The organism is Croceitalea rosinachiae (genome assembly GCF_031846445.1).
In the GTDB taxonomy this organism is placed as follows: Bacteria; Bacteroidota; Bacteroidia; order Flavobacteriales; family Flavobacteriaceae; genus Croceitalea; species Croceitalea rosinachiae.
The window spans coordinates 461,370-519,040 of sequence record NZ_JAVRHR010000002.1 but is presented as its reverse complement, the minus strand read 5'-3'; the positions used below and the strand labels follow the sequence as shown (position 1 = coordinate 519,040).

The window sequence follows — 57,671 nt, the reverse complement described above, 5'->3', positions numbered from 1 at the left end:
TTTATCTATTCGTTACGGGCAGCTCGTTTAGCTTCTCGTCTTTCTTTCCACATTTCAAGTAAATTTCCACCTAACCAATAAGGCACGACAAAAGTCAACAAGAAAATCATTAACCAAAATCCTATGGTCAGGATGGTTAAAAATGCTAAAAATCCGAGATATTGGTCAAATTCTACCATGATAATCTATTTATAATACAAAGATACCCTGAAAAGAATCAAAATTGCAAATCGATTTCAAAAAAATATCAGAAACCAACAAAAATCAGGAATTTATAAAAGCTCGAAACTTTACCTTTGTGGGCAGAAAACTAGCATTATGGATTATAGAATAGAAAAGGACACCATGGGCGAGGTAAAAGTACCTGCCGACAAATATTGGGGAGCGCAAACCGAACGTTCACGAAATAACTTCAAAATAGGGTCATCTGCTTCTATGCCTCTTGAAGTTGTCTATGGTTTTGCTTATCTAAAGAAGGCTGCAGCCTATACCAATCATGAGCTTGGTGTATTAACCATTGAAAAAAGAGATTTAATTGCTTCGGTATGTGATGAAATATTGACAGGCAAGCACGATGACCAATTTCCCTTGGTTATTTGGCAAACTGGTTCTGGAACACAAAGTAATATGAACGTTAATGAAGTGGTTGCGAATAGAGCACATGAACTTGCAGGCAAAACTATCGGAGAAGGTGAAAAAACCATACAACCCAATGATGATGTGAACAAATCACAGTCTTCCAATGATACCTTTCCAACGGGAATGCATATAGCAGCATACAAAAAGATTATTGATGTCACCATACCTGGTGTGGAACAATTACGAGATACGCTTCAAAAGAAATCGGATGAGTTTAATAAGGTGGTCAAAATTGGACGTACCCATTTAATGGATGCCACTCCTTTAACCTTAGGGCAAGAATTCTCGGGCTATGTGGCGCAATTGAACCACGGGTTAAAAGCGTTAAAGAACACCCTATCACATTTGAGCGAATTAGCACTTGGTGGCACAGCCGTAGGCACAGGTCTCAATACTCCTAAAGGGTATGATGTTTTAGTTGCTAAGTATATAGCTGAATTTACTGGGCTGCCATTTGTAACTGCTAAAAATAAGTTTGAAGCACTTGCTGCTCATGATGCTATTGTTGAAAGCCATGGTGCTTTAAAGCAATTGGCTGTTTCTCTAAACAAAATAGCAAACGATATTCGTATGATGGCATCTGGTCCGCGTTCGGGTATTGGCGAGATTATTATTCCTGCGAATGAACCTGGAAGTTCTATCATGCCCGGAAAGGTGAATCCAACACAATGTGAAGCCATGACCATGGTTTGTGCCCAAGTGATTGGAAACGACGTTGCAATAAGTGTTGGTGGCACCCAAGGGCATTATGAACTGAATGTTTTTAAACCCATGATGGCAGCAAACATTTTGCAATCCGCTCAATTACTAGGTGATGCCTGTATAAGTTTTGATGTGAATTGTGCTGCAGGAATTGAACCAAATCATGATACTATCAAAACTCTTTTAAATAACTCACTAATGTTGGTTACCGCCTTGAACACCAAAATAGGTTATTACAAAGCGGCAGAAATTGCTAATACAGCTCATAAAAATGGCACCACTCTAAAAGAAGAAGCTATCAATTTAGGTCATGTTACTTCGAAAGAATATGATGAATGGGTAAAACCAGAGGATATGGTCGGTGGTCTAAAATAAAACATCGTTTAAATGATATGATGACAATAAAAAGGGCAATCTGTTTAGATTGCCCTTTTTCGTTATGATAGTGTGTGGATAGTGTTTTAGCTTACTTTAAAGTGAACTTTGAAGTACCTAATAATTTTAGACCATCGTCATAAACGTTTACCATATAATTCCCTTTTTGGAAATCACCAGCTGGCTTGTTAATATAATCACAAACATCTAAGGAACTGTTCTCATAATAAAAACTTGTTCCTTTTGTGTAAGAGATTGAACCTCCATTTTCATTGGTAGTGGTCATACCTTCACCAAGAGTATTTCCTTGAGGGTCTAAAACCTCAATAAAAAATTCTCTGTCACCTGCTTCAGCAATAACATTATCAGCTACAGTAAAACAAACTTTAAATTTATCCGTTGCTTTCGCTCTTGAAGTAGAAACCAATTTTCCACTAGATCTTTCTTTAACCGCATCAATACTTTGGTTTGAAAGGTTAAGAGCAGCACCTCTTTCTACAGCATCCGCCAATTGCGTATTTGAAACAACCAAAGAATCATTAAAAACTGTTTGCTTTTCTAACTCTGTGAAGGTACTGTCACGTTGCATCGCTAACATACTATTAGATTGTGTCAATGAGTCAACTTGTTTTAACAACTCTTCTCTTTCAGCTTTAAGAACACTAACTTGTCTTCTATATCTTGACAAAGAAGCAATATCAGCTTTCATCACTTGAACCGAATCAAGGTATTTTGCAATGTTGTCTCTTGCCGCAACCAACTCTTCGTTAGTAGCATTACTTTCTAAAATTGCCTTGTCATATTCAGATTTAAGGCTATTTAAATCTTCAACAACCAATTCTTTTTCTTGTGTAAGTGCATCGGTAGTTTTCTTCTTGTCTTGGTAAAGACTTACAGTATAGATAATAGTACCTAAAAGGATAACTCCCAATAGTCCTGCTATTACTTTCAATCCGTTGTTACTTTTTGTCTCAGTCATAATCTTAAAATTTAATATACTTTATTTCAAGTATTTTACAGTGTTTGGTATATCTACGTTTATATTTTAACTTTTAGATGTTTTTAAACTTTTCAATATTAACTAAATCCTTATAAACTCAATAAATATGTACTTTTAGGGGTAAAATTATTTTTCTATGAGACACTACTTTTTTGTGATTTTCACATCATTCGCTATTTTGATGGGATGTATAGATAAGAAAAAAACAGCCTCAAAAACCACTTCTCAAATTACTAAGGAAATAATAAAGTTTGAAAAAGAGCTGGTTATTATCCCAATAGCGCATGCTACTGCGGTCTTAAATTGGGGTGATATTACTATATATATCGATCCCGTAGGTGGCTTAGCGGCCTTTGAAGGTCAAAAACAACCAGATTTAATATTAATCACAGATATTCACGGAGATCATTTTAGTTTGGAAACCTTGGAAGAATTGAATACTGAAAAGGCAAAGATTATAGTCCCGCAAGCAGTAGCTGACAAAATACCGGAAAAATTCACACCACAAATAGATGTTCTGAACAACGGTGATAATAAAGAACGTTTTGAAATTAATATTGAGGCGATACCAATGTACAATCTAAGGGAAGAGGCCTTAAAATTCCATACTAAAGGCCGGGGCAATGGTTATGTGCTAACCATAGGTGAAGAAAGAATTTATTTTTCAGGGGATACTGAGGATATCCTTGAGATAAGGGCACTACAAAACATTGACAAGGCCTTTATCTGTATGAACTTGCCTTATACCATGACCGAAGAAAGTGCCGCCAGTGCAACTTTAGAGTTCAAACCGAAACAAGTATATCCATACCATTATCGTGGCAGACCTGATATAAGTGATGTGGTGAAATTTAAAAAGTTGGTAAATGAATCTAATCCCAATATTGAGGTAGTTCAATTGGATTGGTACCCCAATGAAGATTATTGAAATTTATCTAATCAACTTTTTATATTTGATACGTTTTGGCATAATATCCCCTCCTAAACGTTTCTTTTTATTCTCTTCATAATCAGAAAAAGAGCCTTCAAAAAAATACACTTGAGAATCACCTTCAAATGCCAAAATATGAGTACAAATACGATCTAAGAACCACCTATCGTGAGAAATAATTACAGCGCAGCCAGCAAAATTTTCTAATCCTTCTTCCAACGCACGCAGGGTATTTACATCCAAATCATTGGTCGGCTCATCTAAGAGTAAGACATTGCCCTCTTCTTTTAGGGTCATAGCCAAATGCAGGCGGTTACGTTCACCCCCAGAAAGCATATTAACCTTTTTATTCTGTTCACTGCCAGAGAAATTAAAACGACTTAAATACGCTCGGGAGTTTACTTGTTTACCACCCATCATTACAAGCTCTTGACCATCACTAAAGTTTTCCCAAATAGACTTATCAACATCGATATTTGAATGGCTTTGGTCTACATAAGCTAGTTTTGCAGAGTCACCAACAGCAAATTCTCCCTTATCAGGAGTTTCTTCACCCATGATCATTCTAAAAATAGTGGTCTTACCAGCACCATTGGGTCCAATAATACCGACGATACCAGCTTGCGGTAGATTAAAATTCAAATCTTCATATAATAACTTATCACCATAAGCTTTACTCACTCCTTTAGACTCGATTACATTGGTCCCTAAACGTGGTCCGTTTGGAATGTATATTTCTAGTTTTTCTTCTAACTGTTTTTGATCTTGACTCATCAACTTATCATAGTTCTTAAGTCGTGCCTTTTGTTTGGTTTGGCGACCTTTAGCTCCTTGACGGACCCATTCTAATTCACGCTCTAAAGTTTTTTGACGTTTTGACGCCTGTTTGCTTTCTTGAGCTAGGCGTTTTGATTTTTGATCTAACCATCCAGAATAGTTTCCTTTCCAGGGAATACCTTCTCCCCTATCCAATTCTAAAATCCATCCTGCTACATTATCTAAAAAATACCTGTCATGGGTAACCGCAATTACAGTTCCCTTGTATTGCGCCAAATGATGTTCTAACCAATGGACAGATTCTGCATCTAAATGGTTTGTAGGCTCATCTAACAATAGAACTTCTGGTTCTTGTAGCAATAAACGACATAGCGCTACCCGTCTGCGTTCACCCCCGGAGAGTACTCCAATCTTTTTATCAGAATCTGGAGTTCTTAAAGCATCCATAGCTATCTCTAATTTGGTATCCAATTCCCACGCGTTTGACGCATCTATTTGGTCTTGTAATACGGCTTGCTTGTCCATAAGTTTTTGCATCTTATCAGCATCTTCATAGACCTCAGGCAAGCCAAACATATCATTGATTTTATTGTATTCATCAAGAATTGCAACAGTGTCTGCCACACCCTCTTTTACAATTTCAAGAACTGTTTTTTCTTCATCTAATTGTGGTTCTTGCTCTAAATATCCAACAGAATATCCCGGTGAAAAAACTACATCACCCTGAAAATTCTTGTCCACTCCAGCAATAATTTTAAGCAACGTGGATTTACCGGAACCATTTAACCCTAAGATTCCAATCTTAGCACCATAAAAAAAGCTTAGGTAGATATTCTTTAAAACTGGAGTATTGGCATTTTTATAGCTTTTAGTCACTCCGGCCATTGAAAAAATGACTTTTTTATCGTCTGACATGTTTTAGATAATTAGATTTGGATTGATTAGATTAAAGGATAATCAATTTATACTCGCCCTTTTAAAGCATTAAAGACCCATGCTACAGCCAAAAAACCGATACCAACAGAAGCAAAGCCCCAACCCGCAACCTCATCATATTTAAAAGCCCCAAGGGCAATCATCCCTATTCCGACAGCAATCATAATAAATGTGGCCCAAGCAAGTACAGTGTTCTTATTCATTCCCATAGGTTTCGTTTTATCCGTAAAATCAAATATCGTAAAAAATGAACAACCAAGAACTATGTTTTAGTTCTCAAAAGGAAAACGAACACCAGTTTTATGACGAATAGCATCTAAAAGAGAAATCAGCGCAATACTATCTTGATGTGACCATAATGAACTTTCCATTCTATTTTCCCTGATACAGTCATTCACCTCTTCAATTTCGTAGGTATATCCTTTACCAATAGTGGGTAACTTTACTCTTTCACTTTCTCCGCCAACATTCAATGTATATCCTTGAGTCTCATGGAACCTTGGTTCTAGAACGATACTGCCTTTAGTCCCCCCTAACCCAGCTGGCATAGCAGAATCATTGGCAAAACTGCTATTAAGTGTTGCCTGAGCTCCATCATAATTAAAAATCATGGAAGTCTGTATTTCTGTACCAATACTATTAAAATTAGAAACTGCTTCTATTTGTTTTGGCTTCCCCAGAAAAAGATATGCAAGAAAAATAGGATAGATTCCTATATCTAATAGGGTCCCACCTGCCAATTCAAGATTAAAAAGTCTTGATTCCATTGGTCTATCTAAAGCGTAAAAAGCAAAGTCGGCATTTACATAATTTAACTCTCCAAGTACGCCATCATCCACTAATTGCTTAACTTTTTTTATGGTAGGATTAAAACGAGACCACAAGGCTTCCATTAAAAAAACCTTGTTTTCTTTAGCCACAGCGATCATTTCAATAACCTCTTTAGAATTAACACCCATTGGTTTTTCACAGAGCACATGTTTGCCGGCTTTCATTGCCCTTATCGCTAAATCTTTATGAAAAGTATGTGGTGTCGCAATATAGAGTACATCTGCAGTATCACTTTCAAATAATGAATCGTAGTCATCAAAGACATGAGGTATTTGATAGGTGCTTGCAAAATCTTGAGCACGTTGTTGATTACGCGAAGCAACTGCTGTTAGTTCCGCATCATCTACCAACAGCAAATCATTGGCAAAGTTCTGTGCAATTTTTCCAGGTCCAACAATTCCCCATCGTGTTTTACTTTTCATACTTCCTTTATTAATGACATTAGTGCTTATCTTTAACCTTTAAATAGTTCAAATAAAGCATTCCATTTATGGATCTAAAGTTCAATAAAAACGAAGATCAAAACAAACTAAAAGTATCAGAACTTAAAAATCGATTTGCGCAAGTAAAATTAGGAGGTGGTAAAAGCCGAATTGAAAAGCATCACGCCAAAGGTAAAATGACAGCCCGAGAACGTATCGCTTATTTGTTGGATGAGGATAAGGATAGTATTGAAATTGGCGGGTTTGCTGGAGAAGGTATGTATGAAGAACATGGCGGATGTCCTTCAGCCGGCGTGGTAATAAAAATAGGCTATGTTCAAGGTAAACAATGTATAGTAGTTGCTAACGATGCTACTGTCAAAGCAGGCGCATGGTTTCCGATAACTGGAAAAAAGAACCTAAGAGCCCAAGAAATTTCTATAGAGAACAAGCTTCCTATTATCTATTTGGTGGATAGCGCAGGGGTTTATTTACCCATGCAAGATGAAATCTTCCCCGATAAAGAACACTTTGGACGTATTTTCCGAAACAATGCGGTAATGAGCAGTATGGGAATCACCCAGGTTTCTGCTGTTATGGGAAGCTGCGTCGCTGGTGGTGCGTATTTGCCTATCATGAGTGATGAAGCCCTAATAGTAGATAAAACAGGCAGTATTTTTTTGGCGGGAAGTTATCTGGTTAAGGCCGCTATTGGTGAAAGTATTGATAACGAAACTCTTGGTGGGGCAACCACACATTGTGAAGTAAGCGGTGTTACCGATTATAAAGCCAAAGATGATAAGGATGCCTTAGATACTATCAAAAATATAATGGGCAAGATTGGGGACTATGACAAAGCAGGATTCAATAGAATCAAAGCCCTAAAACCAAAAGAAAAAGAGGAAGATATTTATGGAATTCTTCCAGCATCAAGGGCCGATCAATATGATATGTTGGAAGTTATCAAACGATTGGTAGATTATTCCGAATTTGAACAATACAAAGAAGGTTACGGTAAATCGATATTGACTGGCTATGCACGAATTGATGGATGGGCGGTTGGTATTGTTGCCAATCAGCGTAAGGTGGTTAAAAACGGGAAAGGAGAAATGCAGTTCGGAGGAGTAATTTATTCAGATTCTGCTGATAAGGCAACCCGTTTTATTGCCAACTGCAACCAAAAGAAAATTCCTTTAGTATTCTTACAAGATGTTACCGGTTTTATGGTCGGAAGCAAAAGCGAACATGGCGGAATTATTAAAGACGGTGCTAAAATGGTAAATGCTGTTAGTAATTCAGTCGTACCAAAGTTTACAATAATAATAGGTAACAGCTACGGTGCTGGCAATTACGCTATGTGCGGAAAAGCTTATGATCCAAGATTAATTGTTGCTTGGCCAAGTGCAGAGTTGGCGGTCATGAGTGGCAATTCGGCTGCAAAAGTACTTTTACAAATAGAGAAGGCATCCCTAGAGAAAAAAGGAGAGAAAATCACACCTGAAAAAGAAAAAGCATTGTTTGACAAAATTAAGAGCCGTTATGACAATCAGGTTTCTCCCTATTATGCCGCTGCAAGACTATGGACGGATGCTATTATTGACCCTTTAGACACCAGAAAATGGATTTCAATGGGCATCGATGCTGCAAATCATTCGCCTATTGAAAAACAATTCAATTTAGGGGTATTGCAGGTTTGATTAATTTAAAATTCTTTTCATCCTTACATTGACAGTTGTTTTATTAGAAGTTTTGTGCACGACATTTTCCACTCCTTTCTTTGAAAATACAAGCACATCACCTTTTTTCGCATGTAACCTATAGCGTCCAAGGGTATCGGAAACAACTGTCTTAGAGGTTCTTAAATTTTTTACTTCTACGTTTGGTATCATTTTACCATTTATAACTATAAATCCAGATATATAACTTTGCTTTTGTGTCTTTTTGACTAAAATTCCCTTAAATTTTTCAGCTAATCGTCTAGAAACTAAAAGGGATGTTTCAAGTTGATAAGCCAAATTGAAATTTGAAAACTTTTCCCACTTATCTTGACTAGTATATTTTCGATATGACCCAAAACTCTGATAAGTAGCATCTATTGCAAACTCGGGTTCTGAATTTCCATAATAATTTACTAATTCGAGTGACACTATAAAGTCATCTTCCACAAATAGCTCAAAAGGGTTTAAATCAATTTGAACAACTTCACTATAATTATAAACCTTACAAAAAATGTTTTTACCAGATTTATTGAGATTTGTGTCCGGTAACCTATTAACTCCTCCGTCATCATCATAGATATTAATTCTTAATAAAACACTGTCCGCGGGAGCTTGTTTTATCTTAAAAGATAGTTTGTGTAATTGCCTTAGGCCATCTTTTGCGGTGATTCTTGTGGCCAATTCACCGCCTAAGGCAATATCATCTTTCCAATAACCAAAAATAATTTCCCCATAATTTTCGTAACCTATATTATCAGGGATAAATTCTTGACCATCATTGAACAAAACAACTTCATTCAACTCCACAACGGAAGGTTTTAAAGCAACATCTGGATACTCATTATAAACCAACTTTAGATCAGAAATAGGAAAATAAAGCGTCTCATAACCCAAGGCCGAGAACAGAATGCTCGTATCCAGTTCTAAGTTTTGTGGTTTTAAATACATATGAAAAAGCCCTTCTTCATCACTAACAGTGCCGACACCAGCCTCTTTAATACCAATATTTACATAGGGTATGGGTTCCTTAGTATTGGCATCAATCACACGACCTTTATAGTCTTTTTGAGCAACACTATATAAAGTGCCGATACTATTCAATAAAAAGAAAAGAACGATTTTTTTTACCACAGAAAACTTACTTTAGTTAATATGTAACATAATTGTTTTGTAGAGCGTTGTTTTCAAATGAGTTAGGCGCGACTTTAAAAACTAAATAATATATCGGGCCCTTCATGCCATCAAATCTTGAATTCAAAAAAGAACTGTCTGTCACTTTTCTCGGTCAATCGCAGTTCGTATTCTTCGTAACGACTGTTAGGAAAACCAAAATTATAGTCTAACCTGCACTTGATAAAAGTAGGTACCCCATTTTCGGTTTCGGTGCGCTTACCTTTGTACGAAATATTTACAATCCATTTTCCTTGAAGCCCATCGCCCGTCAATACAAACTGTTCAGAAGAGTAACCATTTCTCAGTTCATCCCTAATTCTATCTTTGTTCCCAAAATCTGTGTGCTCCCATTCGAAAAAACGTTTTTGGGGATTCACAAACTGAAGGTCAAATTCCGTATTCTCGTCGTTCCAATCAAAAACCAAACGCGCATTAAAGGTGGTACTTTCGAGATATGCAGGTGGAACTTGCGATAGGTCCAAATCTTTTTTGTGCTTGCTAATCAAATCCTTTAATTCAGCCCTGACCCTTTTGTGAAGCCCATCAAATGTCAGCTCTCTATTGGCCGAACCATCCATTATTGACAGGAATATATCCATAGCAGGCTGATATTCGCTCGAGTTTATATGGGCCAGGGCCATATCATAATACGATTGGGTCTTCCCCGGAAAGTCCTCCAATAGTTTTGAGGCAACCAAATACTGTAACTTGCTATCTTTATTTTTGCTGGCCTTCAAGAACAGACCCCGTAACTGCCCGTAGTCTGTTTTGTCACGTTCCATGATATTTGATGCTATTCTCATGGCGGACATGCCGTTCCTGGGTTTAAAAAAATCATATACATCCAAATAGTAAGAGTCAAGCTTGTCATATTTTTGTCGCTGTAGCAAATAGATAGCATAGGCATCTTCAAAATTTGGAGAAGAACTTAGTTCCTCAATATAGTTTATACTGGTATTGCCTTTAATGTTCAATTTTCCGTCAAAAATATTGTTCCTCAAACGTGCCGAGTCATAATTCTTTTCCCCTTTCTTAGCAGCCACTGCTGCCTTAGTTGTAATCATGAGAACGCCATTGGCTCCCAGACTTCCAAATCTATTCGTCGCTGCCAAGCCCTTAAGGACGGTAATGTCGGCAATATTGTCGGGGTTTAGATAGCTTGTGTCAACAATTTCTTGGGTAGACGAATTGGACTGGCGCAGAGGTACGTTATCCACCACTATGAGCGCATAATTATTAGAGGTGAGGCTGCTGCTACCGTTTCGTATTAATACTTGACTCAAATCTTCGTTCTGTCCGTGTCGAACACCTGCAAATTTGCCTTGTACGGCCGAGGACACGGTGGTATTGATCAATGTAATATCTTCATCACCAATGGACTGTACGTCATATCCCAATCGGTCCTTGTCAACTTTGCCCAAGCCTGTAGTGGCCAATTTCTTTGTACGTTCCTCAACTAGGGTTACCTCCTCTAAAGTATATATATTGGGTTCCAAGAAAACCTTTGTGTTTTCTTTGGAGGATATCCTCAAATTTTTATAGGTATTGTTCGCAACACTGCTCACTAAAATACTGTCCCCGATTTGGGCGTTGATGGCGAAATTGCCGTCCACGTCCGTCATTACCACATCTTCCTTACCCTTGATGGTTATCCTTACGCCGGGCACAGGTCGATTGTCTATGTAAACGCTACCCTTTATTGTTTCACTTTTAGAGACGGATTCTGTGCTTATACGGTTCTTTGGCAAATTCGAGGCAAAGTCCATGAGCCTGCTCTTGGTCAAGAGGACTGTTCGGTTCAAAAAATCAATATTTCTGTCCCCACTACTGTTAACGATAAAGCTTTTAGGTTTGAGAGGAAGGGCGTCCTGCATTAAAATGCTCTTGCCATCGGTAAAGACATAGACATTTTCATGCTTTATTCTATTTTCAAGTTTTGCATAGACCGTTCCGCCATCGTATACCATATTGGAGAGATCATTTTTCAATTGCTGCCAATCCCCGTCCACGATGCGGTATCCCTTTTCGGTAACCTCAATATTAAAGAGCAGCAACTGAACTTCTTGGTTCGGGTCTTTCCGAAAAATGTGTTCCAGAACAGAAAAATCTTTCTCCAGGTCTCTGTCAGTCATGGATAAAGAACTGTCCCAGCATAGGGTTGTTTGTCCCCATAGGGATGACCCAGATGCTAAGAATATAACAAACAAGACGATAACGCTTTTAGTCCATTTCATACCTGCTATTTTTAAATTATTCGAAAAATGTGCCTTATATAAAGTTGAATTAATCTTAAAGACTTTATTCTAAATTATATTTTTTTGTCGAAAATGAGGTTAATTACAGCCATTTTCCTATTATCTTGGACAGAACACAAATTATTACTCCCCTTTCATAATAATATTGGCCGTTGGCCTATCACCAACCGTCAGTACCATCAGTTTATATCCCTGCTTTTTAAAAAGAATTTCATCCCTTTTATCCGCAGCAATGGTATAACGTCCATCCTCATCTGTAAATACCGTTTCTTTGGTTCTAGTATTAGTCACTTCAACCCCGGGAACCATACGACCCTTTCTCAAGGCAAAACCAGAAATTGTTCTAATTTTTTTCTTTTTTCTGGCTTCTTTTTTTTCAAAACGCTGTGCTACTTTTTCAGAAACCATAAACTGGGTCTCCAAATAATAGGCCATACTCTCGTCAGCCATACGCTCCCATTTATCTTGACTGGCATATTTTCGATACGAGCCGTATTTATCGAAAGCCGCAGCTAAGACCAATCCAAGTTCTTTTTCTCCATATACCTTTAAAAGCTCTAGGGAAACCAGAAAATCATCTTTAACGTAAATGTCGTAAGGCTTCAAATCTACCCAAACAATTTTATCCGTTTTCTTTAGAGTGACCAAAACATTTTTACCTGATTTGTTTAAGTTGGTTTTTGGGCTTCCGATAGGACCGTCATCTTCATAAATATTAACCCTAAGCAATAGACTATCCGACGGATTGTGAAACACTTCAAATTGGAATTGGTCTAATCGACGCAGTCCACTTTTTACAACAATTCTTGTAGCCAATTCGCCTCCTAAGGCAATTTGATCTTTCCAATAGCCATAGGTTTGTTCCCCACGATTTTTGTACCCCACAAAGTCTGTGACAAATCGTTCTCCTTTATTGGATACCACCACTTCGTTCAATGCTATTCTTTCAGGTTTCATTTTGAAGACCGGATATTCATTATAAACCAAGGGCATTTTGGACAAAGGAATATTCAAGGGTGCATAGCCCAGGGCCGAGAATAGAAGAATTTCTGTTGGTTTTACTTGATTTTCTTCAAAGTACAAATGGAACAAACCCTCTTCATCACTCACTGTTCCAATACCCTGTTCTACAATACCTATATTGACGAATGGTATTGCTTCACCTGTTTTCGAATCTATAATCTTGCCCTTATAATCTCTTTGGGCAACACTGTACGTAGTTATCGTACAACCCAATATGAAGGAAAGAATTATTTTTTTTATCATAGAAAATATACTTTTAGCTTATGCCCGAATTAAAAAAACTATACGTTAGCTAACTACAATAAAAGCACGTAACGAAATTGAAAAGGATACATACTACTTTTGCTTTAGTAAACTTCCGTCGATGACTACGCCCCGACCTCCGACAAATTCATGCAACATTGAAGGATTTAACCAAAAAGGGATTTGCCTAAACTGCCTCGAAATCATGACATCATGTCTATCTTTTAAGTTTAATTCTTTATCATTCGTTTCAGAAAGTTGTACAACTTTGTTCAGGGTAGCAGCAGTCATAGTCAGGTCGGTTTTGAGAACAACCCCTCTTATTAATCGGTAAGGTGATTCTACTTTTTGATTTTTTGTCAAATCTTGTGCATAAGTTAACCCAATGCATGATAAAAACAATACAACACTAATCTTAATTTCTTTCATAGTTTTATTTTTAAATATTAATAATTTACTGACGCGTCAATGTGCGACCGCTAGACGCTATAGTGAACAATTCTTGATTGACGTTCTTTAAATCGAGCTTAAAGACCTTAGTTTCCTTACGCTGCGTATCTAAGCCATAATCATAGTATACAGTAGCCTTAAGATAGGTCGGTGTTAGGCTCTTGTTGCCCAAGTAGTTTATGTTTATCTTCCATGTACCACCTAATGAACCGTCCATTAAGTATTCCTTTACGTTATATCCAAAGTCTTTCTCCCTTCTTATCTCATCAGTATTGTCTGCTATGCCGTGTTTCCATGTGTAGTAGTCGTTCTCGCGATTTACATGCTGCAACTCAAATTCAGCCTCATTGTCATTCCATTCGAACACTAAACGTGTTCCCTTAAAATCCTTTTCTGAAACCGCAGGTATTTTGGACTTACTTATATCAAAAACCGCACCTTTCTCAAGTGTCAATAGGTTGTTGAACTCTCGATTTATTATCGGACTAAAACCCATTATGTCCTCTTCTAAAAAACCTTCCTCTATAAGATAATTATATCGAGCGTATATGGCAGCAGCGTGACTTGGATCTTTTAGGTTTCTATAGCTGTTTGCCATATCCATATAACTCTGCACGTAGTTGGGCCTAAGGATAAAGATTTCCTTGTAAATATCGTTCGCCTTCTCAAAGCGCTGTTGCGACTCATAAGTATAGGCCAAAGCCTTCATAAGCACGGGGTTATTGGCGTAAGGGGTAAAATGCTCCTTGATGATACTATCTGCGAAAGCTACTTCGTTGTATTTTTCTACAAAAAATTCATAGGCATCCAATAGAAAGTAGGGAGAATTCGAATAGGTCAAATGGTACTTTTCAAAAACCGCTTTTGAGTCTACAAGCGAACTGCTAGCTCTTAGCTCCTTTAAGTACGTAGGAGCGTTCTTGGCCACTTTTTCGCGACTTAAAGCATTAACAACGGAATTCGTTTTTCTTAGTGGCTGCTGTTCTCGGTTGATTAACTGCTCTTTTGTGGGGGAAAAATTAGCGGATTTTGTATTGATTACAAAAACGCCTCCTGCTCCAAGGGAACCATACTTAACCGTACCTGCTAGGCCAGCAATAAGAGCAACCCGTTCAATGTCCATAACATTTAAAAAAAGTGGAGGATCGGTATATAACATCCCATCAACCTCATAAGCAGCTGCTATGGGAAGAAGTATAGATTTTGCTCTTAAGTAAATAACTGCTGCAGGGTCATCTGGAGAAGTTCCTAGCTCTGGATATCCTTCGGGACTTATCTTGACAGAAGCGAACATGCTCTGTAAAACTCCCAAAATATTAGTTGCAGCGTAATTAATTTTATTACCGTCGCGGATCTGTACAGAATAACCAGCAGTTTTTTTATTCAAATACCCAAATTTTGTTCTTATGATATCCTGATCAAAGTTATAGGAATCATTCAACTCCTTTTGTGATTTTCCTTCAAATCTAATATCTGAATTCTTAGATTTACCTTCTAAGGTAACCCCTTCCAATTGTTCAATTTTTGGAACCATCTTGATATTTAAAGTTCTTGTCACATCTTCTACTAAAATGGTTACAGTACGCATACCCACATAAGAAAATTGTAACCTATCCCCTTCAGCTACTTCAATTCTATACTTACCGGCCGCATCCGTAACAGTAGAGATATTCTTATCCGCAATGGAAACGTTAACACTTTCCATCGCCTTGATACCATCACTTACTAGTCCAGAAACTGTTTTTATCTGTTGTGACATAGCCAAGTTACTTAAGAATAGCAACCCACATAAAAGAGAGAGATTTTTCATAAAAATGCTTTTTTTTAGATTGTTTTGAGTTATTTTCCAAATTATGATGCTTCCACTTCTTACCTTGAGACCATCTTGCTTCCTACGGTCAAAGGGAACAGTTCTTGATTAACATCTTTAAGGCTGAGCTTAAACACTTTAACCTCTTTGCGCTGCGATACCTGACCGTAATCATAATATACAGTTGCTTTGAGATATGTCGGGGTAAGGCTCTTATTGCCATGGTATTTTACATTGATCTGCCAGGTACCCGGTAGCGAATTGTCTATCAACTCTTCCTTTATATTATAACCAAAATTCTTTTCCATTGCAATCTGTTCCGCATTGTCGGCCAAACTGTGTTTCCATAGACTATATCGCTTGTCTGGACTTACGAATTGAAGGTCAAACTCAGCCTCCCCATCATTCCATTCGAATAAAAGTCGAGTACCCTTAAATTCTTCTTTTGCCAAATACAACTTCTTTTTGGAGTTAGCCATCTCCATTACAGCTCTACGTTCCAATGCTAATAAATTGTTGAACTCACGGTTCATCATGGGCATGAGGCCAATGGTATCAAGCTCCATAAAACCCACCTCCACCAAATAGTTATACCGAGCGAAAATGGTAGCTGCCTGCTTGGCCCTTCCAATATCGCGATAGCTTTTTGCGATATCAATATAACTCTGGCCGTAATTTGGACGTAGAATAAAAATATCCTTATACAGTTGATTGGCCATATCATAATTGCCCTGTGCTTCATATTGGTAGGCCAATGCTTTCAAAAGGACAGGGTTAAAATCAAAAAGATGAAAATTTTCTGATATGATCTTATCGGCAAAATCGCTATCGCCATTTTTGACAAAGTATGACTGGGCATCTAGAATAAAGTATGGGGCGTTTGAATAGGTTTTTGAATACTTGTTGTAAATCGTTTTGGCATCCTCGCTATCCTTACTTGTATAAAGATCTTTTTTATAGACAGGCCAATTATTGCTGACCTTTTCACGTATTAGCGCATCATTCTTGTAGAAATTATTACGTAAACGTGCGTGGTCTATAAATTCTTCGTTTTTTAAGTTAGCGCCTACGGTATTGACAACTACAACACCCGAGGCACCCAAACCACCATAAAGTGTAGTGGTAGCCAAATTACCAAATATAGCCACACGTTTGACATTGTTGATATCCAACCACCAAGGGAAATCAGTAAATATTTGTCCATCTATATCGTATATAGCAGCAATAGAATTATTGATTGAATGTGCGCCCCTAATAAGAATAGCACCACCCGTAATACCAATACCATTGCAATTACCGACCACAGATACACCTGGAAATTTACCTCTTACCAAATCTAAAAGACATAAATTAGCTGGATTGATTTGGTCTTCCGTCAAAATTTGAACACGACCGGCCGCCCTATCTGTATTTAAAAAACCCCAGGCGGTCTTAATAATTCTTTTGTTCGCTGGGTAGTCTTCTGCCAAATCCTTCTGTGAAAGCCTTTTTCTGAGAGTTAACTCGACCTCGTCCAATTCGGTGATGTCAGGAATCATAACAGGATTTAGGATTCGCGTAACATCCTCAATTTTGATGCGAATTGTTTTTAGACCTGTGAATGAAAAACTTATCAAGTCACCAGTTGCAACTTCAATTTGGTACTTCCCTTTTTTATCGGTCAAGGCCATTTGTGACAAACCTTCTACCTGTACGCTAACATTTTCAATAGGATTCTTGCCGTCGGTTACCGTGCCCTTGAGTTGCCGTTTATCTTGACCAAAGGCAAAAACGACCAAGGATAGCGTCAAAACTATAGATAGAACATACTTTCTCATAACACAAATGAATTAATTAGTAAAACATTAAGTACTATAAGTTAGCACAAAAAGAGTTTAGTTTAGTGTTCTTTAACAGAGATTAACAGTTAAGCTGTTTGAAATGAAAGTAATACTATTAATTTATAACAAATCAGTTTCCCTTATAGCCCTTGATCCTCGGTACCAGCAGCAATTCGGTCTGGCGTCCATTCACATACCTAAACCCATCTTCACCATAAAAACCCGCTTCTTCTAACATGATACGAATATCTCTTTTCCATTCAGGAACGTTGATTGTGGTATTCAATTCAATGGCATAAACAGTATTGATGTTCAGCGGATAATTTTCACCATCATCTTTCATAACACCGTCTTGTGCATCCCACATACCTATGGTCGTACCCGCCGAGTGGCCGTAAGAACCAAGTGGATGCGTATAAATGGAAGGGCGATAGCCAGCTGCTTTGGCTTCAGCGCGAGCCTTGGCCAAAATTTCATTACCGGTTCTTCCAACAATCATATTATCGGTTAAAAAATCCTGAACCCTATTCCCAGCCTTTAAGCCATCAATTAAAAACTTCGGAGCCTGTGTTTCATTAGGCTTTAGAACATAGGCCAATTGCTGGCAGTCGGTATTCAGTCTCAAATATGAAATACCCATATCACAATGCAGTAAATCTCCTGGTAAAATAATCATATCCTCAGGTTTGTCTGAGAATGAATATAAATTAGCTTCAGACTTAGCACTGGTTCGCTGCACATCTACCGTAGGATGAAACCAAGTTTCCAAACCTAAATCCGTTATTTTTTGTCGCATCCACCAAACTACTTCTGATGTTTTAGTAACTCCTGGTGTAATTACTTTCTCAGAAAAAGCCTCCATTATGATGTCGGTTGTGATGTCGACCAATTGAGTATAAATGACCATCTCACGTTCGGTTCGAGTTTCAATCCATCGTACTGCTAGTTGCTCTGCAGACACTACTTTACTATGATACTTTTTTGGAAGGTTTTGAAGGAATTCTTCATAATCAGTTTTTACCAAGCCATCAGCTATATTATGGTCATTGGAGAAATTCAATCCTATTTTCTTTGGATCCCGCTCCTCAATCAATTGCATCAAACGCCTCCATTGATTGGGTTCTTTTTCCTTATCCCAAGCAGATGTAATGTTCTTTCCTACATTATAGCGAGCTACAGCTAGCTTGTGAATGCTATCGTTGGCTTTATCTCGATAAAAAAGTAGTATGGTTCTTCGTCTAGCATTTAACCAAGTGGCAGGAAGCATCGTTTTTAATACCGGATCCTCATTGTATTCTCTTGATATGATCACCCACATATCGATATCCGTCTTATCCATTAATTCAGGTAACAGATTGTTGAACTTTTCTGCTAAAATTTCGTCAACGACTTGGGCTCGTTCATTTTCAGGCAAAACCTGTTGGGCTGTTAAAATCGATGAAAAAAGTACTGTAAGTAAAAATAAAATGTTTTTCATATTGTTAATTTTCTAATACCTGAAAATACCTAAATCATGGATATAAAAAAAACGCCTCACGATGCTTTTTATAAATATTTCTGTAAAATCAAGACCAATGTTTTTGGGCGGTCAACTTTACCATTTTTTGTTTCTACAAAAGAAGGTGCGATAAAAACCTCTTTAGGTATTTCATATTTGGACAATAACCCCAAAGATTTAATTGATTGTATAATTTCATCATATTTTCGTTCTCCTTCTACTATCAAAATTAATTTCTGACCTAAACTTTTATCTGGAATTCCAGCTACAAAAAATCGATTTTCGAAGAATCCAAAAAGCTTAGCTTCTATCTGTTCAGGAATCAATTTTATCCCTCCTGAATTAATAATGTTATCAAACCGACCTAACCATTTAAAGCTATTATCTCCAATTAGTTCAACAATATCATTTGTGACTATAGTGGAATCAGAAATTTTTGGCGCGTCTATGACCAAGCACTCCCGATTATCAGTTGAGATAATAATATTCGGCAACGTATGGAATAAAACCTCATCAAGTGATTTTTCATTACTTAAATTTCTTGCTGCAATATGGGTAATCGTCTCGGTCATTCCATAAGTTTCAAAACAATTTGTAATAAGACCTTCTAAACTTTGTTTTAATGAGCTTGAAACTGCTGCTCCACCCAGTATTAAGGTTTTGATTTGATTCAGGTTTTCCAATGCATTTTTTGCTTGCATCGGTACCATGGCGCAAAAATTGTAGGTATTACTATTGTTCAAAAGTGGATTAGAACTTGGCGCAACAATGTCAAGTTCCAACCCTAAAACTATTGCACGTACCAGCATCATTTTACCTGCTATAAAATCAGCAGACAGACAAAGCAAAGCAGAATCACCAGGTTTCAAACGAAAGAAATTCCCTGTGGCCAAAGCAGAATTGACCATCTGTGATTTCTTGAGAGAAATTTGTTTGGGTATACCTGTTGAACCAGAAGTTTGCACTATTATTTCAATGGAGTCATTGAACCAATCAAGCAAAAAGCCCCCTATGGAAATTTCATGTTCTTCACCTTCTTTGATTAAGCTATAACCAATCTCAATTAGCTCTTCTTGAGAAAAACTTTGACCGTTAAGCTTGAAGTTCTTGTGTACCATCCTCTAGTGAAGCAACAAATTGCTCTTTACTCAATACCTTACCTGCTAGCCTATCTTTCCAATTGGTCCAATTGTATTTCTTTGATAAGATGTACAAAAGAATGGGGAAAATTACAAAAACTGGAATAAGGACATCCCAACTTAAGCCTGGCTCAGAAATATCTTTGAAAATAGAATTTGTTTGGAAAGCTGTCCAGTCCGCAGTGACTAATAATGCTGTAATCAAGTTGTTAGCGGCATGAAAACCCAATGCCAATTCTAAGCCCTCGTCCATTAGGGTCATTATCCCTAAAAAGAAACCTGTTCCAATATAATAGACCATAATGCCATAACCTAGTTTTTCAACTTCAGGATTTGCAATATGCATCAATCCAAATAAAACTGAAGTAATCACTAAAGGTATCCATCTATTCTTTGCTATTATTCCTATCCCTTGCATCATATGTCCTCTAAAAAGATACTCTTCAAAACTTGTTTGTAATGGCACTAATGCTATAGCAATTAAGGCTAGCATCAAAAATTTAGTCCACTCAAAATTTAGGACATAATCATCAGGTGAGAAGTAAACATCTAATAGCGTAAAAAATATTGTAATAACACTCCATAGGGTAAATACAAAGAAAACTCTTTTCCAATCAATTTTTTTTCTACTTGTAGTGAGACTCGTTACTGATTGCCTATGCACTAACCATGTCCAACCTAAAACGATGAAAAGAAAAAAAGCAAGTGGCGCTAACAAGGTAATTAAGACGATATTGGAGCCTAAGTTTTCTATCATTATGGCCATCGAATCTTCTATGTCTATAGGGGAAATCAAAAGCATTATATAATTCACTACCATTAAGGCAATAAAGCCTATAGGAAGTACAAAGTATTTCCACAAACCTATCTCTCCTTTATACCCTTGCTCTATGTACATAAATCTTCGATTAAATTATCTTGCCAAGTTACTTGATTTTGATATAATAACTTTCCATCCGAAACTTTCAATGGGCTGCTAAAATTGTTGGTGAACAAACTCCCGGTGCCTAATCCTTGTGGCATACTATTTTTTAGAGTATAGGTCCATTGCGCTATGGCATTCAACCCTATATTACTCTCCAGAGCACTTGTCACCCACCAACCTATATTTAAATTCTTTGCAATTTCAATCCATTCTTGGCTTCCTTTGTATCCGCCGATTAAACTCGGTTTTAAAATGATATATTGCGGATTTACAGTTAGTAGCATTTCTCGCTTTTCTGTTACATCAGATATTCCAATTAATTCTTCGTCCAGTGCAATAGGTAAAGGGGTTTGTTTGCATAAATTAGCCATTACCCTCCAGTTTTTCGGTTTAATGGGCTGCTCTATGGAATGTAAATCATATACTGCCAATTTTTCTAATTTCACTAAAGCTTCTTCAGGTTTAAAAGCTCCATTGGCATCGACTCGTAGTTCAATGGTATCTTTATCGAAATTTTCTCTAATCGTTGCCAAAAGTTGTAACTCTGTAACAAAATCAATGGCTCCTATCTTCATCTTAATACATTTGAAGCCTTGGGTAATTTTATCCTTTATTTGTCTTAACATGAAATCCTTTTCACCCATCCAAATTAATCCATTGATTGCTATTTCGGCATTATTTTGGGTAAATCTGGAAGGAAATAACTCAAAGGGAATTGTTGATTTAAGTGATAAAAAAGCCTGCTCCAAGCCAAATTGAATTGAAGGAAAATCTTGAAGTTGCTCTATTAATTTTTCTAGACCAATATGAATATTCGAGCAGGTCCATCTTAACTTGGTTTCATAATCAGGTCTATCATCAATACTAAGCCCTCTTAAAATGCCACATTCCCCAATTCCGATACGCTCATTCTCTTTAAGGATAATAAACCATGTCTCTTTTTTGGTAAGTATACCCCTAGAAGTTCCACTAGGTATTCTAAAATCTAAGATGTACTTTTTACAAATGGCCTTCATGCCTGACGAAATTAGTTATATTTTAGGGTTAAAGCATTTAAATGGACAAATTGAAAGATAAAGTTATTTGGGTCACAGGTGCCTCTTCCGGAATTGGGAAAGAATTGGCATATCAGCTTAGCAAAAGAAATTGTAAACTCATACTCTCTGCCAGAAGAAAAGAAGTTCTGGAAAAAGTCAAAAACCAATGTTCGAATCCAAAGGATGTAAAAATTCTTCCATTGGATATTATTGAATTTGAAAAAGCCGACTCCTATGTCGAGATAGCTATTGATCTGTTTGGAAAAGTGGATATCCAAATCAATAATGCTGGAGTGAGCCAGCGCTCTTTAATTGCCGAAACAGATTTTAGTGTCTATAAAACTATTATGGATATTGATTATTTGGGCACCGTAGCTTTGAGCAAGGCAATATTACCACACTTCATGTTAAACAACGCTGGGCATTATGTAGTAGTAAGCAGTTTAATGGGCAAATTTTCATCTCCGTATCGTTCTGGTTATTGTGGTGCTAAGCATGCATTGCACGGGTTCTTTGATGCTATGCGCATGGAACATGAAAAACATGGAGTAAGAGTAACTATGGTATGCCCAGGTTTTGTGAACACAAATATTGCAAAAAGTGCCTTAACCGGAGACGGGACTTTACAGGAAAGCAATGACAGTGCTACACAAAATGGTTTGTCTACGACCAATTTTTGCAACAAAATGATAACCGCTATAAAGAAAGAAAAATTTGAAGTTTATATTGGAGGCAAAGAAGTAAAGGGAGTATTTATAAAGCGCTTCTTTCCAAAACTCTTACATAAACTGGTCTTAAAAAGCCAGGTCCGTTAATTATTTAAAATTGAACCAGAAACGGACTCCTTCTTTAGTCTTATCAATATTCAGTTTCGATTGTAATTGATTTACCAATCTATTGATAAGACGCAGTCCCATTGATGAGTTGGTACGTTCATCAGTATCCTCAGGAAGCCCTATACCATTATCGGCATATTCAAAGTAACCCCCTTCTCCATTTTTTCTTAAATGAATATAAATTTTCCCGTTCTCGTCACTTTCAGGAAAAGCGTATTTAAAACTATTGGAAACTAATTCGTTAAGTATAAGACCAAATGGAATAGCTCGATCAATATCTAGCTCAGTAGCTTCTGCATCAACTGTAATACTGATATTGTGACCACCCTTTTTATAAACAGATTGTACGCTATTGATTAGGCTTTCAATATAGCCCTGCATTTCAATTACAGAAAGATCGTCATTCTGGTATAATTTCTGGTGTATTAAAGCCATAGCCTTCACCCTGCTTTTTCCTTCTTCAAGCGCTACAATGGCTGCTTTACTTTTCGTATTTCTAGTCTGTAGGCTTAAAAGACTTGATACCATTTGAAGGTTATTCTTAACCCTATGGTGAATTTCCTTAAGTAATGATTCCTTCTCTTTTAAAGAATTTTCAATAAAATGCTTCTGTTCAGCAATTAAACGTTGGTTTTTTATACTTTTTAAATATGCATAAACAAGTCCTGCAAATCCTAAAAGCGTAAATACCAATGATATGAAAACCAAATTGATGCGCTCATCTTTGGCCTGAATTTCACTTCTGATTTTTTCATTAGCCAACTTTTGCTCGTTAATCAATTTTCTTGAATTCTCTAAATCTGACGTTCCAACAATGGCAACTAATTGTTGTTTTAAAATAGAGAGCTCATTAGCCTTTAAAGAATCAGTAATACGCTCATTACGCTTATAAAATGTTGATGCACTTTTGAAACTCTCAATTTTATCGTAATAATAAGCCAATAAACGGTTTCTCTTCAACTCTTGTTGTACGGTCATCTCATCATATGATTCTTCTAGTAATCGCTTTGCCGTCCTATTATTATCAAGTTGAAGATGTGCTTCTGCCAAGTAAAGCCTGTTGTCTATAATTTGGTCTTTATATTTACCATTGTTATATTCTGAAAGTACATCGATACTTTCTTTTAAATGCGGAATAGCCTCTATATAGTTTTTTAGCAAAACGTGTGACTTACCTATATTCCCCTCAATTTCGGCTTTTAAAAATTCACTTTCAAAGATTTCTTTCTCTGACTTCTGTTTAGAAATATCATTTATAAAAACTTCTAAAAACCCGTTAGCCTTGTTGTATTCCGTTATAGCTGTTGGAGCAGATTTGTCTAGTCTCAAATAATTGCCTACGATATTATGGTGTCGTGCCAAGGCCAAATGGTCATTATCAGATATTGTAGGTTTTACCGCCAATATATATTGCTTCATAGCCTGTCGATATAAGCCCATATTGGCATAAATATCATAAAAGGCCACCCCTTCTGTAAGACCTAGGTTCTTCTTCGCTTCTCGCGTCTCAATCTGTTTGTCATACATCTGAAGTTTGCCATAATTCTCATCTAACAGCGTTAGCACTAAAGCCGTTGTACTTTTATTCAAACTGTCTTTCTTAGCGTAAATCTCCTTTGCTATTGCGATACTCTTATCATAATCACCAATATCTTTGTATAATTGCGCTTGCATGACACGATAGGTGCTTATCGCCGAAGAATCTTTGGTAATCTCCGAACTATTGAGATAAACATTAACTACCTCTAACCAATCATAAGCTGAATCTTGAACGTACCTGTTAGGCATATCAAAAAACAATTCCAATTTTTGCGGTGCACTTTGAGCGTCTTTAAATTCGCTCAACAAATTAACCTCTGCGCTGTCTAAAGTTTGAGTATAGGTAATATTAAAACCTAATGATAGGAAGAATGTTAAAATGAATAATTTTACTTTACTTAACATGCTACTTTGGCTTATCTGTATAACCGTCTAATTAAAATGATTGAATTTTGCTTATACCTTAATTAAAATTACTTTGATTCAATCAGTTGTTTAAATTTTTGTTGTAAAACCTGTTCGAAAACGTGGTAAAAAGACTTAAAATTAGTTAATGTCGATTATCTGTCTTTTAATTTAATTAACCATGTTGCAACAATAAAAAAGACTGTACATTTTAAAGTACAGTCCTTAATACAATATTTTGAGTGTAAGATTTGGGATTCTTTTGACACGAGTCCAAAAATAAAGTGAATGAAACCTGTTTGCGGAAATATGTTGTGAAAGTGTCATTTTATGTTGTGAAACCTGCCCACATCAATATTAACATACACTTTATCGATGTTTTCTGTATTTCATAGATTTTGATGCCGTTAAGGGTAAATTACACTGCCTCTATTTTTGGAAGAAAGTTTTTCTCATCTATAAAGTATACGAACTAAAAAGCATCCAATTTCGGATGCTTTTCAAAATAAAATATGTGGTTCTTCCTCCTAAGAATTCATGGAAGAAATAATAAATTCTTTAAAATCTTTTGAAATAGGAATCAATGTATTGTTAATCATAATATCCTTAGAGTTAATGGCATCTATATGATCTACATTAACGATATAAGATTTGTGAGCTCTATAAAACTTATGTTTGGGCAATTTTTCTAAATAATCTTTCAGCGGTGACCTAACCAGAAACTTTTTGTCAACAGTGTTTACTTCTAAATAAACATTATCTGCCTTGATAAATTGAATATCACCAAACTGAATACGGTAATATAGATGTTGTTTTTTGACAAAAATAGAATCTTTCAACACCGAATTGGACATAAAACTATCGCCATCGGTATCAGTACCAATCTCTTTACTGTCAGCTTTTCGAGAATAATTGAAATTAGAAAGTGCAATTTCAATGGACGTGTATAAATCTTGCTGCTCAAAAGGCTTTACCAAATAACCATCTGGTTTAACGGTTTTCGCGTTTTCAACAGTAGCTTTATCAGAATTTGATGTAACAAAAATAAATGGAATGTTATAAGCATCTCTGATGTGCTTGCCTAAATCAATACCAGTTTTGTCAGAAGCGAGAATGATATCAATCAGTACCAAATCAACATGATTGTTTTTAAGTACTTCTACAGCTTGCTCATAAACAATTACATTATCGACTACTTCGTATCCAATTTCTTCCAACATGGACTGCATGTCATCTGCAATGATAACATTATCCTCTACAATAAGAATTTTTATGGGGTGTTCCAAACTAACTTGGTTTTTAGATATTTTTAACAGTCAAAATTACGAAAAATAATTTATCGTAAAATAAAACGCTAATGCCGTAAAAAAAGTACTTAAAGCTAGCTTTTTTAATTCGGGATCTAAAAGCTTGGGTTCTGAAGTTCTCAAAACTTTTAAAACATGAAAAAAAATTGGAACAAAAAAAAGTAAATACATCGAAGATACCAATGACTTAAAATTAAAGAAAGTATACATTGTAAAGCTCAAAAAGGCTAAAAAGAGTAAAGTATAATGATACTTTTTCCCCTTTTCAAAACCTATCTTTACTATCAAGGTATTTTTACTATGATGTTTGTCAGATTCAAAATCGCGTAGGTTATTTAAATTTAAAACTCCAACACATAAAAAGCCAACGGCTATCGCTGGTAAAAAATCTAAACTATTTATTTGTTTGGCATATAGAAACTTTGTTCCAAGTACGGAGAGTATTCCAAAGAACAAAAAAACAAATACATCTCCCAATCCACGATATCCGTATGGTGAATCACCCATTGTATACCTTAAAGATGCCCAAATACTCAAAATTCCTAGCACTAAGAACAATAGTATATACCCTATTTTTTCCGGACCAAATGAGATGTAGACCAAAAATACCGTCAAGCAAAAACTAATTGCTGCACATATGATTATTCCCAGTTTTAACTCTCTTTTTGTCAATAGGCCGCTTTGTAACGCTCTTTTTGGCCCAATACGTTGTTCATTGTCAGTTCCTTTGATACCATCGCCATAATCATTGGCGAAATTTGAAGTAATCTGAAAGGTAATCGTTGTGGCAATTGCAAGTGAAAATATCAAACCATCTGAAAAACCAGCATAATTCGCCAATGCAGTACCCAATAAAATTCCAGAAACGGATAAAGGTAATGTACGAAGTCTAGCGGCGCTTATCCAAGCTTTAATTTTGCCCAATCAGACGGTGGTATTAATTTGCAGCTTCTATTTTAACTCTCTTACCATCTTTGTAAGAAGCAACAAAAGCATCTGAAAAACCTATATTGACCAATTGTTTCCTAAAGGTTTGTGCCTCTTCAAGAGTCTCAAAATTACCCAATGAATATGCGTAAAAAGGATTAGTCTTAACAAAAAGAGTATTGGTCAATGCTTCTGAAGCCAGAGCTGCATTATTTTCGACAAAAGATTTTACCTGAACTGAATAAATTGTTTCTTTTTCTAAAAACTCTTTTGCAAGATAAAATTCTTTTACCAAGCTAAGTTCTTGGTTTTGCATTTTCAGATTGTCATTTCTAGTTTTCCAAGCATCTAGACTATCTATGGATACCAGTATATTATTTTGGTTAGAATTTGAGGTTCTAACACCAACGTTATAAAGGGTTACACCAAAAATCCAAGCTAAAAAAAGTACCGTTGCACCCGCGAAAATGTTTCGTTGGATCTTGAATTTTTTAAGGTCTTTGTTTTTAAATTTTATTTGGTCGAGCAGTCGCTCATTAATTATTTGAGATTTTTCGATATCCTTATGAAGGTCCAATAAATCATTCTCTTCTATAAAAGGCATATTGCTGAAAATTAATTTAATATTATTTTAAACAAATAGTTATCAGTAAGTTAAATTTGGAAATTATTACAAATGTAGAATTTTTAAATAAACAAAAAAATATAGCTCTATTGATAGTATATTTCATTTGCAACATCTGCTATTCTACTTTAATCAGGTACTACATAGATTCCATCATCTTTAATTAAAATCTTTCTATTTCTGTACAATACTCCGATACCTTTTTTAAAGGCCTTTTTACTGATTTGAAACTGCTTTTTGATAAGCTCTGGATCAGATTTATCATTAAGTGGTAAAAAACCATTATTGGCTACCAATTCATCATAAATATTTTCGGCGGTAGTGTCTAACATCTTACTACCTATTGGCTGCAAAGCAATATCTATTTTATTATCTTCTCTTATGTGTTTTACAAAGCAAGTCAATTTCAAACCAATAGAGATTGGTCTAAAAACATCGCTGTAAAATAACAGTCCTTTATGTTTATTATCTATAATTACTTCCCAACCCAAATCTGTTTTTCTGCTAACCAGAGCAGAAACTTCATCATTTACCTGCAAACTAAGATTGTCATTGCTCAAAAATTTATCTAACTTATTTGACGCTACCAATCTAAAACTTTGTTCATCTAAATAACAGAAAACCACATACCAATTCCCCTCTTGCATTTTTAATCGCTGTTCTCTAAAGGGAACTAATAAATGTTTCTCTAAACCCCAATCTAAAAATGCCCCAAATTGGTTCACTTCAGCAACTTTTAAAAAACCAAATCTGTTTCTTTGAACATGAGGAGTTAAAGTTGTAGCTATTGGTCTCTCCATATGGTCTAAATAGCAAAACACCTTTAACTTATCATCAATCTGCACATTCTCGGGAACATATTTATTGGGTAAAAGAATTTCAGTACCATCATCATCCCCTAAAAAAACTCCAACACTTGTACTTCTTAAAACACCCAACGTATTATAATTGCCCAATTCTATCATATTGCAAAAGTACATCAAATAAAAAACCGCGCTTATATTAATTAAGCGCGGTTCAATAATATGTTAATCGAAAAACCTAGTTGTAAATTGACTCCTTACCAAAATGTTTCGCCAATTGGTAGTAAATCACAGCACGGTGTTTATTCTTGTTTGAACGACCGTACTTTTCAATTACTGAATTAATGGCTTCCATCAACTTAGGACTGTCATCCATACCTAATTTTTTCATCAGAAAATTATTTTTGACGGTCTCTAATTCTTTATCGTCACCACCAGAAACTTTTGAAGCATCTAGGTTGTAAATGGCGGGACCAAGACCGATAGCCACCTTTGTTAGTAAATCCATATCAGGAGTTTCACCAAATTTCTCTTTAATGTCAGCCGCGTACTTTTCTATTAACTCGTCTCTTTTACTCATAATTGTTAGTGTTCTAATTAGAAAATTATATAATAACCTCTAAGATATAAAATCAAAGTAACCAAGCAAAATTTTGTTGTTCACCGTTCTAGGTGTAAAAATCTCAAGCAATTTTGGTTTTTTGGATTTGTTATAAAAGGTTTGCCATACTTTTTTCAAAGATTCATCATCATCGGCTTTATGATAATCAAAACCGTATTGCTGGCTTAAATAATAAGCATTAAGATTATGTGAGGTCTCAAAAAAGGTTTTATAGTTTTCAGACTCATCATTGCCCGGTAATATTCTAAAAATCCCGCCCCCAGAATTGTTGATAATTACAATTCTAAAATCGTTTCTGATATAATTGTTCCATAAGGCATTGCTATCATAGAAAAAACTCAAATCACCTGTAATAAGGAGCGTAGGGTGTTTTTCATATATTGAAGCACCTATTGCAGTAGCTGTTGATCCATCTATGCCGCTTGTACCTCGGTTACAAAAAACCTTTATCGAAGGCTTCATATCAAATAGCTGCGCATACCTTACTGTAGAACTATTGGCTAAATGAACCTGGTAATTTTCTGGAATGGTCTGCGCTAAAAATTCAAATGCTCTAAAATCTGAAAAAGAAACTTGTCCGATATACTTTTCTCTAGATTTTTCGTAGGCCAATTTCACCTTCTTCCATTGTTTGAAATAGACACTCTGATTAAATTCAGTTGTGGATAAAAAGGTTTTGAAAAAATTATTAGGATTTGTCTTAAAATGACGCGTTAACGAAAAATAGGTATCATATGCTTTTATTTTATCAACATGCCAATGGTGTTTTGGTTTGTACTCTCGCAAGAAAGCCTTAATTTTTTTTGAAACAATCAAGCCGCCAAAAGTCAATAAAATCTCTGGTTGTAAATCTTTGAATAAGGAATCTCTTTTTGCAGATTTCTCAATGGGAAAAATAATGCTATCAATACTTGGGAAGAAATTGGGATGATGCAAGTTTGAGGTAGTTTCGGTAAACACAATTACCGATGGGTCATTTGCCAAAATATCTAATAAATATTCATCTATTTCATTAGGATGGTTAACTCCGACCAAAACCATTTTCTTTTTAGAGCCATTCCAAAGTTTCTGAAAAACATCAATGTCCATCAAAACATTGCTATTCAAAATTGGTGTTGCTATTGAAAACTTATCTTCAGTTTCAAATTCTTTAGTATTGTACAATGGCTCTTCAAAAGGAATATTAATATGTACAGGTAGTTCTTGGTTAAAAGCACAACTCAGAACCTTTTCAAGTTCTCTCTGATTGTATTCGTCAATTGCTTGTTGTGAATCAGAGTTTAATTGTGGGGCATATTTTTTTAACCGTTCCATGGCGTGAGTGGCATCCAACTTTAAATTTGCAGAATACCCTATATGTCGTTCAAAGACATTATCCTGTCGGATAGTCTGTCCGTCACCTACATCGATTTTATAAGGTGGCCTATCGGCAGAGACAACTACTAATGGGACTCTACTATAAAATGCCTCTGCCACAGCAGGATAATAGTTTAAAAGTGCACTTCCTGATGTGCATACGATAGCAACTGGTTCTTTTTTTTGCAATGCTATTCCCATTGCAAAAAATGCTGCACAACGCTCATCTACAATACTGTAACACTTAAAAAAATGATTATTAGTAAAGTTTATGGTTAGAGGCGCATTTCTGGAACCAGGGGATATTACAATATGTTTTATGCCCTGTGCCCTAAAAGCAGAAACGACCGCACGGGCCGATGGTATGCTTGATTGTTTCATGCTTAACAAAAATACATACTCAAAATTTGAAAACCGAATGTTTTGATGGTAACATCAAAGTAATGAAAGCATTGTTCGGGTTTTATTTTCTGTTTCCTCCCATTCATTCTCTGGGTTGGAATCTTTAGTGATTCCTCCACCAACAAAAATAGTTGCCTGATTTTGGTTCAAACTCATGCATCTAAGATTTACAAACAATGATGTATTGGCAGACTGGCCTAAATTTAGCTCACCCAAAAAGCCCGTATAAAAACTTCTAGCATAACCCTCGTGGGCCCTTATAAACTTTTTTGCCCGCTTTTTAGGAAGACCGCAAACTGCGGGGCTAGGATGCATTTTATAAATCAGTTCTTTTAAGTCATTTTTTTTTGTTAAAGTTGCGGTAATATTGGTTTTAAGATGCCACAAGCTACCCGCCTTGATTGACTCCACCTTTGATACCTCAATGTCATTTAAGATTTCTTTGAGCTCCTCCAACAAAAATGTAGTCACCATTTGTTGCTCATCTAATTCTTTCTTGGTCCACTGAGCCTTTTCATCATCAACGACAGGTAAGGTGCCCGCTAATGATGTGGTACGAAGAACACCCTTATTGACCGACAACAACTGCTCAGGTGAAGCCCCGAGCCACATTCCAACTTTTGGGTGGTACCAAACATAACAGAAAGCATTTGTGTATAGTTGCAACGCCAATTTGAGCATCGCTAAAAAACTGCTATTTGTCTCAACGTTTATCATTCTCGACAAAACGACCTTTTCAAGGTTACCAGCTTTAATTTCATTGATGCTTTTATTTATTAAATTGATATGTTCCTCTTTACCCCTATTACTAGGGTTAATTTCTTTAAAAAAAATCTGGTCTTGAACTATATATTCAGAAACAAAAAAAGAGTCGGGTTTCAACAAAATAGAATTCTGCTCAGAATCAAACGGAGCAAACAGAAATCCACTTTCTTGAAAATCTAATGCATAATGTTCTACGTCATCATTTTGAAAAACGGTAAAAATTTCTTGACTATTTGGAAAAGAATAAATCGCAAATGGAAGGTTTGCTGCTCGCTGTCCTTCAACTTTTTGAAATATTTCAGCTAGTTCAATTCTTTTTGGGGAGTGCAATGGTAGTCAATTTACAATTTGAAATCAATTCATTGGATTCATTCGTCACCTTAATCTCCCATAGTTGGGTAGTCTTACCTTTATGGATAATTATCGCTCTGGCATATACATATCCTTCACGAGCGCTTTTTACATGATTTGCGGCTATTTCAATCCCTCGGACAAAAAACTCATTTCCATCCAAAAAAATGTATGATGCAGCACTACCGACACTTTCCGCCAAAGCCACTGTTGCTCCTCCATGCAGCACGCCGTCTGGCTGATACACCCTAGAATTGACTGGCATTCTCCCTATCAAAAAATTCTCACCAACATCAACATATTCAATATCAAGAGTTTCCATCAAGGTGCCTTTACAAATCTGATTGCAAACCGATAAAATCTTTTTCTTGTGTTCTTCCATTTCAAATTTTATGTAAAATTACATATAACAATTTCAATAAATAGCCCCTATTTTTGAATATGGCAATTAATAGACACGAAGTTACTTACACTTCAATAAACTCATATGAAACCCTAAATGAATTAACGACTGATACCAAAAATGTTTGGATCGTTTTTCATGGTATGGGTTTTTTGAGTCGTTACTTTTTAAAACACTTTAGATTTTTGAACGTAAACGAGAATTACATTATTTGTCCACAAGCGCCATCAAAATATTATTTAAAGGATGATTTTAAACATGTCGGAGCAAGTTGGTTGACAAAAGAAGACACTTCACAAGAAACTAAAAACGTGCTAAATTATATTGATGCTGTATTGTTTACTGCGAATATACCAAAAGATGTTAACATCATATTATTTGGATTTTCTCAAGGCGTGTCAATTGCAATGCGTTGGTTAGTCAGCAGAAAATTCAATTGCGATAAATTGGTTTTATATGCTGGTGGTATTCCTAATGAAATTGAACCAAAAGATATATTTTTTCTTAGTCAAACAGAAGTTAAAATCATCTATGGTGACTCTGATAAGTATCTAACTCCAAAACGTTTAGCAATAGAAAACAAAAAGATAAAATTGTTGTTTGGTAAAAAGGCCGATGTGATTAACTTTAATGGAGGGCATGAAATCAAACAAGAACTTTTCGAAAAAATAATGACTTAGTTTTTACTATTCAGGTTTCTCTTCAACCGTATTTTCTGCTATATGATATTCTATTCTACGTGTAATATAGCTATTATCAGGGGTAGTAATTTTCTTTACCCAATTCTTGTGCTCACTATCATCAAACTGGAAAATAAATTCTTTGACAGATTCCGTATTTCCTGTTTTTATTGTCATTTTTGAAAGTATTCCTTCCTTATTATAACCATAAATACGTTTCTCTGTAGGAGCAAATTCTTTCGTATTAAAGTCATACGAGAAGGCTTGTTCTGAAACTAGTCTGTTGTTCTCTTCGGTAACTTTTTCCAAAGCCTTATCAGGCTCGCCATCAACAAAATCTTTAATCAATTGTATATTGAGAATCTTACCGTTTGTTAATCGTTTAGAAGAATTTCTTACTGATTTCTCAATAACGCCATTCTCAAAAATAGTTTCGGTTTGCTCATCTTTATAAGCTGTACGCTCGATCAAAATCTCATCTACAGCATTCTCATGAGATAAAACGACTTTTTCAAGTATACCGGTATCGTTGAAATAATATTCCTGCTGCTCAAAAAATTCTTTATCAAATGATATTATTTTTTCTTTAATATATTTAGGCCCTGTGGTATCAATTTCATAAAAATTGACCATTGATGTGGCGGTGTCAAGTTGATTGTCTTTATAACTTTCCATCCTTTTTTCTATGAGCTCTCCCCCTTCATATTTATATACAATGATGTCTTTGTCAGATTCATTGTATTGGGTAGTAGATTTCGTCAAAAATCCATTCTCATTGAACTCAAAAATCTCTTGACCATAATCTTGAATAACTGTACATGTTTTCACTGCTCCGTTCAAATCAAAATCTGCCACTTTAAATATTCGAATCTCTTGTCCAATTGAAACAATTGGAGCAATAGATAAAAATAAAAGAATATTGAAGTAATGTTTTAGCATGATACAAAATTACAGTGTTCTTACACAACTGAAAAACAAATGCAGTGCCAGACATCGAAAATGAACTAAAATTAATTCAATGTTAAAACTTACGTTCTGGATTAAAGGATGAAATATCCATTGACATTTGATTATTACAAACCAATTCGCTGACAAGTTTACCTGTAATGGGCCCTAAACTCCACCCCATCATTGCATGCCCTGTAGCAATTGTAAGATTATTATATTTTTTTGATTTACCAATATAGGGCAATCCATCAGGAGTAACGGGCCTTAGACCACATTGGGCTGCATTCTTATCATCTTGTGATATTTTCAATCCCTCATAATAATTTTCCGCTCCTTTGGCAATAGCTTCTATTCGTTCTTTTCGAATTTCATGGTTGATTCCCGTAAACTCCATAGTACCTGCAAAACGAGTATACCCTTTCATTGGAGTAACAGCCATTTTTGCTTCCATTAAAATTGCTGGCATCTTAATTCTTGTCTTTTCTTCTACATTTATTCGATACCCCTTTCCAGCTTGTAAAGACAGGTTTAATTTAAGTTTCTTACCAAAGTTTCCAGACCATGAACCTGCTGCTAAAACCACCTCATCTGAAAAATAAGTAGCTTTGGTCGTTTTTACTTGACATTGTTTTCCCCTATTCAAATCAATATCTAAAACCTCTTGTTCTTTTAATATCTTCACTCCACTGGTAATGAGATAGTCTTTCATTCGAGCCATAAATTCTGATGGAGTGCTATGAGCATCACATTCATAATGGATTGCCCCTTTAGCATTAATAGCAATATCCGGTTCTATTTTAGAAAGTTCTGGTTGGCCAAGTTCTTTCACTTCAAGACCCAAGAATTTTGCTTTTTCTGCAACCTCCATTTCATGGTCATGCATTTTATTAGTCTGATATAGCATCAATAATCCTTTTCTTTCTAAATGGAATATACCTAAATCACCAGATTTTTTAATATCCATAAAAAGCTCCCTGCTCAAGACATTGATTTCCTTGATAACCGGAATTGCCTTCGCCACTTTTTTATGTGTTGAAGATTTCTTGAAATTCCACGCCCATTTTAAAAAATCCAAGTCTAAACGAGGTTTCATATAAAAGGGACTAGATGAATTGAACATATACCGTAATCCGGTAGAAATCATTCCTGGTGCTGCCATCGGAATGATATGGCTTGGGGTTAAATATCCTGCATTGACATAGGACGCCCCGGCATCCATAGTGGATTTATCAATTACGGTAACGTTACAACCTTCTTTTTGAAGGTAGTAGGCAGTGCATAGACCAACAACACCGCCTCCTATAATGATTACTGTTTTAGACATATTAAATCACTTGAAATCCATATGCATAAGGATCATCTTCAGAATCAATGGCAATCGTGTTTCTACCAAAAACCTTAGCCCAACCTTTTACACTTGGTATTATTGCTGGTTTTCCTTTTATTTCTGTTATGGTTTCTACCCGCCCTATAAAAGTAGATCCTATAAAACTCTCATGCACATAGTCTTCGCCTTCTTTTAGTTTCCCTCTTGCACTTAATTGCGCCATACGGGCCGATGTTCCAGTACCGCAAGGTGAACGATCAATAGCTTTATTACCATAAAAAACAGCATTACGCCCTGATGATTTTTCATCCAAAGTATTTCCTGTCCATAAAATATGGGAAACATCTTTAATGGAATCATTTTCCGGATGAATAAATTGATCGGGATATTTCTCATTTATTCTCTTTCTGATTTCTTTGGAAAGTTGTACCAACTTGGTTGCTGAAAAATTATGCATTCCAGAAAAGTTTTTTTGGGGGTCAATGATAGCATAATAATTACCGCCATAAGAAACATCAAAAACCAGTTCGCCCAATTCAGGACAATTAATAGTTAATTCGCTAGCTGCTAAGTAACTTTTTACATTGGTTAATTTTACCCACTCCACCTTATTTTTTGGCTGGTAGTATTCAACCTCTACCAATCCAGCTGGAGTTTCAAGCTTTACAAAACCTTTATTTTTGGGAAATAACAATCCGTTTTCTATAGCAATAGTTATTGTGCCAATTGTGCCATGACCACACATAGGCAAACAACCACTGGTCTCAATAAAAAGTATCGCTATGTCATTATCTGTGTTATGCGGAGGAAATAGAATACTGCCACTCATCATATCATGACCTCGAGGTTCAAACATCAATCCTGTTCTAATCCAATCATATTCTTTTAAAAAATGATTTCGTTTTTGGCTCATGTTTTCACCAAGTAGTTCTGGGCAGCCCTCGACTACTAATCTAACTGGATTTCCGCAGGTATGTCCGTCTATACATTCGAAGGTTGAAAGTGCCATTACTCAATAGCTTCTTTTGTTGATTTGCCGTTCAAAAGTCTATCAATATTTAGGGGGTTTTCATTCTTTAATTCATCTGGTAAAAGCCGATTTGGCCAATTTTGAAAACTTACTGGCCGTACCCATCTATCTATAGCGTGGATGCCCACAGCAGTAAATCGGCTATCAGTGGAAGCAGGGTAAGGACCGCCATGTTGCATAGAAGGGCATACCTCTACCCCCGTTGGAACCCCATTAAAGATTAAGCGCCCCACTCCGTTTTGAAGAACATCAACTAACTTTTCATAATTATTGATTTCATTCTTTTCAGAAATGATAGTGCCCGTTAATTGTCCATCCATAGATTTTATGGCATTTTCCATTTCATTCATATTTGAACAACTTATAACCATTGAAAAAGGCCCAAATACTTCTTGGTGCAATTCAGGATTTGAAATAAAATTAGCTCCTGATACTTTAACCACTGCTTGACGTGCAAAATTGGACTCAACATCTTCATCATAATTTGCAGTGATAGTAAGTCCAGGTTGCCTTAACATTTTTTCTTTATTTCGAGAGTAGTTGGCTTCAATTACTGGATGCAACATGCAAGAAGGATCTATTTTGATTATTTCATTGGAAAGAACAGCGATAAAATCATCTAATTCTGAGCTTTCAAGGGCAAATAACAACCCAGGTTTAGTACAGAACTGCCCGGTGCCCAACGTAATAGAACCAGCATAAGTTTTAGCCCAACCTTCTCCTTTAGAAATCAAAGCTTCTGGCAATAAAACAACAGGGTTCACACTGCCCATTTCAGCAAAAACAGGGATTGGTTCTGCACGCTTTGAAGCGATATCATACAATGCTCGCCCTCCTTTAATGCTACCTGTAAATCCTACCGCTTTTGTCAATGGGTTTTCTACTAACTGCATACCAACTTCAATGCCGCTGCTGTTTAAATTTGAAAATACGCCATTTGGCATGTTTGTTTTTTGTGCAGCTGTTATGATTGCCTTCGCAACCAATTCACCAGTACCTGCATGCATTGGATGACTTTTCACTACAACTGGACATCCAGCAGCTAAAGCACTTGCTGTATCACCACCAGCAGTAGAATAAGCCAAAGGAAAATTACTGGCCCCAAAAACAACTACCGGACCTAAGGAAAACATCATTTTACGGAGATCGGCTTTGGGTATTGGTTGTCTATCTGGTACAGCCGTATCAATGGTAGCATTGACCCAAGAACCTTCAGCGACCAAATTTGCAAAGGAGCGTAGTTGACCTATAGTCCTTCCCCTTTCACCTTTTGCGCGGCCTTCTGGCAATCCTGTTTCAGCAGTATAGACCTCAATCAGAGAATCACCTAAAGCTTCGATTTCATCGGCAATGGTGTTTAAAAAAACAGCTCGTTCTTTACCTGAAATTTTTTGATAAAGAGTGTAGGCATGTGTTGCTAATTCTAATGCCTTGTTAACCTCATTCTCGCTAGCTTCAACAAATTCCCATTCATTCTCTTTATTGGTTATAGGGTTGTGTGTTGTGAACCGTTTATCACCCAATTGCGATTGAGAGTTACCAATATAGTTTTTACCAGTAATCATAGTTTAAAGTAATTTATATTCAGGAAGTACAGGTCTACTAGAAACCCCCTCTTTTATTATTTTCAGTACCCTTTTTCGTTCATCACCTTGCAATGGTAACCTAGGGGCACGAACATTTTCTGTACCAATACCCGTGGCTACTTCGGCTAATTTAATATTTTGTACCAACTGTGGGTTAATATCAAGTTCTAACAAAGGTAGAAACCAGCGGTAGATTGAAATTGCTTCATCAATTCGTCCGGCTTTTGCCAGCTTATAAATTGCAACTGTTTCAGCCGGAAAAGCGCAAACCAAACCAGCAACCCAGCCATCAGCGCCCATTAAAATACTTTCTAGCCCTAAGGTATCAACACCAGTCAAAACCTTTAAACGATCTCCAAATCTAGATTTAATTCTTGTGACATTAGAAATGTCCCTTGTTGATTCTTTAATTGCTTGAATATTTTCACACTCGATCAATTCACCAAGCATATCCAATGTTACCTCAATACCATAATCTACAGGGTTGTTATAAATCATTATAGGAAGCTTAGTGCTATTGGCAACTGTTTTGAAATAGGTAACCGTCTCATAATCATTGGCTTTGTAACGCATTGGCGGTAGCATCATTAAAGCTTTTGCACCACATTCTTCTGCAACCTTAGCAGCTTCTATAGCCCGTTTTGTGGTTTGCTCTGCCACATTTATGATTACTGGTATTTTACCGTTCACAATACGAACGGTTTCAATAATAAGTGCTTTTTTTTCTTCATGAGATAATGTACTAGCTTCGCCCAAAGTGCCTCCTAATATTATCGCAGATACTCCAGCTTCTACTTGAGCTAGAATATTTACCTCGAACATTTCTAAATCGAGTTTATCATCAGAAGTAAATTTTGTGGTTACTGCTGGCATTACGCCTTGCCAATCTATTTGCATATTGAAAATTTTGATTTATAATCCAAAAATAAATCATGAATTCGATTTTATCTTATCAGTTATTAACTACATTCTCTACTATTTTACCCTTATTATTTATATTTTTATTATTTAGAAGATAATTTTTAATCAAATGAGAGTATATCCTTTCACTATTCCAAAAATGCCTGAAGAGAATATTATTGTTCAAGAAGATAAGTCTCAGACCTTTTTTGACCGTTTACACCAACATGAAGAAATTCAAATTAGTCATATTATTAGGGGGCAAGGAAAGCTTATAGTTGGAAATAATATTAGTGGTTATACCAGTGGGGATACTTTTGCCATCGGAAGTAATGTTCCCCATCTTTTTCAAAGTGCTCCAAGCAATACATCTTCGCATATGGTATCACTATTTTTTTTACCTCAGGCCTTTGGAAATAATTTTTTTAGGCTTCCAGAAATGCAAGAACTAAATTCTTTTTTTGAAGATGTAAAATTTGGTCTATCAATCAAAAACAGACCTCACAATCTATTTGAGCACTTCAATAATTTGAAAACAGCTAATAGGTTCTTACTCTTTACAAGTTTATTGGATATTCTTAGAATCATTTCTTTAGAAGAAACTGCACTATTGAGCGGCAAACCATACTCTAAAAGTATTTCAAATAATCAAGGTAAAAGACTACAGCTAATATTTGATTATGTAATTAAGAATTTTGATCAAAAAATAGCACTAGAGACCATTGCGGGTGTAGCCCATTTGACTACCAATGCATTTTGCAGATTTTTTAAACAGCGAACTAACAAATCATTCTTCACATTCTTAGCTGAAGTTCGAATTGCCCATGCTTGTCAATTATTATTGGAAAACAATGATTTATCTATGACGGAAGTGGCAGATTGTTCAGGTTTTAACTCAATCTCTAATTTCAACAAACAATTCAAATCAATTAAAGGAATAAGTCCGTCAGGTTATCAGAAAAGTATCATACAATCTAAAAACAATTAGCGACATCTTTTCTTTGACTATTTTTGAAAACATAAGAATTATGACATGAATAAGATATTAGTATTAATTTTTGGTTTTGCGATTTCTTGTAATTCTTCACAAAAAACTATTGTTGAAAAAAATGAGCCAAAACCAACTCAAGATTTTTCAAGGGTTTATGCCGCAACGATTACTGAAGATGAACTCAAAGAACATCTTTACATTTATGCTTCAGATGAATTTGAAGGTCGTGAAACAGGTAAGCCTGGCCAAAAAAAGGCTGTTGACTATTTGAAAACTGAATATGAAGCCCTAGGAATTCAGGCAGCCAAAGCAAATGGTGATTATTTTCAAAAAGTGCCTATAGAAATTAGTAAAGTCCCTCAAGGTACTTTAGATACAAATGGGAAAGCTTTTGCTGTAGGTGAAGATATTTTAACTTTTTCAAGTGCTATAGGTACTTATAAAAATATCGTTTATGTGGGTTATGGAATAGAAGAAGAAAACTATTCCGACTATGCGAATATTGATGTTGAAGGTAAGCTCGTTCTAATAAAATCAGGAGAGCCAAAAAACGAAGACGGTACTTACAAAGTTTCTGGAAGTACCAAAAAGTCTATTTGGAGCAATATGTCTGAAGCCCCAGGAAAGCGATTTGAGTTAGCGACTCAGAAAGGAGCAAAAGGTATTTTATATTATGACTCACAGAACTATGCAAGATACAATCGTTATTTCGAGTTTATGAAAACCAATAATAGTGGCAGAATGGAACTAAAGGCAGAATACAGCAATCAATTTAATATTCTTTTAAACAAAAAAGCTGCAATGTCCATATTGCCGACAATTGAATCTGATGAGGGGTCTAAAAACTTAGATGTGACCGTTAAATTGGATATTGAGAGTGGTAATACCCAAATAGATTCTGAAAATGTGGCCGCAATAATACGAGGAACTACCAAACCCGATGAGTATCTTATTATTTCTTCTCATTTAGACCATATTGGAGTTACTTCAGATGGTCAAATTAATAACGGAGCTGATGATGATGGTTCAGGTACCGTAGCACTACTAGAAATTGCTGAAGCCTTTAAAAAAGCTGCGGACGAAGGTAAAGGCCCGAAACGTTCAGTTATTTTCTTACATGTAACCGGCGAAGAAAAAGGACTCTTAGGATCAAAATATTATACCGATTATCAACCTATTGTACCATTATCCAATACAACAGCAAACCTTAACATAGACATGATTGGTCGTATTGACCCTAAAAGGACTGGAGATAGAAATTATATTTATCTAATTGGTTCTGATAAGTTGAGTACAGAATTACATCAGTTGTCAGAAGAAATCAATACAATTTATACTAACATTGAATTAGATTACACCTATAATGATGAAAACGACCCTAATAGGTTTTATTACAGAAGCGACCATTACAATTTTGCTAAGAACAACATTCCTATTATTTTTTATTTTAATGGTACACATGAGGATTATCACAGACCTGGGGATACACCTGACAAAATCAATTATGATTTATTAAAAAATAGGGCACAATTAGTATTTCATACCGCTTGGGAAGTTGCCAATAGACCAAATAAAATTTTAGTCGACAAACCCATTATTACTAAATAACCTAAACAAAAAAGCCTCGACAACTAAGTCGGGGCTTTTTAATAAACTTTTTGGGTGGAAGACCGGGTTCGAACCGGCGACCCTCGGTACCACAAACCGATGCTCTAACCAGCTGAGCTACAACCACCATTTAAAGCGGTTGCAAAGATAATTTTTTTATTCACATTCAAACAAATAAATAATCAGAATTCTTTAATCATATTTTTTGATTAAATTCATCTCCTACAGTTTTTTTAAACTCTGCACATAAACTTTAAATGAAATCTCATTATTTTAGTAAGCCAGGTAAATTAAAAATAGCTTTATCTGTATTTATTTTCTTTTGTGCATTTAAATTTTCATTTTCTCAGCAACTATTAATTGACAGTCTTCTTCAAAGAAAACATCATTTAGAATCAAACGAAAATTTTGTAAAGACAGACACAAATTATATTAAAACATTATACGTTTTAGCAAAAAAATATGCTCAGCTTAATAAAGACAGTACAAATTCAATTGCTACAGAAGCTTTAAGGCTAAGTAAAGCCATTAAATATGAAAAAGGTATTGCTGGATCTAAACTTGCACTAGGTCTTTCTAAAATTTTTGAAGGCAAGTTTCAGTTGGGTTTTAAAGAAATTGAAGAAGTAAAAAATACAGCTGAAAAGATCAATGCCGATACCATATATTTAAATAGTCTAAATGCAATTGGCATGGGTCATTTTATGAATGCAGATTATGCCAAATCATATAAATATTCTCAAATTGGAATAAAAAAATCAAAAGAGCTCAATAATCATGAAATGTCTGTAAGGTTCAATATGAACCTTGCCACTTCCTTTGCCATATTAGATGATCCGCAACAAGCGCTCTCATACTATAAAGAATGCCTTAATCTTCTCAAAACTAAGAATGATGAACTTGGGTTGGCGCAGGTAAAAAGTAATATGGGCTATCTTTTTGTAAAAACAAAGGAAGTGGACAAAGCCAAAAAGCATTTAGAGGAATCTATAAAATTCTTTAAAGAGAACATAAATAAACCATGGCAGGCATTTGTTCAAATAAATTTAGGTGAATTATCTATTTTAGAAAAAAAATATGATTCTGCAATTGTTTTTTTTAATGACTCAAAAAAATTATTGAGAAACGTTTATGATCCTCAACGAAAGGCAGAAGCATGTCTAGGTCTTGCCGAAGTATATTTGTTAAAAAACGAGCTTTATAAAAGTAAAGAAAATGCAATAAATGCAGATAGTATTTCTAAATCAATTAATTTTTATGAAGGTTCGATAAGAGCTAAAAAATTATTATACCAACTTTTTAAAATAGAAAATCAAACTGAAAAAGCTGTAGCTTATTTAGAAGCTTCTCAACACTTATCAGATTCTATAGCATACGCTGAAAACAAAACTAAATTATTAATGCTTGAGGCCCAAACCAATTTTGAGCAAGAACAATCTCGGATTGAAGCTGAAAACAAGAAAAAATTAGAGCGGCAAAAAGCAATTACATACATAGCAATTATTCTTCTCATATCAACTGGTATTATTTTATTTCTGATAAGAAAAAATATAATCACTCAAAAAAAAGCGAATAAAGAGTTAATAGAAATTAATCAAATAAAAGATAAAATTTTCTCAATAGTAGGGCATGATCTAAAGGCACCTATTAATACAATGCAAGAACTTCTCGAGCTTTATAAAAACGAAGCCATAACTCCTCAGCAAATTGCAGAAATTACTCCACGACTTAAGAATAATGTAGACCATAGTGCTTTCACGTTGAACAACTTATTATTTTGGGCACAAACGCAAATGAATGGAATTAAGGTCGTACCTGAAAGAATAAATCTGAAAAATGTTGTAAACAATATATGCGAGCTATATCAAGAGCAACTTAAAAAAAAGAATATTTCAATTGAATGTAATATTTCGCAACAAACAACTGTATTTATAGATAAAGAACACTTAAATATAATTTTAAGAAACGTTGTATCAAACGCAATAAAATACTCTCATCTAAACCAAAAAATAACTTTCAATGCCATAGAGGACATAAAAACTATAAAAATCTCAATATGTGATGAAGGCATTGGAATGACTAAAGGCTTAATAAATAATGTTTTAACTGGAAAAAGTATAACTTCTATACCAGGCACCCAAAATGAAAAAGGTACCGGTCTTGGGTTAAACATTTGCAAAGATTTACTTGTTGCAAATAAAGGCAGCTTAACAATTCAGAGCCAATCAAATCAAGGTACCTGTTTTCATATCACATTACCGAGCAAACAAAACATCGATGAAATACCAAATTTTAACGATAAAACACACAATAAACTGTAATTCACAACATTAATTGGTTCTTAGATTTCTTGTAATCTAGTTTTACTCAAATTATTTAGGCAAAAAGCCATTAATGTCTACCTACAAGAAAAAAACGTTAAAGCTCTTAGATATAAATAGTATTTTTTTGATACTACTTATGTTGTGCATACCCCTATTACATGCACAACAATCTTCTATTGGCAGCATCAAAAGAAAAATTGTCAAATTTGAAAGGAAAAAACCAAATTTTGACAAAGACACTACCTATATTAACCTTTTAAATGACTTAGCTACCAATTATCGCTTTATTAATTCAGATAGTTTATTAGTATTGTCAAAGGAAGCTTTGAAACTAAGTAAACAAATTAGCTACACACATGGAGAGACCAGAGCCCTTAACTCTTTAGGAGATTATTTTTCAGACAAGGGTAATGGATTAAAGGCAATTTCTTATTTAAGTAATGCACTTAAAATCGCCGATTCAGTCCAAAACTTAAAGCTAAAGCTTGCTTTGTTAAATGATTTGGGTACAGAGTATTCCTATACAGGTGATTATGAAAAGGCCCTAAATAGTTATTTAATGGGTATTGATATAGCCACACCATTAGACGAAAAATTAATGTTGTCAATTTTAAATGAAAATATAGCTGCCCTTTATGCTGCTCAAAAAGAATTCCCCCAGGCATTAGAGTTTTATAAGAAGGTAAAAAGCTATAATAAACAACTTGGCGATGAAATTATTTCTGCCGAAACGATGGGCAATTTAGGTGAGTTATATTCCGATATGGGCAATTTTGAATATGCCATGTTTAACATCAATCAAAGTATATCGACATTCGAAAAACATGGAATTTATGATTGGTTAGCTTTTGCTTATACTGTAAAGGGTGAGATTTATTTAAATCAAAAAAAATACAAATGGTCTTTATATTGGTTTGATCAAAGTAATGTACTGCACAATAACCTTGAATATGATAGAGGCAGAATAACTTTATTAAATGGTTTGGCAAAAGCCTACTTAGGTCTAAAAATTGATTCTTTATCATCAAAATACGCTCATGAAGGATTTGAAATTTCAAAAAAGATCCAATCCCTAGAAGGGCAGAAAGACTGCGCCGAAACGCTATATAAAATCAATAAAAATAAAGAAGAGTACCCCCTGGCTTTAAGTTATCACGAAGTTTTTCAAAAACTTTCTGACTCCCTATCAAGAGATGAAAACAAAAAGATTCTAACTTTAACAAAGACTAGATTTAATTATGATCAACAAAGACATGAATTAATAGATCAAAATGAAAAGGCTTTAGCGAAACAGCGTAACTTAATAAACTTAGCCTTAGTCGTAATTTGTGTCGTTCTTGCCATTTCGATTCCACTTTACTTCAATCAAAAGAAACAAAAACGACTTTATAAAGAGTTACAAGTAAAAACTAAAAGTTTAAGGGAAAGAGAAACAGAGCTTAATGAAATCAATAAAACAAAAGATAAACTATTCTCTATTATTGGTCATGATTTGAGAGGGCCTATAGGCGCGTTGCAGGGCATACTCAAACTTTTTTCTTCCGGTGAAGTTGCCAAAGATGAGTTCTTTGGCTTTGTTCCCAAGCTTAAATCTGATGTAGACCACATCTTATTTACACTTAATAATTTACTTACCTGGGGGTATGCCCAAATGAGCGGTACTGCCACAAAGCCGAAAATTGTTAGTTTTAATAAACTCGTTGAGAACAACATTAAGTTTTTATCAGAACTCGCTGCAACAAAGTCTATTAAAATACTTAATCAAATGCCAGAAAACCCAATGGGTTACTTTGATGAAAATCACATAGATATTGTTATTAGGAACTTGATTAGCAATGCCATAAAATTTACACCTGAAAACGGACTAATTACAATAAATGCTTTAGAGGAAAAGAATACTTGGAAAATTATGGTAAAAGATACTGGAATAGGAATGGATCAAAAAACTCTTAAAAAGATGTTCAATGATAATGCCAACTTTACTACCTACGGCACCAATAATGAAAAAGGAACTGGCCTAGGACTTACTCTTTGCAAAGAAATGGTTCTTAAAAACAAAGGTGAAATTTGGGTAGAAAGTGAAGCAAAAAAAGGATCTACTTTTTTCTTCACTTTACCTAAGGTAGTTAAAAAGTATAAAAAGGCTGGTTAAATTAAGTCAGTGATTTGGTTTACAGCAGCATAGCGTTCAACCGTAAAACCTTCCGCATAATCAACCCCAATTAGCCTTCCTAGGTCCCTAGCCCTATAATTTACACTATCTATAAAATTCTTACTGCTTATAGGAGTTTCCGGCTCAGCACTACTTGGGTCATAAAACTGAGAACTGTATGCTAAGATGGCTTTTGTTTTCTTTTCTATATAATCAGAAATGTCAACAGCAAAATCAGGTTCTATATTTTTCCATTGTATATAATGATAGACCACTTTAGGTCGCCACGGATTTTGCCATTGATCATCACCATTTAATTTTGTGTCAATCTTTATCAATCCGCTCAAAAAGCAGGCATCACTAACCAGTTTTGATCCTTTTCCGTGGTCGATATGCCTATCATCAACTGCATTGCAGAGAACAAGTTCCGGTCTATATTTACGTACCATTCTAATTACTTCTAATTGATGTGGCATATCATTTACAAAAAAGCCATCAGAAAATTCTAAATTTTCACGTATTGAAACCCCCAAAATTTCAGCAGCTTTAGCAGCTTCGTTATCTCTTATTTCAGCAGTTCCACGTGTTCCAAGTTCCCCTCTGGTCAAATCAATAATACCCACCTTCTTACCATTGGCTACTTCTTTAGCTATGGTCGCGCCGGCACCTAACTCGGCATCATCAGGATGTGCGCCAAATACCAGAATATCTAACTTCATTATGCCAATACTGTATTTAATTTAACTTTCGCTAAGGCTTGTTCAATATCCATTATCAAATCTTCAACCTCTTCAATACCTACAGAAAACCGAATCAAACCATCTTTAATACCTTGTTTCTCCCTGTCTTCTTTGCTCATAAGTGCGTGTGAAGTTAGCACAGGTGAAAGCATTGTACTTTCTACTCCTGCCAAGCTCATAGATGGTTTTATCAATTGTAAGGCTTTCATAAATGCTGATGCATCTAACCCCTCTTTTAACTCAAAAGACAGCATACCACCAAAACCGCACATTTGCTTCATGGCCAGATTATAATCTTCATGGGATTTTAAGCCTGGATAATACACAGCATCTATATCAACATTATTCTCAAGAAAAGCCGCCATTTGTTGTGCATTATCGTTTTGCGCTTTTACTCGCAAGGCCATGGTTTTTAAACTTCGTTCTAATAACCAAACAGTTTGGTCACTTAAACTACCCCCAAAACATATGGAAGATTGCCATATAGTATCAATATGCTCTTGTGATGCTGCAACCGCACCTGCGCAAATATCAGAATGGCCTCCCATATATTTTGTAGCACTATGAATTACAATATCAATACCAAAATCAACCGGATTTTGATTAATTGGACTAGCAAAGGTATTGTCAATCATTGTTACAATATTTTTTTCTTTTGCCAAATTAGACACAGCATTCATATCCGTTATTGTAAGTAAAGGATTTGAAGGTGTTTCAATATAAATAACCTTTGTGTTTGGTTTTATTTCATTTTCCAGATCTTTGGCCTTCCATCCTTCTGAAAAGGAATAAGAAATTCCGTATTTCTCTAACTGAGTAACGGCAAAATTATATGTCCCTCCGTATAGTGTTTGTTGAAAAACAATATGGTCACCAGCTTTTAAAAAAGCCATTAGTGTATGACTGATTGCTGCCATGCCACTACTGAAAATCAAAGCCGCCTCAGTATGTTCTAAAGCTGCTATTTTTTTACACAAACCCTCTTGATTTGGTGTATTAAAATAGCGCGGGTAGCGTTTTACCTCAACATCTTCGAAAGCGTATGAAGAAGCCATATATATAGGTGAAACCGCTCCCTTAAACTGTTCATCTTTTACCTCACCGACATGAGTGCAAATAGTATTAATTCCTTTCCTCTTATTCGTCATATCAATCAAATCATTTAAAACATAAAGTTAACGAAATCATTATGAACAAAATACTAAATCTGTTGTCAGAATTGTTGTTCTTTTATACTTTGAATTGTTTCCAGTCTCCTTTTCTAAACCAAATCATAGCTATCGTTGCCAATAAAACCTCAGCAGCCGTAATTGCTATAAAAACACCTTTTGCACCTAGATTAAAAATAAAAGCAAGACTATACGCTAATGGTAGTTGAAACAACCAAAAGGCTATTAAATTGATTTTTGTTGGGGTTTTTGTGTCGCCTGAACCATTAAAAGCTTGTGTAACCACCATGCCATAGGCATAGAAAATATAGCCCATAGCAATAATCTGCAAACAAAGCCCACCATTTTCAACAACGCTTGGGGTATCATTGAACCAACCAACAATCTCTTTTGCAAAGAGCAAATAAATTATAGAAACAAATCCCATAAATATGGCATTGTACTTCCCTGTTTTCCAAACAGAGATTTCTGCTCGTTCTGGTTGTTCTGCTCCTAAGTTTTGCCCTACCAAAGTAGCGGCAGCATTGCTCATTCCCCATGAGGGCATTAAAGTAAATAGCATGACCCGAATTGCAATGGTATATCCTGCTAGAACCTCACTACCAAACTCAGACATGATACGCATTAAAAACACCCAACTTGAGGTTCCAATTAAAAATTGGGCAATGCCACCTATTGAAACTTTAATTAGGTTGGTCATCACTTTAATATTAAGCGCAATGTCTTTAAGTGCCAATTTAATTTTACCCCACCCAAAAAAGAGAATTCCTAGTTGAAAAACAACAGCAGTTCCACGCCCAATGTTTGTAGCGACAGCGGCGCCCATGACTCCTAATTCAGGAAAAGGACCCCAGCCAAAAATGAAAAATGGGTCCAGAATGATATTAAGCCCGTTAGAGAGAACTAAAGTCCACATGGCAATTGATGCATCGCCAGCACCTCTAAAAATAGCGTTGATCAGAAAGAGCAACATAATGGTGATATTACCACCAATAAGCCATTTGGTATAACCTGACCCTTCTGCAATCAAATCGGGTTCTGCACCCATGAGCTGTAATATTTCTTCTGAAAAAAGAAAGCCAAAAACGCCAACGATCAATGCGACCAATATGCCTAAGAAAATAGCTTGAACGGCAGCATTACGCGCTCCAAGAATATCTTTCTCCCCTACTCTTCGAGCGACTACCGCAGTCGCCGCCATGCTTAATCCTATAGCAACAGCATATACCAAAGTGATTACCGATTCAGTAAGACCGATTGTTGCCACGGCATTTACGCTTACCTGAGATACATAGGCAATATCGACTAGAGCGAAAATACTCTCCATCAACATTTCTAAAATCATAGGAATAGAGAGCATAAAAATCGCCTTGCGAATACTCCCAGTCGTGAATTCGGTTTCTTTGCCAGTTATGGCTATAATTAAATAACTAAATAGTTTTTTAATGGATAAAGGTTCTTGTGATGTCGTCATTATATAAGAATTATGTTATTGAAAAGAAAAAAGGATGTCAAGGTAACCGAAGAAGTATTTCGGTTAATTAAATCGCCGCCCGGCAATGACATCTATCGTATTCATAATTCTTATAACTTCATGATGACGCAAATATGCTAAAAATAATGATACCATACTAAAAACTCACATAGAATTCGTAATATCACCTTGAAATTTACAGGCCCTGTTTTGCAACAATAATTTACTTTTTTTTATTCATATGAAGTTTTTTTCTAGATTTTTTATTCTTTCCGTATTCTTAATTGCATGTAAGAGTGCAGAAAATTCACATACCGATATTTCAAATAAAAATATCGGTTATCAAGGGCAACCAAAAAGTCCAATAGTACCCACAGTTGATAGACCAATACAAAAACAGTGGAAAGGTAATTGGGTATTCAATGACAGTACTACTTTTTTCACTAATAATTTTGATGGAGCTAGATTGAATGGAGTTGCAGATGACGGCAATGATCATTATACAATTTGGATAACAGCGGAAAATACCCCTATCAATGTAAGCCCATGGTATGCATTTAAAATATGGACGAGTAATCCAAGAGAAATAACCATAAAACTTTCATATCAAGATTCTAGAAGTCGCTATTATCCAAAAATAAGTACTGACGGATTGAATTTTAGAGCCATTGATAGCGCAGCTTTTAAAGCAATCAATATAGGTGAAGGGGAATTTGGAATTAAAGCGGCACCTGAATTTGCTGAAATAACATTAGATATTAATAAAAATCCAATTTGGGTTTCCGCACAAGAGCTATATACCTCAAAAAGAGTCAAAAATTGGGTGGATTCTTTAGCTACAAAATCATTTGTTTCAACATATGCTATAGGCGAATCTAAAGAAAAACGACCTATAAATCTCCTTGAAATCAATGAAAATAATAAGACGAAAAAAGCCATTATGATAATTTCAAGACAGCATCCGCCAGAGGTGACAGGTTTTTTGGCAATGAAATCATTTATTGAGACCATTTCGTCAGATACAGAATTGGCTAAAAAATTTAGAGATAATCATACAGTTTTTGTGATTCCACTGATGAATCCTGATGGGGTCGATAATGGGCATTGGCGACACAATATGGGCGGAATTGACCTCAATAGAGATTGGCAAAATTTTAATCAACCTGAAACCAAAAGCGTTAGTGACTTCTTGAAAAAGAAAGATTCAGAAGGGTATGAATTTGTTTTTGGGGCAGATTTTCATTCTACTTGGGATGATATTTATTATCCCTTGGATACTCTGGCCACAGGGCCAAAAGGAAAACTGATCTTTGACTGGATTGAAAGTATTGGCAACCGATTACCACAAAAAAAGACCAATGTCAAGGCTTCAAAAGAATTGAGCCCCACGATGGTTTCAAGAACCTATTTTTTTGTTAACCACGGTATGCCAGCAGTCGTATTTGAGCTAGGTGACAATACTGCTAGGCCATTTTTAAAAGAAAAAGGAAAAGTGGCTGCAGAGGAATTAATGCGGTTGTTAGATTCTAAATAGTTATGTCTTGGCATAATTCACCCTGTATTTCCAATAACTAATCCCTCCGAATACAAGAACGCCCAAAACGATATATTTGACGTAGTCAGGGGTAATCGCGGCGGAACCAGATTCAGCATAGCTGTGCAGACCTACCAAATAAAAATTAACCCCAAAATAGGTCATCATAATAGATCCATAGGCAGCAATACTGGCAAAATTGAAAAGCCATTTACTTCGCATACCAGGTACTAATCGCATATGCAAGACAAATGCATAAATCATTATCGAAATTAGGGCCCAGGTCTCCTTAGGGTCCCAGCCCCAATAGCGACCCCAACTTTCATTGGCCCATTGTCCACCAAGAAAATTACCAATGGTCAACATAATAAGGCCAACAGTTAAAGAAAGTTCATTTATAATGGTCAACTCTTTTAGGTTGATATCCATCCGTTTTTTATTCTTTTCAGTAGTTAATAGGATTAAAATTAAGGAAACCACCCCCAAGATCATCCCGACTGTTAATGGTCCGTAACTTCCCACAATGACAGCAACATGAATCATCAACCAATAACTATCCAAAACGGGTTGCAAATTCGCTATGGATGGATCTACCCAACTTTGGTGAGCAATCCATAAAAGCATGGCAGTTACAAAAGCACTTGCTGCAATGGTCAATTCGTTTTTTCTCCCAAAAGCGAAACCCATTCCCATTGTGGCCCATGATATATAAAGAATACTTTCATAGGCATTACTCCATGGAGCATGTCCAGAAATATACCATCGAAGTACCAAGCCCGCAGTATGCCAAACAAAAAACAGAATGATGATTCCTTTTAAGAAGAATGCTGCAGCTTTCCATATTTCTCGCTCTTTGAAGATTTTGAATATCAATATAAAAAACAAAAATGCCCCTATGGTCATATAGTATTTATAAAGTCTATTGAAAACATCTAACTTATTATATAAAATCTCTGTTTTAATTTTTTTATCAGAAGGAAGTACTTCCGAACCATGGTTTTGTTGATTTTGCTTAAATGCTGCCAAAAGTTTATCCGATTCTGAATAATCTCCTGTTTTAATAGCCTGTTGCAAGGTACTCAAGTAATAAGGCAACCCGTTATTGATGAAGTTAGCATAAAGTGAATCGCTAATTTGGTACTGCCCCCCTCGAAACTCAATAGGAGAAATCCATTTATTATTTTCATCGTTCAAGAGCGGAAAAATCTTAACAATTTGACCGCTTAAGGCCATATCCAAGAGATTCAATCGCTCGTTCACTTTTTTAAAATCCTTTTGAAAATTATTTGGGTTATTTGTGGAGGTCGCCTCCAACATATAGGGCTTTAATTTGTACATTCCGGTAGCGTCAAAAAAATCAGTGGCTTTTACAAGTTTTTGACTCTTTGGGACACCTACAATTTCTCGAATACTATCATTTTCACGCTTTCCTAAAGAAATAAATTCGGTGTTGTACCAAACTGGCGGATTCAACATCATTGATAAAAACACCTGATCGGAATTCATATCCCGAAATTCATTCTTACCACTTAATTTACGCAACAATTCCGAGGAAAAGGTATGAATTGGTTTCATGCGACCTCCCGCGTCTTGCATTACTAGAGCACCAAATTTGTCTGCATGTTCTTTTGAAACTGTAGTTGTAGTAATTGCCGAATCTATTTGAGCTTTGGTTGGAAGAGTATTATTGTGTGTATTGACATCTTGCGCATGCAAACTTGTCATCCCCAACAAAACCAATACAACTGTTAAAGCCGTTTTTTTCTTTTTTATTTTATCTAAGGATTTTGCTAAATCTTTAAAACGTGTCTTACCAAAAAACATAATACCCATAAGGCCTATATAAAGCAAGAAATAGCCTATGTAGGTAATCCATGTTCCCCAAACATCATGATTAACAGAAAGTACGGTGCCTTTTTCGTCTGGCATAAAACTAGATTGAAAAAAACGATATCCTTTATGGTCCAATACATGGTTCATATAAATGTCATAATCAAAAGGTCGTTCATCTTCAACGGTTATTTTGCTCATAAACGATTTATAACTGTTATCAGTACCTGGATACTTTTCCGCGATAAAATCATTCAGTTTTATATTAAAAGGTAGTTCATACACCTTAGAACCATAGGATAGGGAAAACTCAAGTCCACCAACATTAAACTTCTCGGAAAACTCAGCAGTTCCTTGAGCACCTAATAACTTACGCTCTACTGTTTGCCCATCTGAAGTCACTGATACTACCAAAGCATCTTGAGTTTGCGCAGTAATTTCCTTTTCAGGAACTTTTACAACACCGTAACTACCCTTTACTATAGGTTCAGGAATCACAAACTGCATATTGGCTATGGTGTAGAGCGAACGTAATTGGAGTTTTTGTAAGCTATCCTTAACCACTTGCCCTTTAAATTGATCTGCCATACGCATAAAACCACCATCGAAAGGTGTTTTAATAGAATAAGTGCTATCAGAAGTGAATAGGTTAATGGCACCCTGGGTATTCTTATTTAGTGAGAACAAGACGTTATGTATACTGGCAACTTTCCCGTTTTCTAAGTAATGCTCATGTCGTTGACCATCACCAGCTTCCACTATTTTTAAGTATTCATTTCCATTCTCATCGGGAATCAATCCTTCTTCGGCACCATCGATAAAATCTACATAGTCAATAGTAAATGATTGGCCATTAAAATCACCTTTCCATGGTAAATTACTTCGTTTACCTTCAGAAGTTACTAAAATGGGGTGTTGTAAAGTTTTGCGCATTTTTCCTCCATTCATATCTCCATCTACAAAAGCAGTTAAATACGTCTTATCAGAATAGAACACTTTTTCAGCATTACCCTCACGAATGGGCATCATACCTTCATAACTGATGTAGCGAGTCACAAAAGCACCGATAATAATAAGAATCCAAGAAAGGTGCAAAACTAAAACCGGCCACTTTTTCCATTGTAATAATTTATATCTGAAGATATTGCCGAAAAAATTAATCACAAAAAACACCATAATGACCTCAAACCAAGTGGCATTATAAATGTAGATTCTTGCAGTTTCAGTGCTATACCAACTCTCAACAAAGGTACCAATGGCCATCGCTGTGGCAAAAGCTAAAAAAAGCATAGCCATTAATTTAGTTGAAAAGAGGGTTTTCTTGAGCAAATTGAACATATGCGATTCTTTGGCATGCAAAAGTACGGCGTTTTTACATTTTGAAAATCGGCCGTCCAAACTAAAAAGCTGAACAAAACTGTTAATTATTTCTCAAAACCAAACCCTGTTAAATTTGTACTTTTGAACATGCTTTCATTTGTGCTTATCGGAACAGGCAATGTGGCAACGCACCTATTCAATGCTTTCTTAAATGTTGATGAAGTTGCAATAAAACAAGTTTTTGGAAGGAATAGGGAAACCCTAAAATATTTTTCAGAACATTGCAGTATTACAACAAATATAGATGCCATTGTTAATGCCGATATCTATTTAATTGCTGTAACTGACGATGAAATTGCATCAGTGTCCGAAATTGTTAGCCGTAAACCTGGAATCGTCGCTCATACATCAGGTAGCATTTCAATGGCTTCCATAAGATCCAAAAGGAAAGGAGTATTTTATCCTTTACAGAGTTTTACAAAAAACAAAGAAATCGATTTTACAAAAATTCCTATTTGTATTGAAGCTAGCGATGAAAAGGGTTTAAGCACACTAAATACGTTCGCCAATTTTTTGACTGAATCGGTAAATGAAATTTCGTCTGAAAAGAGAAAAAAATTACATTTAGCAGCAGTATTTGCAAATAACTTTAGTAACCATCTGTTTCAAATTGCTCAAGAGCTTTGTGAAACGGAAAGTTTACCCTTTGAACTGATACAACCTTTGATTTTAGAGACAGTGGATAAACTCAGTGTTTTGAATCCTAAAAAGGCACAAACGGGGCCAGCAAGACGAAATGATGTGTTAACCATGCAACAACATTTAGACGAATTGAACAATCCTATCCATAAAAAAATATACCAACTTTTAAGCCAATCGATTAAAGAGACCTATGAAAAAAAATTATAAGGAATATTTAAAGGATATCACCACTTTTATCTTTGATGTGGATGGGGTTTTTACCGATGGCTCTATCTTAATAACCTCAACTGGAGAAATGTTAAGAAGCATGAATGTAAAAGATGGATATGCCCTGAAAACTGCTTTGGATAAAGGATATAACGTTTGTATTATTTCAGGCGGAAGTAATGAAGGAGTTCGCAATAGGTTGAAAGGTTTGGGGGTAACCGATATTTATTTAGGCGCTCATCATAAAGAAGAACCATTAGATGAATATCTGGACATTTATAACATCAAACCTCAAAATGCCTTGTACATGGGCGATGACCTGCCTGATATTCCACCAATGAAAATGGTACAACTGGCCACTTGTCCACAAAATGCGGTTGCTGAAGTAAAAGCGGTTTGTGACTATGTTTCTCATAAGAACGGTGGGGAAGGCTGTGTTCGCGATATCATTGAACAGGTTTTAAAAGTTCGCGGGGACTGGAACTCAAATTTTAGCGCCAAAAATGATTGAGAACCCATTACGTAAAAAACTTAAAAACCATAAAATAGTTTTGGCTTCTGGTTCGCCAAGAAGAAAACAGTTTTTTGAAGATTTAGGTCTAGATTTTGAAATTCGATTAAAACCTGTCGAAGAGATTTATCCAGAGACACTAAAAGCGAATAAAATTTCAGAAAATCTTGCGGTATTAAAAGCTTCACCATTTAAAGGTACTCTACAGACGAATGAAATATTGGTAACGTCAGATACTGTTGTATGGCACAATGATGAATCATTAGCAAAAGCAGGTAATAACAGCGAAGCAACTGATATGTTGAAGAAATTATCCGATGGTTGGCATGATGTTATTACATCCGTTTGTTTTACAACCCCTAATATACAAAAAACGATAAGTATGACTACGAAAGTCAAGTTTGGCAAGATAACTGAAGAGGAAATCAACTATTATATTGAAAAGTGCAAACCATTTGATAAGGCAGGCGCATATGGAATTCAAGAGTGGTTGGGAGCTATCGCTATCGAAAGCATTCAAGGCTCTTACAATAATGTTGTAGGTATGCCTACACATTTAGTTTACAAAACGTTAATGAACATGGTTGACTGATACATCTTGATTAATTTTGATAAAAACCATCTTAATATTATGAAAAAGTGGCTTCGTTTTGAATTAATCATTGTTTTGTTCGCTGTACTAATTTCTCTTTTTGAAAGTTGTAAAGAGCAAACAGCTCCAGAGGTTGAAGAACTTGCTATCAATACAAAAGTTGTAAACACTGAAACCTCAGTATCAAAAAATCCATTATCTCAAGAATTTAAGAAGTATTGGTATGCCGGTAATGCAGAGATTACTTCCTATAAATTGGAACAGGCCCGTTATGGTGAAGTTAGAGAGGGAACAAGTGTGCTAATTTACGTCACAGAACCTTTTCTGCCAGAAATACAAGTAAAGGCAGACAGAAGCAATTCAGATAACATTCCTGTTTTAAAATTAAACGCCACCAAAAATTACCTTACAGGTATTTACCCCTACTCTATTATGAGCAGCACATTTTATCCTGTATATGATAATCAACATGCTATAAAAACCAGTCTGTCTATTCAAGAATGGTGCGGCCATGTCTATTCGCAACTCAATAATCGCGAAAAGTTTGAATTCACATCACATTCTTATTTTGAAGGGGAAGCAGATAAAAATTTGACTTTGGACAAAGCTTTTTTAGAAAATGAAATTTGGACTAAAATCAGAATTAATCCTGAAAACTTGCCTATTGGTGAAATTCAAATTGTTCCTTCTTTAGAATTTTTTAGGGTCAAACATCAAGAAATTCAGGCACTAAATGCAATAGCATCACTAGAAACTTCAAATGGTACAAGTACTTATACCGTTGACTATGGAGATGGCATTAGAAAAGTTTCCATCAACTTTACCTCAGCTTTTCCATATACCATTGAAAGCTGGTCTGAGGAGTTTAAAAGTGGTTATGGATCTAATTCAAAGTTGATGACTTCAAAAGGCATCAAATTAAAAAGTTTAAAAACTCCATATTGGCGTCAAAATTCTAATAAAGACTCTTTTCTTCGTGATAGCCTAGGTATATAAGTCATGGACAACTTTATTAAAGATTATCAAACTGAATTAACGACAACTTTAATTGTACTGGTAGTATTCCTAATTCTTCGATTTCTGGCAGTAATGACCATTAGAAAGATTGCTCGAATCAGTGATATTAACCAAGTGAGAGCCGTATTAGTGGGCAGGTACATTACTTTTGGCCTTTTTTTTATTCTTGTTGTTGCAATGATTTTTATTTGGGGAGTTGATTTTAAAGAACTTGGCCTAATTCTTTCGTCAATATTTGCCGTATTAGGGGTAGCACTTTTTGCCACTTGGTCTATATTAAGCAATATTACTTCTGGGATTATTTTGTTCTTTTATTTTCCTTTTAAAATTGGCGATAGAATTAGAATATTAGATAAAGATTTTCCTGAAGAGGCTATAATTATTAACATTCAGGCCTTCAATGTTAACCTAAAGAAAGATAATGGTGAGTTACTTACCTACCCCAATAATCTTTTATTACAAAAAGGGGTTGTTTTAATTCAAAAACAGGTCGCCACAGGTGAAGATTTAGAATCATCTTTTTAGCATGTTAAAGAAGTTCTAAATGTAAGGTTGCTGCCTCTTAATCTTTCTATATTTGAGATTAACTAAAATCCCAATCATGCAGAAATTTAAGGCTTTAGGTCTAGGCTTAATCCTCTTTTGCGCTCTTGCACAAGCACAGGCACCAAAAAAACTTTCTTCAACTCAAATTCACCATGAGCTTCAAAAGCTGAATTTTTTAGGTACTGCACTATATGTTGCGGCACATCCTGATGATGAAAACACACGGCTTATAGCATATTTATCAAACCATGTTAAAGCAAGAACCGCCTATTTATCTTTAACTAGAGGTGATGGAGGTCAAAATTTGATAGGTCCAGAATTAAGAGAGTTATTAGGATTATTGCGAACTCAAGAATTATTGGGGGCAAGGCGTGTTGATGGAGGAGAACAACGATTTAGTAGAGCTAACGATTTTGGTTATTCAAAACATCCAGATGA

The 57,671-nt window shown here is 35.5% G+C and carries 49 protein-coding genes and 1 tRNA gene (1 of these 50 only partly in view); 16 read left to right on the top strand and 34 right to left on the bottom strand.

Annotation, left to right across the window (positions count from 1 at the left end; genetic code table 11):
* Positions 1–5 precede the first annotated feature (5 nt).
* Positions 6–179, bottom strand: a complete 174-nt coding sequence (locus RM706_RS10105) for a hypothetical protein (RefSeq protein WP_311351023.1) — start codon at positions 177–179, stop codon at positions 6–8.
* A gap of 139 nt (positions 180–318) precedes the next feature.
* Between RM706_RS10105 and fumC the strand changes: the two genes are divergently transcribed.
* Positions 319–1,716, top strand: coding sequence for a class II fumarate hydratase (gene fumC, locus RM706_RS10100; protein ID WP_311351021.1), 1,398 nt, complete (start codon positions 319–321; stop codon positions 1,714–1,716).
* A 91-nt stretch (positions 1,717–1,807) separates the two neighbouring features.
* On the opposite strand, the gene RM706_RS10095 is transcribed toward fumC, so the two are convergent.
* Positions 1,808–2,695 (bottom strand): DUF8428 domain-containing protein, encoded by an 888-nt coding sequence (locus RM706_RS10095; RefSeq protein ID WP_311351019.1) that lies wholly within the window; start codon positions 2,693–2,695, stop codon positions 1,808–1,810.
* Between the two features lie 157 nt (positions 2,696–2,852).
* Here RM706_RS10095 and RM706_RS10090 point away from each other — a divergent pair, with 157 nt between their 5' ends.
* A complete protein-coding gene (locus RM706_RS10090; RefSeq protein WP_311351018.1) occupies positions 2,853–3,644 on the top strand; it encodes an MBL fold metallo-hydrolase in 792 nt (263 codons plus the stop codon).
* Between the two features lie 3 nt (positions 3,645–3,647).
* On the opposite strand, the gene ettA is transcribed toward RM706_RS10090, so the two are convergent.
* From ettA to RM706_RS10075, 3 genes are read right to left on the bottom strand one after another with little or no spacing between them, the layout of a single operon-like run.
* Entirely contained in the window at positions 3,648–5,339 is a 1,692-nt protein-coding gene (gene ettA, locus RM706_RS10085; RefSeq protein ID WP_311351016.1) for an energy-dependent translational throttle protein EttA, read from the bottom strand.
* A gap of 47 nt (positions 5,340–5,386) precedes the next feature.
* Positions 5,387–5,569: a CAL67264 family membrane protein gene (locus RM706_RS10080; protein WP_311351014.1), complete on the bottom strand. Its 183-nt coding sequence runs from the start codon at positions 5,567–5,569 to the stop codon at positions 5,387–5,389.
* Between the two features lie 60 nt (positions 5,570–5,629).
* A complete protein-coding gene (locus RM706_RS10075) occupies positions 5,630–6,613 on the bottom strand; it encodes a Gfo/Idh/MocA family protein (RefSeq protein WP_311351012.1) in 984 nt (327 codons plus the stop codon).
* A gap of 68 nt (positions 6,614–6,681) precedes the next feature.
* Between RM706_RS10075 and RM706_RS10070 the strand changes: the two genes are divergently transcribed.
* Positions 6,682–8,310, top strand: a complete 1,629-nt coding sequence (locus RM706_RS10070) for an acyl-CoA carboxylase subunit beta (protein ID WP_311351010.1) — start codon at positions 6,682–6,684, stop codon at positions 8,308–8,310.
* Here the strand turns inward: RM706_RS10070 and RM706_RS10065 are convergent, their stop codons facing one another.
* From RM706_RS10065 to RM706_RS10020, 10 genes are all read right to left on the bottom strand, one after another.
* The gene (locus tag RM706_RS10065; RefSeq protein WP_311351008.1) at positions 8,311–9,462 is read right to left on the bottom strand and encodes a carboxypeptidase-like regulatory domain-containing protein; all 1,152 of its coding nucleotides are present in this window, start codon (positions 9,460–9,462) and stop codon (positions 8,311–8,313) included.
* A gap of 110 nt (positions 9,463–9,572) precedes the next feature.
* On the bottom strand, positions 9,573–11,738 hold the full coding sequence (locus tag RM706_RS10060) for a DUF2135 domain-containing protein (protein WP_311351006.1): 2,166 nt from the start codon (positions 11,736–11,738) through the stop codon (positions 9,573–9,575).
* Positions 11,739–11,882: 144 nt separating this feature from the next.
* A complete protein-coding gene (locus RM706_RS10055) occupies positions 11,883–13,025 on the bottom strand; it encodes a carboxypeptidase-like regulatory domain-containing protein (RefSeq protein WP_311351004.1) in 1,143 nt (380 codons plus the stop codon).
* Positions 13,026–13,118: 93 nt separating this feature from the next.
* Positions 13,119–13,454, bottom strand: a complete 336-nt coding sequence (locus RM706_RS10050; RefSeq protein WP_311351003.1) for a hypothetical protein — start codon at positions 13,452–13,454, stop codon at positions 13,119–13,121.
* A 25-nt stretch (positions 13,455–13,479) separates the two neighbouring features.
* On the bottom strand, positions 13,480–15,285 hold the full coding sequence (locus RM706_RS10045) for a DUF2135 domain-containing protein (RefSeq protein ID WP_311351001.1): 1,806 nt from the start codon (positions 15,283–15,285) through the stop codon (positions 13,480–13,482).
* A gap of 59 nt (positions 15,286–15,344) precedes the next feature.
* Positions 15,345–17,102, bottom strand: coding sequence for a DUF2135 domain-containing protein (locus tag RM706_RS10040; RefSeq protein ID WP_311350999.1), 1,758 nt, complete (start codon positions 17,100–17,102; stop codon positions 15,345–15,347).
* 133 nt (positions 17,103–17,235) lie between these two features.
* Positions 17,236–18,582 carry a M24 family metallopeptidase gene (locus tag RM706_RS10035; protein ID WP_311350997.1) on the bottom strand — a complete coding sequence of 449 codons (1,347 nt, stop codon included), beginning with the start codon at positions 18,580–18,582 and terminating at the stop codon, positions 17,236–17,238.
* Between the two features lie 68 nt (positions 18,583–18,650).
* Positions 18,651–19,721 carry an AMP-binding protein gene (locus RM706_RS10030; RefSeq protein WP_311350995.1) on the bottom strand — a complete coding sequence of 357 codons (1,071 nt, stop codon included), beginning with the start codon at positions 19,719–19,721 and terminating at the stop codon, positions 18,651–18,653.
* Positions 19,696–20,640: a CPBP family intramembrane glutamic endopeptidase gene (locus tag RM706_RS10025; protein ID WP_311350992.1), complete on the bottom strand. Its 945-nt coding sequence runs from the start codon at positions 20,638–20,640 to the stop codon at positions 19,696–19,698. Before RM706_RS10025 ends, RM706_RS10030 begins: the two co-directional genes overlap by 26 nt.
* The gene (locus RM706_RS10020) at positions 20,631–21,683 is read right to left on the bottom strand and encodes an o-succinylbenzoate synthase (RefSeq protein WP_311350990.1); all 1,053 of its coding nucleotides are present in this window, start codon (positions 21,681–21,683) and stop codon (positions 20,631–20,633) included. The genes RM706_RS10025 and RM706_RS10020 overlap by 10 nt, the downstream gene beginning before the upstream one ends.
* A gap of 41 nt (positions 21,684–21,724) precedes the next feature.
* Between RM706_RS10020 and RM706_RS10015 the strand changes: the two genes are divergently transcribed.
* On the top strand, positions 21,725–22,519 hold the full coding sequence (locus RM706_RS10015) for an SDR family oxidoreductase (RefSeq protein WP_311350988.1): 795 nt from the start codon (positions 21,725–21,727) through the stop codon (positions 22,517–22,519).
* On the opposite strand, the gene RM706_RS10010 is transcribed toward RM706_RS10015, so the two are convergent.
* From RM706_RS10010 to RM706_RS09970, 9 genes are all read right to left on the bottom strand, one after another.
* The gene (locus RM706_RS10010) at positions 22,520–24,484 is read right to left on the bottom strand and encodes a sensor histidine kinase (protein WP_311350986.1); all 1,965 of its coding nucleotides are present in this window, start codon (positions 24,482–24,484) and stop codon (positions 22,520–22,522) included.
* Positions 24,485–25,011: 527 nt separating this feature from the next.
* Positions 25,012–25,770 (bottom strand): LytR/AlgR family response regulator transcription factor, encoded by a 759-nt coding sequence (locus tag RM706_RS10005; RefSeq protein ID WP_311350985.1) that lies wholly within the window; start codon positions 25,768–25,770, stop codon positions 25,012–25,014.
* Positions 25,771–25,806: 36 nt separating this feature from the next.
* A complete protein-coding gene (gene menA / locus RM706_RS10000; protein ID WP_311350982.1) occupies positions 25,807–26,715 on the bottom strand; it encodes a 1,4-dihydroxy-2-naphthoate octaprenyltransferase in 909 nt (302 codons plus the stop codon).
* A gap of 13 nt (positions 26,716–26,728) precedes the next feature.
* Positions 26,729–27,322, bottom strand: coding sequence for an SPOR domain-containing protein (locus tag RM706_RS09995; RefSeq protein WP_311350981.1), 594 nt, complete (start codon positions 27,320–27,322; stop codon positions 26,729–26,731).
* 149 nt (positions 27,323–27,471) lie between these two features.
* Positions 27,472–28,308, bottom strand: coding sequence for a CvfB family protein (locus RM706_RS09990; protein ID WP_311350979.1), 837 nt, complete (start codon positions 28,306–28,308; stop codon positions 27,472–27,474).
* Positions 28,309–28,384: 76 nt separating this feature from the next.
* Positions 28,385–28,726, bottom strand: coding sequence for a DUF2853 family protein (locus RM706_RS09985; RefSeq protein WP_311350977.1), 342 nt, complete (start codon positions 28,724–28,726; stop codon positions 28,385–28,387).
* Between the two features lie 39 nt (positions 28,727–28,765).
* Entirely contained in the window at positions 28,766–30,505 is a 1,740-nt protein-coding gene (gene menD / locus RM706_RS09980) for a 2-succinyl-5-enolpyruvyl-6-hydroxy-3-cyclohexene-1-carboxylic-acid synthase (protein WP_311350975.1), read from the bottom strand.
* A 54-nt stretch (positions 30,506–30,559) separates the two neighbouring features.
* Positions 30,560–31,621: a chorismate-binding protein gene (locus tag RM706_RS09975; RefSeq protein WP_311350973.1), complete on the bottom strand. Its 1,062-nt coding sequence runs from the start codon at positions 31,619–31,621 to the stop codon at positions 30,560–30,562.
* Positions 31,599–32,024, bottom strand: a complete 426-nt coding sequence (locus RM706_RS09970) for a PaaI family thioesterase (RefSeq protein ID WP_311350971.1) — start codon at positions 32,022–32,024, stop codon at positions 31,599–31,601. Before RM706_RS09970 ends, RM706_RS09975 begins: the two co-directional genes overlap by 23 nt.
* A gap of 59 nt (positions 32,025–32,083) precedes the next feature.
* Between RM706_RS09970 and RM706_RS09965 the strand changes: the two genes are divergently transcribed.
* Entirely contained in the window at positions 32,084–32,725 is a 642-nt protein-coding gene (locus RM706_RS09965; protein ID WP_311350969.1) for an alpha/beta hydrolase, read from the top strand.
* A 6-nt stretch (positions 32,726–32,731) separates the two neighbouring features.
* Here RM706_RS09965 and RM706_RS09960 read toward each other — a convergent pair whose 3' ends face one another.
* The 5 genes from RM706_RS09960 to RM706_RS09940 all read right to left on the bottom strand — a co-directional run bounded on the left by RM706_RS09960 (position 32,732) and on the right by RM706_RS09940 (position 38,513).
* Complete coding sequence (locus RM706_RS09960) at positions 32,732–33,664, bottom strand: hypothetical protein (protein WP_311350967.1); 933 nt, start codon at positions 33,662–33,664, stop codon at positions 32,732–32,734.
* 82 nt (positions 33,665–33,746) lie between these two features.
* Positions 33,747–34,997 (bottom strand): NAD(P)/FAD-dependent oxidoreductase, encoded by a 1,251-nt coding sequence (locus RM706_RS09955; protein WP_311350964.1) that lies wholly within the window; start codon positions 34,995–34,997, stop codon positions 33,747–33,749.
* A 1-nt stretch (position 34,998) separates the two neighbouring features.
* The gene (locus RM706_RS09950; RefSeq protein ID WP_311350962.1) at positions 34,999–36,009 is read right to left on the bottom strand and encodes a 4-hydroxyproline epimerase; all 1,011 of its coding nucleotides are present in this window, start codon (positions 36,007–36,009) and stop codon (positions 34,999–35,001) included.
* Entirely contained in the window at positions 36,009–37,595 is a 1,587-nt protein-coding gene (locus RM706_RS09945; RefSeq protein WP_311350961.1) for an aldehyde dehydrogenase (NADP(+)), read from the bottom strand. The genes RM706_RS09950 and RM706_RS09945 overlap by 1 nt, the downstream gene beginning before the upstream one ends.
* Before the next feature lie 3 nt (positions 37,596–37,598).
* Positions 37,599–38,513: a dihydrodipicolinate synthase family protein gene (locus RM706_RS09940; RefSeq protein WP_311350959.1), complete on the bottom strand. Its 915-nt coding sequence runs from the start codon at positions 38,511–38,513 to the stop codon at positions 37,599–37,601.
* A gap of 133 nt (positions 38,514–38,646) precedes the next feature.
* On the opposite strand from RM706_RS09940, the gene RM706_RS09935 reads away from it, so the two are divergent.
* Positions 38,647–39,504, top strand: coding sequence for an AraC family transcriptional regulator (locus tag RM706_RS09935; RefSeq protein WP_311350958.1), 858 nt, complete (start codon positions 38,647–38,649; stop codon positions 39,502–39,504).
* Positions 39,505–39,549: 45 nt separating this feature from the next.
* A complete protein-coding gene (locus RM706_RS09930; protein ID WP_311350956.1) occupies positions 39,550–41,115 on the top strand; it encodes a M28 family peptidase in 1,566 nt (521 codons plus the stop codon).
* A 52-nt stretch (positions 41,116–41,167) separates the two neighbouring features.
* Here RM706_RS09930 and RM706_RS09925 read toward each other — a convergent pair.
* Positions 41,168–41,243: transfer RNA gene (locus RM706_RS09925), tRNA-His, on the bottom strand.
* A 129-nt stretch (positions 41,244–41,372) separates the two neighbouring features.
* Between RM706_RS09925 and RM706_RS09920 the strand changes: the two genes are divergently transcribed.
* Entirely contained in the window at positions 41,373–43,436 is a 2,064-nt protein-coding gene (locus tag RM706_RS09920) for a tetratricopeptide repeat-containing sensor histidine kinase (protein ID WP_311350954.1), read from the top strand.
* Between the two features lie 73 nt (positions 43,437–43,509).
* A complete protein-coding gene (locus RM706_RS09915; RefSeq protein WP_311350952.1) occupies positions 43,510–45,591 on the top strand; it encodes a tetratricopeptide repeat-containing sensor histidine kinase in 2,082 nt (693 codons plus the stop codon).
* Here the strand turns inward: RM706_RS09915 and bshB1 are convergent.
* The 3 genes from bshB1 to RM706_RS09900 form a co-directional block, all read right to left on the bottom strand.
* Positions 45,588–46,310: a bacillithiol biosynthesis deacetylase BshB1 gene (bshB1, locus tag RM706_RS09910; protein ID WP_311350950.1), complete on the bottom strand. Its 723-nt coding sequence runs from the start codon at positions 46,308–46,310 to the stop codon at positions 45,588–45,590. The two genes, RM706_RS09915 and bshB1, sit on opposite strands and share 4 nt — an antisense overlap.
* The gene (locus RM706_RS09905) at positions 46,310–47,479 is read right to left on the bottom strand and encodes a trans-sulfuration enzyme family protein (RefSeq protein WP_311350947.1); all 1,170 of its coding nucleotides are present in this window, start codon (positions 47,477–47,479) and stop codon (positions 46,310–46,312) included. The genes bshB1 and RM706_RS09905 overlap by 1 nt, the downstream gene beginning before the upstream one ends.
* An 82-nt stretch (positions 47,480–47,561) precedes the next feature.
* Positions 47,562–48,974 carry an MATE family efflux transporter gene (locus RM706_RS09900; protein WP_311350945.1) on the bottom strand — a complete coding sequence of 471 codons (1,413 nt, stop codon included), beginning with the start codon at positions 48,972–48,974 and terminating at the stop codon, positions 47,562–47,564.
* A gap of 241 nt (positions 48,975–49,215) precedes the next feature.
* Here RM706_RS09900 and RM706_RS09895 point away from each other — a divergent pair, with 241 nt between their 5' ends.
* Positions 49,216–50,508 carry a M14 family metallopeptidase gene (locus tag RM706_RS09895; protein WP_311350944.1) on the top strand — a complete coding sequence of 431 codons (1,293 nt, stop codon included), beginning with the start codon at positions 49,216–49,218 and terminating at the stop codon, positions 50,506–50,508.
* On the opposite strand, the gene RM706_RS09890 is transcribed toward RM706_RS09895, so the two are convergent.
* Positions 50,509–53,676, bottom strand: a complete 3,168-nt coding sequence (locus RM706_RS09890; protein WP_311350943.1) for a cytochrome c biogenesis protein CcsA — start codon at positions 53,674–53,676, stop codon at positions 50,509–50,511.
* A 129-nt stretch (positions 53,677–53,805) separates the two neighbouring features.
* Here RM706_RS09890 and RM706_RS09885 point away from each other — a divergent pair, with 129 nt between their 5' ends.
* The 6 genes from RM706_RS09885 to RM706_RS09860 all read left to right on the top strand — a co-directional run.
* Complete coding sequence (locus RM706_RS09885) at positions 53,806–54,567, top strand: Rossmann-like and DUF2520 domain-containing protein (RefSeq protein WP_311352014.1); 762 nt, start codon at positions 53,806–53,808, stop codon at positions 54,565–54,567.
* Complete coding sequence (locus tag RM706_RS09880) at positions 54,551–55,078, top strand: KdsC family phosphatase (protein WP_311350941.1); 528 nt, start codon at positions 54,551–54,553, stop codon at positions 55,076–55,078. The genes RM706_RS09885 and RM706_RS09880 overlap by 17 nt, the downstream gene beginning before the upstream one ends.
* Positions 55,071–55,670, top strand: a complete 600-nt coding sequence (locus RM706_RS09875; protein WP_311350939.1) for a Maf family nucleotide pyrophosphatase — start codon at positions 55,071–55,073, stop codon at positions 55,668–55,670. The genes RM706_RS09880 and RM706_RS09875 overlap by 8 nt, the downstream gene beginning before the upstream one ends.
* A gap of 39 nt (positions 55,671–55,709) precedes the next feature.
* The gene (locus RM706_RS09870) at positions 55,710–56,666 is read left to right on the top strand and encodes a septum formation inhibitor Maf (protein WP_311350937.1); all 957 of its coding nucleotides are present in this window, start codon (positions 55,710–55,712) and stop codon (positions 56,664–56,666) included.
* 3 nt (positions 56,667–56,669) lie between these two features.
* Entirely contained in the window at positions 56,670–57,212 is a 543-nt protein-coding gene (locus tag RM706_RS09865) for a mechanosensitive ion channel domain-containing protein (protein WP_311350935.1), read from the top strand.
* Between the two features lie 76 nt (positions 57,213–57,288).
* A protein-coding gene (locus RM706_RS09860) for a PIG-L family deacetylase (RefSeq protein WP_311350933.1) crosses the window boundary here: on the top strand, positions 57,289–57,671 show its beginning. Its footprint extends 2,152 nt past the window's final position; 383 of the gene's 2,535 nt are visible here — the first part of the coding sequence; the start codon lies at positions 57,289–57,291; its stop codon lies off the right edge, out of view.

Coding starts and splice junctions, on each gene's coding strand:
- fumC (WP_311351021.1), top strand. CDS start 319: ATGGATTATAGAATAGAAAAGGACACCATGGGCGAGGTAAAAGTACCT.
- RM706_RS10055 (WP_311351004.1), bottom strand. CDS start 13,025: ATGATAAAAAAAATAATTCTTTCCTTCATATTGGGTTGTACGATAACT.
- RM706_RS09970 (WP_311350971.1), bottom strand. CDS start 32,024: ATGGAAGAACACAAGAAAAAGATTTTATCGGTTTGCAATCAGATTTGT.
- RM706_RS09965 (WP_311350969.1), top strand. CDS start 32,084: ATGGCAATTAATAGACACGAAGTTACTTACACTTCAATAAACTCATAT.
- RM706_RS09900 (WP_311350945.1), bottom strand. CDS start 48,974: ATGACGACATCACAAGAACCTTTATCCATTAAAAAACTATTTAGTTAT.
- RM706_RS09950 (WP_311350962.1), bottom strand. CDS start 36,009: ATGGCACTTTCAACCTTCGAATGTATAGACGGACATACCTGCGGAAAT.
- RM706_RS10020 (WP_311350990.1), bottom strand. CDS start 21,683: ATGAAGGCCATTTGTAAAAAGTACATCTTAGATTTTAGAATACCTAGT.
- RM706_RS10045 (WP_311351001.1), bottom strand. CDS start 15,285: ATGAAAAATCTCTCTCTTTTATGTGGGTTGCTATTCTTAAGTAACTTG.
- RM706_RS09990 (WP_311350979.1), bottom strand. CDS start 28,308: ATGATAGAATTGGGCAATTATAATACGTTGGGTGTTTTAAGAAGTACA.
- RM706_RS09895 (WP_311350944.1), top strand. CDS start 49,216: ATGAAGTTTTTTTCTAGATTTTTTATTCTTTCCGTATTCTTAATTGCA.
- RM706_RS09935 (WP_311350958.1), top strand. CDS start 38,647: ATGAGAGTATATCCTTTCACTATTCCAAAAATGCCTGAAGAGAATATT.
- menD (WP_311350975.1), bottom strand. CDS start 30,505: ATGAAACAATCAAGCATACCATCGGCCCGTGCGGTCGTTTCTGCTTTT.
- RM706_RS09870 (WP_311350937.1), top strand. CDS start 55,710: ATGAAAAAGTGGCTTCGTTTTGAATTAATCATTGTTTTGTTCGCTGTA.
- RM706_RS09905 (WP_311350947.1), bottom strand. CDS start 47,479: ATGACGAATAAGAGGAAAGGAATTAATACTATTTGCACTCATGTCGGT.
- RM706_RS10025 (WP_311350992.1), bottom strand. CDS start 20,640: ATGTACATAGAGCAAGGGTATAAAGGAGAGATAGGTTTGTGGAAATAC.
- RM706_RS10080 (WP_311351014.1), bottom strand. CDS start 5,569: ATGGGAATGAATAAGAACACTGTACTTGCTTGGGCCACATTTATTATG.
- RM706_RS09930 (WP_311350956.1), top strand. CDS start 39,550: ATGAATAAGATATTAGTATTAATTTTTGGTTTTGCGATTTCTTGTAAT.
- RM706_RS10030 (WP_311350995.1), bottom strand. CDS start 19,721: ATGGTACACAAGAACTTCAAGCTTAACGGTCAAAGTTTTTCTCAAGAA.
- RM706_RS09890 (WP_311350943.1), bottom strand. CDS start 53,676: ATGTTCAATTTGCTCAAGAAAACCCTCTTTTCAACTAAATTAATGGCT.
- RM706_RS10095 (WP_311351019.1), bottom strand. CDS start 2,695: ATGACTGAGACAAAAAGTAACAACGGATTGAAAGTAATAGCAGGACTA.
- RM706_RS09985 (WP_311350977.1), bottom strand. CDS start 28,726: ATGAGTAAAAGAGACGAGTTAATAGAAAAGTACGCGGCTGACATTAAA.
- RM706_RS10050 (WP_311351003.1), bottom strand. CDS start 13,454: ATGAAAGAAATTAAGATTAGTGTTGTATTGTTTTTATCATGCATTGGG.
- RM706_RS09915 (WP_311350952.1), top strand. CDS start 43,510: ATGTCTACCTACAAGAAAAAAACGTTAAAGCTCTTAGATATAAATAGT.
- RM706_RS09960 (WP_311350967.1), bottom strand. CDS start 33,664: ATGCTAAAACATTACTTCAATATTCTTTTATTTTTATCTATTGCTCCA.
- RM706_RS09880 (WP_311350941.1), top strand. CDS start 54,551: ATGAAAAAAAATTATAAGGAATATTTAAAGGATATCACCACTTTTATC.
- RM706_RS09945 (WP_311350961.1), bottom strand. CDS start 37,595: ATGATTACTGGTAAAAACTATATTGGTAACTCTCAATCGCAATTGGGT.
- RM706_RS10040 (WP_311350999.1), bottom strand. CDS start 17,102: ATGAGAAAGTATGTTCTATCTATAGTTTTGACGCTATCCTTGGTCGTT.
- RM706_RS09955 (WP_311350964.1), bottom strand. CDS start 34,997: ATGTCTAAAACAGTAATCATTATAGGAGGCGGTGTTGTTGGTCTATGC.
- RM706_RS10070 (WP_311351010.1), top strand. CDS start 6,682: ATGGATCTAAAGTTCAATAAAAACGAAGATCAAAACAAACTAAAAGTA.
- RM706_RS09875 (WP_311350939.1), top strand. CDS start 55,071: ATGATTGAGAACCCATTACGTAAAAAACTTAAAAACCATAAAATAGTT.
- RM706_RS10010 (WP_311350986.1), bottom strand. CDS start 24,484: ATGTTAAGTAAAGTAAAATTATTCATTTTAACATTCTTCCTATCATTA.
- RM706_RS09865 (WP_311350935.1), top strand. CDS start 56,670: ATGGACAACTTTATTAAAGATTATCAAACTGAATTAACGACAACTTTA.
- RM706_RS09995 (WP_311350981.1), bottom strand. CDS start 27,322: ATGCCTTTTATAGAAGAGAATGATTTATTGGACCTTCATAAGGATATC.
- RM706_RS10090 (WP_311351018.1), top strand. CDS start 2,853: ATGAGACACTACTTTTTTGTGATTTTCACATCATTCGCTATTTTGATG.
- RM706_RS09885 (WP_311352014.1), top strand. CDS start 53,806: ATGCTTTCATTTGTGCTTATCGGAACAGGCAATGTGGCAACGCACCTA.
- RM706_RS10075 (WP_311351012.1), bottom strand. CDS start 6,613: ATGAAAAGTAAAACACGATGGGGAATTGTTGGACCTGGAAAAATTGCA.
- RM706_RS10060 (WP_311351006.1), bottom strand. CDS start 11,738: ATGAAATGGACTAAAAGCGTTATCGTCTTGTTTGTTATATTCTTAGCA.
- RM706_RS10015 (WP_311350988.1), top strand. CDS start 21,725: ATGGACAAATTGAAAGATAAAGTTATTTGGGTCACAGGTGCCTCTTCC.
- ettA (WP_311351016.1), bottom strand. CDS start 5,339: ATGTCAGACGATAAAAAAGTCATTTTTTCAATGGCCGGAGTGACTAAA.
- bshB1 (WP_311350950.1), bottom strand. CDS start 46,310: ATGAAGTTAGATATTCTGGTATTTGGCGCACATCCTGATGATGCCGAG.
- RM706_RS10035 (WP_311350997.1), bottom strand. CDS start 18,582: ATGAAAAACATTTTATTTTTACTTACAGTACTTTTTTCATCGATTTTA.
- RM706_RS09940 (WP_311350959.1), bottom strand. CDS start 38,513: ATGCAAATAGATTGGCAAGGCGTAATGCCAGCAGTAACCACAAAATTT.
- RM706_RS09920 (WP_311350954.1), top strand. CDS start 41,373: ATGAAATCTCATTATTTTAGTAAGCCAGGTAAATTAAAAATAGCTTTA.
- RM706_RS10105 (WP_311351023.1), bottom strand. CDS start 179: ATGGTAGAATTTGACCAATATCTCGGATTTTTAGCATTTTTAACCATC.